The organism is uncultured Butyricimonas sp., from assembly GCF_959596855.1.
GTDB lineage: Bacteria > Bacteroidota > Bacteroidia > Bacteroidales > Marinifilaceae > Butyricimonas > Butyricimonas muris.
Genome location: NZ_CAUFYA010000021.1, coordinates 1 through 57,671, shown reverse-complemented (window position 1 = coordinate 57,671; position 57,671 = coordinate 1). Strand labels below are relative to the sequence as shown.

At 43.3% G+C, this 57,671-nt stretch carries 41 protein-coding genes and 4 tRNA genes (1 of these 45 running past the window's edge); 16 read left to right on the top strand and 29 right to left on the bottom strand.

Annotated elements, in window-relative coordinates; genetic code table 11:
* Positions 1-1,419, bottom strand: the 5' end (the start) of a protein-coding gene (locus Q5866_RS10730; RefSeq protein ID WP_303180181.1) for an AAA family ATPase. The gene continues 2,031 nt to the left of window position 1, outside the view; the window shows 1,419 of its 3,450 coding nt (coding positions 1-1,419); the start codon lies at positions 1,417-1,419; its stop codon lies beyond the left edge, outside the window.
* Between the two features lie 118 nt (positions 1,420-1,537).
* On the opposite strand from Q5866_RS10730, the gene Q5866_RS10725 reads away from it, so the two are divergent.
* Positions 1,538-1,840: a Dabb family protein gene (locus Q5866_RS10725; protein ID WP_292267726.1), complete on the top strand. Its 303-nt coding sequence runs from the start codon at positions 1,538-1,540 to the stop codon at positions 1,838-1,840.
* Here the strand turns inward: Q5866_RS10725 and Q5866_RS10720 are convergent.
* From Q5866_RS10720 to Q5866_RS10695, 6 genes are all read right to left on the bottom strand, one after another.
* Entirely contained in the window at positions 1,837-2,841 is a 1,005-nt protein-coding gene (locus tag Q5866_RS10720; protein ID WP_303180178.1) for a type II toxin-antitoxin system HipA family toxin, read from the bottom strand. The two genes, Q5866_RS10725 and Q5866_RS10720, sit on opposite strands and share 4 nt — an antisense overlap.
* Positions 2,838-3,158: a HipA N-terminal domain-containing protein gene (locus tag Q5866_RS10715; RefSeq protein ID WP_303180177.1), complete on the bottom strand. Its 321-nt coding sequence runs from the start codon at positions 3,156-3,158 to the stop codon at positions 2,838-2,840. The genes Q5866_RS10720 and Q5866_RS10715 overlap by 4 nt, the downstream gene beginning before the upstream one ends.
* Positions 3,155-3,358 carry a helix-turn-helix transcriptional regulator gene (locus Q5866_RS10710; RefSeq protein WP_099294559.1) on the bottom strand — a complete coding sequence of 68 codons (204 nt, stop codon included), beginning with the start codon at positions 3,356-3,358 and terminating at the stop codon, positions 3,155-3,157. Before Q5866_RS10710 ends, Q5866_RS10715 begins: the two co-directional genes overlap by 4 nt.
* Positions 3,359-3,515: 157 nt before the next feature.
* Positions 3,516-3,588 (bottom strand) — tRNA-Gly (locus Q5866_RS10705).
* A 9-nt stretch (positions 3,589-3,597) separates the two neighbouring features.
* Positions 3,598-3,670: transfer RNA gene (locus Q5866_RS10700), tRNA-Gly, on the bottom strand.
* Between the two features lie 132 nt (positions 3,671-3,802).
* Positions 3,803-4,234 carry an Hsp20/alpha crystallin family protein gene (locus tag Q5866_RS10695; RefSeq protein WP_176555073.1) on the bottom strand — a complete coding sequence of 144 codons (432 nt, stop codon included), beginning with the start codon at positions 4,232-4,234 and terminating at the stop codon, positions 3,803-3,805.
* A gap of 211 nt (positions 4,235-4,445) precedes the next feature.
* Between Q5866_RS10695 and Q5866_RS10690 the strand changes: the two genes are divergently transcribed.
* The 4 genes from Q5866_RS10690 to Q5866_RS10675 all read left to right on the top strand — a co-directional run bounded on the left by Q5866_RS10690 (position 4,446) and on the right by Q5866_RS10675 (position 9,876).
* Positions 4,446-4,958: a gamma carbonic anhydrase family protein gene (locus Q5866_RS10690; RefSeq protein WP_099292530.1), complete on the top strand. Its 513-nt coding sequence runs from the start codon at positions 4,446-4,448 to the stop codon at positions 4,956-4,958.
* A 68-nt stretch (positions 4,959-5,026) separates the two neighbouring features.
* A complete protein-coding gene (rpe, locus tag Q5866_RS10685) occupies positions 5,027-5,686 on the top strand; it encodes a ribulose-phosphate 3-epimerase (RefSeq protein WP_099292531.1) in 660 nt (219 codons plus the stop codon).
* Positions 5,687-5,747: 61 nt separating this feature from the next.
* Positions 5,748-6,617 carry a cell division ATP-binding protein FtsE gene (locus tag Q5866_RS10680; protein WP_303180175.1) on the top strand — a complete coding sequence of 290 codons (870 nt, stop codon included), beginning with the start codon at positions 5,748-5,750 and terminating at the stop codon, positions 6,615-6,617.
* A gap of 10 nt (positions 6,618-6,627) precedes the next feature.
* On the top strand, positions 6,628-9,876 hold the full coding sequence (locus Q5866_RS10675) for a S41 family peptidase (RefSeq protein WP_303180173.1): 3,249 nt from the start codon (positions 6,628-6,630) through the stop codon (positions 9,874-9,876).
* Between the two features lie 63 nt (positions 9,877-9,939).
* On the opposite strand, the gene Q5866_RS10670 is transcribed toward Q5866_RS10675, so the two are convergent.
* Positions 9,940-10,395, bottom strand: a complete 456-nt coding sequence (locus Q5866_RS10670; RefSeq protein ID WP_099292534.1) for an SPOR domain-containing protein — start codon at positions 10,393-10,395, stop codon at positions 9,940-9,942.
* Positions 10,396-10,750: 355 nt separating this feature from the next.
* Here Q5866_RS10670 and Q5866_RS10665 point away from each other — a divergent pair, with 355 nt between their 5' ends.
* Positions 10,751-11,299 (top strand): RNA polymerase sigma-70 factor, encoded by a 549-nt coding sequence (locus Q5866_RS10665; protein ID WP_303180170.1) that lies wholly within the window; start codon positions 10,751-10,753, stop codon positions 11,297-11,299.
* 32 nt (positions 11,300-11,331) lie between these two features.
* On the opposite strand, the gene Q5866_RS10660 is transcribed toward Q5866_RS10665, so the two are convergent.
* The 11 genes from Q5866_RS10660 to Q5866_RS10610 all read right to left on the bottom strand — a co-directional run bounded on the left by Q5866_RS10660 (position 11,332) and on the right by Q5866_RS10610 (position 26,085).
* The gene (locus Q5866_RS10660; RefSeq protein ID WP_303180168.1) at positions 11,332-14,151 is read right to left on the bottom strand and encodes a hypothetical protein; all 2,820 of its coding nucleotides are present in this window, start codon (positions 14,149-14,151) and stop codon (positions 11,332-11,334) included.
* 577 nt (positions 14,152-14,728) lie between these two features.
* Complete coding sequence (locus Q5866_RS10655; protein ID WP_303180166.1) at positions 14,729-15,082, bottom strand: hypothetical protein; 354 nt, start codon at positions 15,080-15,082, stop codon at positions 14,729-14,731.
* Between the two features lie 119 nt (positions 15,083-15,201).
* The gene (locus Q5866_RS10650; RefSeq protein WP_227214747.1) at positions 15,202-15,543 is read right to left on the bottom strand and encodes a hypothetical protein; all 342 of its coding nucleotides are present in this window, start codon (positions 15,541-15,543) and stop codon (positions 15,202-15,204) included.
* Between the two features lie 16 nt (positions 15,544-15,559).
* Positions 15,560-16,645 carry a redoxin domain-containing protein gene (locus Q5866_RS10645; protein WP_303180164.1) on the bottom strand — a complete coding sequence of 362 codons (1,086 nt, stop codon included), beginning with the start codon at positions 16,643-16,645 and terminating at the stop codon, positions 15,560-15,562.
* 84 nt (positions 16,646-16,729) lie between these two features.
* On the bottom strand, positions 16,730-18,316 hold the full coding sequence (locus Q5866_RS10640; protein WP_303180162.1) for a PKD-like family lipoprotein: 1,587 nt from the start codon (positions 18,314-18,316) through the stop codon (positions 16,730-16,732).
* Between the two features lie 16 nt (positions 18,317-18,332).
* The gene (locus Q5866_RS10635) at positions 18,333-19,148 is read right to left on the bottom strand and encodes a DUF4843 domain-containing protein (RefSeq protein WP_303180160.1); all 816 of its coding nucleotides are present in this window, start codon (positions 19,146-19,148) and stop codon (positions 18,333-18,335) included.
* Positions 19,149-19,154: 6 nt separating this feature from the next.
* Positions 19,155-20,645, bottom strand: coding sequence for a RagB/SusD family nutrient uptake outer membrane protein (locus Q5866_RS10630; protein ID WP_303180158.1), 1,491 nt, complete (start codon positions 20,643-20,645; stop codon positions 19,155-19,157).
* Between the two features lie 17 nt (positions 20,646-20,662).
* The gene (locus Q5866_RS10625) at positions 20,663-23,989 is read right to left on the bottom strand and encodes a SusC/RagA family TonB-linked outer membrane protein (RefSeq protein WP_303180156.1); all 3,327 of its coding nucleotides are present in this window, start codon (positions 23,987-23,989) and stop codon (positions 20,663-20,665) included.
* Between the two features lie 87 nt (positions 23,990-24,076).
* The gene (locus Q5866_RS10620) at positions 24,077-25,261 is read right to left on the bottom strand and encodes a FecR family protein (RefSeq protein ID WP_303180154.1); all 1,185 of its coding nucleotides are present in this window, start codon (positions 25,259-25,261) and stop codon (positions 24,077-24,079) included.
* A 198-nt stretch (positions 25,262-25,459) separates the two neighbouring features.
* Positions 25,460-25,753: a helix-turn-helix domain-containing protein gene (locus tag Q5866_RS10615; protein WP_186975433.1), complete on the bottom strand. Its 294-nt coding sequence runs from the start codon at positions 25,751-25,753 to the stop codon at positions 25,460-25,462.
* Positions 25,750-26,085, bottom strand: a complete 336-nt coding sequence (locus Q5866_RS10610) for a type II toxin-antitoxin system RelE/ParE family toxin (RefSeq protein ID WP_303180152.1) — start codon at positions 26,083-26,085, stop codon at positions 25,750-25,752. The genes Q5866_RS10615 and Q5866_RS10610 overlap by 4 nt, the downstream gene beginning before the upstream one ends.
* 460 nt (positions 26,086-26,545) lie before the next feature.
* On the opposite strand from Q5866_RS10610, the gene Q5866_RS10605 reads away from it, so the two are divergent.
* The 4 genes from Q5866_RS10605 to Q5866_RS10590 all read left to right on the top strand — a co-directional run bounded on the left by Q5866_RS10605 (position 26,546) and on the right by Q5866_RS10590 (position 32,128).
* The gene (locus tag Q5866_RS10605; protein WP_255469449.1) at positions 26,546-29,095 is read left to right on the top strand and encodes a S9 family peptidase; all 2,550 of its coding nucleotides are present in this window, start codon (positions 26,546-26,548) and stop codon (positions 29,093-29,095) included.
* Between the two features lie 64 nt (positions 29,096-29,159).
* A complete protein-coding gene (locus tag Q5866_RS10600; protein WP_227214755.1) occupies positions 29,160-29,642 on the top strand; it encodes a CYTH domain-containing protein in 483 nt (160 codons plus the stop codon).
* Between the two features lie 214 nt (positions 29,643-29,856).
* Positions 29,857-31,887: a transketolase gene (locus Q5866_RS10595; protein WP_303180150.1), complete on the top strand. Its 2,031-nt coding sequence runs from the start codon at positions 29,857-29,859 to the stop codon at positions 31,885-31,887.
* 168 nt (positions 31,888-32,055) lie between these two features.
* Positions 32,056-32,128 (top strand) — tRNA-Met (locus Q5866_RS10590).
* Positions 32,129-32,736: 608 nt separating this feature from the next.
* Here Q5866_RS10590 and Q5866_RS10585 read toward each other — a convergent pair.
* From Q5866_RS10585 to Q5866_RS10560, 6 genes are all read right to left on the bottom strand, one after another.
* Entirely contained in the window at positions 32,737-33,711 is a 975-nt protein-coding gene (locus Q5866_RS10585) for a hypothetical protein (RefSeq protein ID WP_303180149.1), read from the bottom strand.
* Between the two features lie 210 nt (positions 33,712-33,921).
* Positions 33,922-35,607 carry a PKD-like family lipoprotein gene (locus Q5866_RS10580; protein WP_303180147.1) on the bottom strand — a complete coding sequence of 562 codons (1,686 nt, stop codon included), beginning with the start codon at positions 35,605-35,607 and terminating at the stop codon, positions 33,922-33,924.
* Positions 35,608-35,625: 18 nt separating this feature from the next.
* Positions 35,626-36,378, bottom strand: a complete 753-nt coding sequence (locus Q5866_RS10575) for a DUF4843 domain-containing protein (protein ID WP_303180146.1) — start codon at positions 36,376-36,378, stop codon at positions 35,626-35,628.
* A gap of 19 nt (positions 36,379-36,397) precedes the next feature.
* A complete protein-coding gene (locus Q5866_RS10570) occupies positions 36,398-38,041 on the bottom strand; it encodes a RagB/SusD family nutrient uptake outer membrane protein (RefSeq protein ID WP_303180144.1) in 1,644 nt (547 codons plus the stop codon).
* Between the two features lie 19 nt (positions 38,042-38,060).
* Positions 38,061-41,468 (bottom strand): SusC/RagA family TonB-linked outer membrane protein, encoded by a 3,408-nt coding sequence (locus Q5866_RS10565; RefSeq protein ID WP_303180143.1) that lies wholly within the window; start codon positions 41,466-41,468, stop codon positions 38,061-38,063.
* A gap of 406 nt (positions 41,469-41,874) precedes the next feature.
* Complete coding sequence (locus tag Q5866_RS10560) at positions 41,875-42,405, bottom strand: GNAT family N-acetyltransferase (protein ID WP_292271328.1); 531 nt, start codon at positions 42,403-42,405, stop codon at positions 41,875-41,877.
* Between the two features lie 239 nt (positions 42,406-42,644).
* On the opposite strand from Q5866_RS10560, the gene Q5866_RS10555 reads away from it, so the two are divergent.
* From Q5866_RS10555 to lpxA, 4 genes are read left to right on the top strand one after another with little or no spacing between them, the layout of a single operon-like run.
* Positions 42,645-43,835, top strand: a complete 1,191-nt coding sequence (locus tag Q5866_RS10555) for an efflux RND transporter periplasmic adaptor subunit (RefSeq protein ID WP_303180142.1) — start codon at positions 42,645-42,647, stop codon at positions 43,833-43,835.
* 28 nt (positions 43,836-43,863) lie between these two features.
* Entirely contained in the window at positions 43,864-47,037 is a 3,174-nt protein-coding gene (locus Q5866_RS10550; protein WP_303180141.1) for an efflux RND transporter permease subunit, read from the top strand.
* Positions 47,038-47,043: 6 nt separating this feature from the next.
* Entirely contained in the window at positions 47,044-48,426 is a 1,383-nt protein-coding gene (locus Q5866_RS10545; RefSeq protein WP_303180140.1) for a TolC family protein, read from the top strand.
* Positions 48,427-48,445: 19 nt separating this feature from the next.
* Entirely contained in the window at positions 48,446-49,225 is a 780-nt protein-coding gene (gene lpxA, locus Q5866_RS10540; protein ID WP_303180139.1) for an acyl-ACP--UDP-N-acetylglucosamine O-acyltransferase, read from the top strand.
* Positions 49,226-49,330: 105 nt separating this feature from the next.
* Here the strand turns inward: lpxA and Q5866_RS10535 are convergent.
* Positions 49,331-49,403 (bottom strand) — tRNA-Met (locus Q5866_RS10535).
* A gap of 202 nt (positions 49,404-49,605) precedes the next feature.
* On the opposite strand from Q5866_RS10535, the gene Q5866_RS10530 reads away from it, so the two are divergent.
* On the top strand, positions 49,606-51,012 hold the full coding sequence (locus Q5866_RS10530) for a DUF5723 family protein (protein WP_303180138.1): 1,407 nt from the start codon (positions 49,606-49,608) through the stop codon (positions 51,010-51,012).
* 73 nt (positions 51,013-51,085) lie between these two features.
* Here Q5866_RS10530 and Q5866_RS10525 read toward each other — a convergent pair whose 3' ends face one another.
* The 3 genes from Q5866_RS10525 to Q5866_RS10515 form a co-directional block, all read right to left on the bottom strand.
* A complete protein-coding gene (locus Q5866_RS10525) occupies positions 51,086-54,310 on the bottom strand; it encodes an exodeoxyribonuclease V subunit beta (protein ID WP_303180136.1) in 3,225 nt (1,074 codons plus the stop codon).
* A gap of 160 nt (positions 54,311-54,470) precedes the next feature.
* Positions 54,471-55,628 (bottom strand): iron-containing alcohol dehydrogenase, encoded by a 1,158-nt coding sequence (locus Q5866_RS10520; RefSeq protein ID WP_303180135.1) that lies wholly within the window; start codon positions 55,626-55,628, stop codon positions 54,471-54,473.
* Positions 55,629-55,641: 13 nt separating this feature from the next.
* The gene (locus Q5866_RS10515) at positions 55,642-56,625 is read right to left on the bottom strand and encodes a DUF6340 family protein (RefSeq protein ID WP_227214763.1); all 984 of its coding nucleotides are present in this window, start codon (positions 56,623-56,625) and stop codon (positions 55,642-55,644) included.
* Positions 56,626-56,906: 281 nt separating this feature from the next.
* Here Q5866_RS10515 and Q5866_RS10510 point away from each other — a divergent pair, with 281 nt between their 5' ends.
* Positions 56,907-57,197 (top strand): hypothetical protein, encoded by a 291-nt coding sequence (locus Q5866_RS10510; protein ID WP_366482463.1) that lies wholly within the window; start codon positions 56,907-56,909, stop codon positions 57,195-57,197.
* Positions 57,198-57,671 lie beyond the last annotated feature (474 nt).

Below are 57,671 nucleotides of genomic sequence, written 5' to 3'. Positions count from 1 at the left end.
TCCATCGGAAATAGCCTGCAAAGGCATCCCGTCTCCCGCCATGACCACCACCAGAGGCGGTTGTTCCTGTTCCAGTATTCCCAACAACACGGTAAAAATACGCATCGCCGGATCGTTCGGGTCATTCGTCGGGTACAATTCGTCAGCATCCTCTATGTAAAGGATTCCACCCGTGCTCTTCGCGATGGCTTCCCGAATTAATTGTTCTTCCACCGCCATTCCCGGACGGGAAAAATCTTCCCGTTTATATTGATGTATTTTCCCGTTCGCCAAAACACCCGAATGGTAGAGAATCTCTCCCACGATCCCGGCAACCGTGTGTTTACCGGTTCCCGGGTTACCCATAAAGATCATGTTCATCAGAGGAAGTTTATCACTGAAGCCGTTCTCCTGCCGCATCTTCACGAACTCCGCCAACTCGTAAACACGGGTAATTTCTTCTTTTACCTTACGTAACCCGACCAGTTGGTACAAACGGGACAGTGCCTCCTCCTTATCTTGGGGTGTTGACGACATACCCGCCGCCTCGTGCACCTGACCGTTCACCGCGGCTATTTCGTCGGCGAAATTATAGGGCACATCCTGTTCTCCGATGGCAAACTCCAGTTGAATCACGGGTTGATCGAAGCACGATACTTCTACCCGGTATTCTCCTTCCTCCCAGAAATTCTCCAGCCCGGCTCCCAGATCCAAGGCGAAACAAAGCAAACGCTTTCCCTCCCGGTTCGGGATATAGTAATTTCCTTTAGCTACCCGATTCGCCTTCATCATCCCGCTCGAGTCAAAAATATTTATCATGAATTCATACGTCCATTCGCTGGACAAGAAATTCTCCGCCACGAGATAGAAACGCACGTCTGTCAACCCTTCCCCGGCAAAAGCCCGAAATGAATGAGGTCGTTGTACATCGGGAGCCTCCTCCACGCATTTATCCAAACCGATATCCAATAATTGGAAATAATCACGATACAGATCGTGCGATTCCAACAGATGTATTTCATCGGACAAGCCCGCCTGCCCGTTGATAACCATTTGCACCCGGTAAACACCCTCTTTAAGAGTAAAACCGGTGAAGTCTTCAGCAGAGAAATCGGTCGAAAACCGGAAAACAGGTTCCACCTCCGGAATGGTAACCTTTCCCCCCTTTTGCGCCACGAGCACAGGTTGCTCCCCGTTCATATACACGAGAGCGGCAACAATCTCCGCGTCCCATGCCTTTTCATCAAATTGTTTATTTATTATTTCCGTATCCACGTACAACCTCTCCACCTCGTTCAACCGGAAAACCGTGCGATAACGCTTGTTCCCAGCGAAATCAATGCTCCCGCTACAACTCGTGCGAATACTTTTGAATTTAAAATTTATATCTGTAGCAGCTTGATCTTTCGACACTTTTGTGCTTTTTGCTTTCCCTGCCATAATCGTTTATTTACATTTTTATTACTCTGTCATCCCCTCCGCTTCTCTTCGCTTCCAAAATTAGCTTTATTTTTGACAAAAGACTATTTTTGCATCGTTTTATTTAAAATCAAAAAGTATGCTAAAACATATCGTCATGTGGAAACTCAAGGAGTTTGCCGAAGGAAAAACAAAAGCGGAAAACGCAATCATCATGAAAGAAAGTCTGGAAAGACTCGTAGGCATCGTTCCGGAAATCAAATCGCTGCAAGTCGGTATCAACGAAAAAAATTCCGATATGGCATACGATGCCGTTCTTATCTCGACCTTTGAAGATGCTGATGCACTTGCCCGCTACAAAGTCCACCCGGAACACGTGAAAGTAAGCGATTATTGTAAAAAGATCCGTGAAAGCCGGGTTTTCGTGGATTTTACCGATTAAATTACACTCTGCCTCAAGAACCTGCTCAGACGTTCCTGATAGGAACGTCTATACATCCGCTTGATTTTATCGTCCAAAAACGAACGGCCTATCAACTTATCAATCAGTGGATTGTTATCCGAGAACATCTTGATAATTGCATCCCGTTTTTTAGGTAATACACCTGTCCGGTTGGCAAATGTGATAAAATCTTCTTTGCACGGGAGACCGCTATTGTGGTAAACCTCAGAATGTTCACTTTCCGGCATCAGACCACCTTGCAGTGCAAAATCCTCGTCCCGCACGTGAATGGATGTATTCATCAAGTCATAAGCGGGAGATAATAGGTAGTCACCGTTAGCAGATTGTTGCAATGAAAAGTTTTTCAAATGAGCATCGCCATTGGCAAACAGATAGTTAAATATAAGGATCGTAAATAACTTGCTCATTTCCACCTGCCACGCCGACACGTTGGCTTTCAATAGTGTAGCTACATCCTCGTAGCTTCCCGTGTATTTGTAATCCTTGCCATGAGTGAAAGTTGTTTTTTGTGCCAATGATGAAAAATCTTCCTGCTTGATTTTATTACCATTAATATCAAAGTCAAAACGCTTGGTAATATATGCCGCATCCCCGTTTGCAAAAAAGAGTAGTCCGTTTTCGGCAACATTTATCTTGTAGACTTGCTTGGCTATTTGCATGGTCAAGTGTTCATTGGCAGGAATAAAGTTACGAAAACGCAAATACTTGTAGTTCGGCATAGGCTTAATTATATATCGCCCCTGCTGTCCGGTCGGGGTAAGTATAATTTTCCCATTCTCCACAATAGCCGAAAGTTTCTCTTGCACTCCCGATACGGATATTTGATTAATGCTTTCGGTAACCTCCAAGCAATCCGCATCATAATCGAAATCCAATACAGGTGAAACCTTTTTCCCGTTAAATAGATTTTTTCGACAAACAGGGCTATACGTGTCGAACCCCGGAATCAAATTGCCGGGACAAACTTCAATCTTTATCATATCTTGTTTACCGTTATGGCCCCTATCGTGTCAGTGTGAGCCGTTGCTAATAATAACCCGAAAGCATCGTTCTCGTCAATTTTCAGAGTCTGACATTGGATGGCTTTATTTGTCCCCTCCGAAAGCATATTATAAAAGAACGGAAAAAGTTCTTTCGACAAAAATTCACGTTGGCTTTTCGGAAATGACAGACTGATTGCTGTTTGCTCCTTGTCGAGCAAGAACGCATCATCATAACGAAAAATATATACTCCATGCTCTGTTTCTGTCAACGTTCCGGCCAACACGCCATTAGCGTAAACTTCCGCTTGTCTCATTTAATTACCTCCTTCACTTTCAGTAATAATTCCAACCCCAGTGTATCCGCGATTTTAGTCAGCGTACGAACAGAAGGATTGCCTTTGCCTGTCTCTATACTTTTGATTATCCGCAGGCTTACTCCGGAATAATCTGCCAAATCTTGCTGAGTCAATCCCAACAAAGCCCGACGTTCTTTTATAATTGAATAAAAAATCATAGGTGCATTATTTTGCCTTTTACCAACAAAAATAATATTTTTATTTGACAAAACAAACGAATAGTGCATTATATTTCACCCGAACACGCTCCTGCACCCCGAAACAGAATAAAAAAAAGAGAGATTCAAACTAATTTCGAATCTCTCTTTTCGGGGGAGCGAAAAACGGGGCTCGAACCCGCGACCCCGACCTTGGCAAGGTCGTGCTCTACCAACTGAGCTACTTTCGCGTGAAAGTGAGCGAAAAACGGGACTCGAACCCGCGACCCTAACCTTGGCAAGGTTATGCTCTACCAACTGAGCTATTTTCGCATTCAAACTAATTTCAGAACTCTCGTGAGGTGTTCCTCGATTGCGATGCAAAAGTAATACCTTTTTTCTAAAAGCAAAAAAAATGACCGATTTTTTTTAGAGAAATCGGTCAAAACTCCACGTACTAATTATCTACTTAACCTGAATCGTTCTGCTTATTTTACTCTTCTCCTCGTTCTTCGGCATTGTAATTTCCAGAATACCATCCTTGTACGAAGCTTCAGCCTTCCCCACGTTATACTTGTCTTCGGGCAGCTCTACCGTACGATGAAAAGAAACGGAAGAAAATTCTTTTCTCAGAAATTTTTGATCTTTATCCTTCTCCTCTTTCTCCTCCCTCTTCTCGCACGAAATCGTCAAATAACCGTCCTTGTACTCCAACTTAATGTCATCCTTGTTCATTCCCGGAACTTGAAGATCCAATGTCAAAGTTTTCTCGTTCTCCTTCACGTTAAGAGCCGGTAACCTCCTCTGCTCTGTCGTCTCCCCGTAAGGCCATATAAAATCATCCAGTAAAGATGAATAGAAAGGCCTTAAATCATTGTTTCTTTTTACGATACTCATAAATAATTCTCCTGTTATTTAGTTTAGAAATTATATGCCATTATACGTCTTCCCCGAGCATCCGGTTTCAAAAAGAATACGTAATAATCCGTCCGGTGACTTGTTTTCTGCCGTATATTTCGTAATTTCGACTCGTCAAAAAAATTATGAACCGTAAAATTGAATATTGATATCATTTTCAATCTTCAGTTTTCATTTTTTCAATTAAATTATGGCAATTATTAGAGAACTAAACGGACACACCCCGAAATTCGGGAAAAATTGTTTCTTGGCAGAAAATGCCGCCATTATCGGTGAAGTAGAAATGGGCGACGATTGCAGTGTATGGTACGGTGCTGTTTTAAGAGGCGATGTACACTATATAAAAATAGGAAATAACGTCAATATTCAGGATAACGCGACAATACACGCTACATACCAGAAATCCCCGACCAATATAGGGAATAACGTATCTATCGCCCATAACGCGGTTGTACACGGGTGCACGATCCACGATAACGTACTTATCGGAATGGGCGCCATCGTGCTGGACAACGCTATTATCGAAAGCAACTCAATCGTGGCAGCCGGAAGCGTGGTTACCAAAGGAACTGTAGTTGAATCCGGATGGGTATACGCGGGTGCTCCTGCCAAAAAACTCAAACAAATGGGACCGGAATTATTACATAATGAAGTGGAGCGCATTGTCAACTCCTACGCTATGTATGCCAGCTGGTACAAATAATAATTGAAAATGGAGAATTGAAAATGAAAGATTCTCCATTCTAAATTTTAAATTCTAAATTTCAAAAAATGAGCGTTATTGTTTCTCCCTCGTTATTATCTGCAGATTTTCTGCATCTTTCCAAAGATATTGAAATGGTAAATCAAAGTGAAGCCGATTGGTTTCATCTGGATATCATGGACGGCGTTTTCGTACCGAACATCTCGTACGGTCTTCCGGTAGTGGCTCAAATCAAGAAAGCAGCCCAAAAACCTCTGGATGTACATTTGATGATCGTGCAACCCGAAAGATACGTGGAAGCATTCCAGAAAGCCGGAGCCGATATTTTAACCGTGCATTATGAAGCCTGTACCCACCTCCACCGGACAATTCAACAGATAAAAGCACAGGGAATGAAAGCAGGAGTTTCCCTCAATCCCCACACTCCCGTTATGCTTCTGGAGGATGTCATCCGGGATATCGACGTGGTATTACTCATGAGCGTAAACCCCGGTTTCGGTGGACAGAGTTTTATCGAGGAAACCATCAATAAAGTCATTAAATTAAAGAAATTAATCCGGGAAACAGGTGCGAAAACTTTAATCGAAATTGATGGCGGTGTAAACTTCGAAACCGGACAACGTCTGGTAGATGCAGGCGCGGATGCTTTGGTAGCGGGAAGTTTCGTTTTTAACTCCCCCGATCCGATGGCAAATATCAAAGGACTGAAAGAATTAACGATTTCTTGATTGCAGATTTTAGATTACAAAATGCATCATAAATCGTAAATCATAAATCTAAAATTACAACGTGGAAGCAATCATAAAACTTGAAAACGCGGTCATCCGCCAACAACAAAATACCATATTGAAAGAAGTCTCGTTAGAGATTGCCGAAGGGGAATTCGTGTATCTGGTAGGTAGAGTAGGTAGTGGAAAAACGTCCTTACTAAAAACACTGTATGCCGAACTCCCCTTGAAATACGGTAATGGTGAAATAGCGGGCTACAAATTGAATAAATTAAAAAAGTCACAGGTTGCTTATTTGCGCCGCAAATGCGGTATCGTGTTTCAGGACTTCAAGTTACTGACCGACAGGAATGTTTACGCCAATTTGGAGTTTGTTCTAAAAGCCACGGGATGGAAAGACAGGAAAGCGATTCGCGAAAGAATTAATGAAGTGTTGGAAAAAGTCGGTTTGCCCGACAAACGGGATAAATTCCCTCACCAATTGTCCGGCGGGGAACAACAACGCGTAGTTCTTGCCCGGGCATTACTTAACGCCCCTCCCATCATTCTAGCCGACGAGCCGACAGGTAATATTGATCCGGAAACAGCCTACCAATTGGTAGAACTCTTGAAAGACATCTGTGATAGCGGAAAAACGGTAATCATCGCCACGCATCAATACGATTTAATCCATCACTTCCCCGGACGAGTCTTCCGGTGTGAAAACGGAACATTGCACGAAGATTTTTCTTTTGCCCTTCCCCCTGTCATAATACCGGAAACAGAAACAGAAATCCTTACCGAAATCGAAGAAACGGAAACTGAAATGGAGATAAAAGTAGAAGTAAGTATTGATGCCGAGGTTATAAACGAACCGGAAAAGACCCCCGAAAAGGACAAGAAAAAAGATGATGACAACGATTCGGATATCGTTGGGTTTGAATTAATTTAATCTGTTAAATATGAATTTTATTAAACTTATTCTGATTTGGACAAGTTTGCTGTTATTTTCAAACTTGTCCGCACAGGAACATCCTCTATGGATGCGTTACCCGTCCATAGCACCCGACGGAAAGACAATCGCTTTCTGCTACAAAGGAGATATTTTCCTTGTAGACGCTGCCGGAGGTAAAGCAACACAGTTGACAACCCATCCCGGCTATGACTATCATCCGATATGGTCGCCGGATAGCAAAACTATCGCGTTCACATCCGGACGTGACGGGGGGATGGATCTTTACACGGTACCGGTAAATGGCGGAACTCCTACCCGTCTGACGACGTTTTCCGGCAGTGCTACCCCGGAATGTTTCACGAATGACGGGAAAAATATTCTTTTCCGCGGCTCCCTTTTACCGGATCAAAAATACGGGCAATTCCCATCGGGAGGACAAGTATATTCAGTACCCGTGACCGGAGGTCGTCCGAAACAGGTATTGACTTTTGAAGCCTACGATATCTGTTTCTCGAAAGATGGTAATAAAATGTACTACCATGACTTGAAAGGATACGAGGACGAATGGAGAAAGCACCATACTTCTTCCGTGTGCCGCGACATTTGGGAGTATGATTTGAAAAACGGAGAATTTAAAAACCTGACAAACAAACAGGTAGAAGACCGTAATCCCGTGTTGGCGGCAAACGATAACACGCTGTATTTCCTAAGTGAACGTTACGGTAGTTTCAACGTGTGCAAAATGTCTTTAGACAACCCGCAAACGATTGAACAAGTAACGAAATTCACCAAACACCCGGTTCGTTTCCTTACCCGCTCGAATGAAGATGTATTGTGTTTCTTCTTTGACGGGGAAATCTATACCATGGCTCCCGGCAAACAACCCAAAAAAGTGAACATCAATATCGTGATGGACGACCCCGTCCCGGCTGTCAGTAAAATGAGTTGGTCCAACGGAGCGAGAGAAGTTGCCGTATCCCCGAACGGGAAAGAATTTGCCGTTGTCATCCGCGGTGATATTTTTGTTGCCAACGCTGAATTCGGTACCACCAAACGCATCACGAACACTGCCGCCCAAGAGCGCAACGTGAATTTCTCGCCGGACGGACGTTCCCTCGTGTACGCGTCCGAACGTGACGGACAATGGAATCTCTACATTTCCCGTATCAAAAACGCTGATGACCAATCTTTTGTTTACGCTCGTGAAATTGAAGAAGAACAACTCACGAAAGGCGGACAGGCTTGTTTTCAGCCTCAATTCTCCCCGGACGGGAAAGAAGTTGCCTATCTCGAAAACAGAACCGAAATCAAGGTACTTGATTTAAAAAGTAAAAAATCGAGAACCGTTTTACCGGCTAAATACAATTATTCTTACGCCGACGGGGATCAATCCTTTGAATGGTCACCGGACGGGCGCTGGATTCTGGCACAATTCTTCGAGGAAGGCGGTTGGCAACACCCGGACATCGCCCTCGTGAAAGCGGATGGCAAAGGAGAAATACACAATCTGACGAATAGTGGTTACACCGATGCCAACCCCCGTTGGGTGATGGGTGGCAAAGCTATTATCTGGTACACGGACCGCCAAGGTTTACGCAGCCACGGCAGCTGGGGAGCACAAGGTGATATCTACGGGCTTTTCTTGGATACCGATGCTTATGACCATTTCATCATGAGCAAGGAAGAACGGGCATTGGCTCAAGAACTGAAAGCCCAACAAGCTAAAAAAGAAAAGGCCGATACCTTGAAGAAAAACGATAAACAAGGCAAAGACACGAAGAAAAGCAAAGAATCCCCCGCCCTTCCTGAACTGAATTTCAACTTGCAAAACTTGGAAGACCGGATGATTCGTATGACAATTCACTCCTCCAACTTAGGGGATGCCATATTATCCAATGACGGAAACAAGCTGTACTATCTGGCTGCATTTGAAGGTGGTCACGATTTATGGGTGCACGATTTCGAGAATAACACTACCCGCATCTTATCAAAAACGGGACGCCGCGGAGCGTTAGAACTGTCGAAAGACGGGCGTACCCTTTATTTATTATCCGGCGGACAAATTTTCACGGTAAATCAAAGCAACGGGCAACTAAAACAATTGAATTACAAGGCTGATTTCGAGTGGAAACCGACAGAAGAACGTGCAAGTCTGTATAATCACGTGTGGCAGCAAGTGACAGATAAATTCTATGATAAAGACTTCAAAGGAGTTGATTGGCCATTTTATAAAAAAGCCTACGAACGTTTTCTGCCGCATATCAACAATGATTATGATTTTGCCGAACTTTTGGGTGAGATGCTGGGAGAATTGAACGCCTCGCACACGGGTGCCCGGTATTACGCCCGCTCAAATCGTGCGGCTACGGCTAACTTCGGTGTATTCTTCGACCAGCAGTTCAACGGTGACGGTTTAAAAATCAGCGAAATTATTGAACGGGGACCGCTGGATTTATCCGGGGACAAGATTACGGCAGGCATGATCATCCGGAAGATTGACAATCAGGATATCAAGAAGGGTGAAGATTACTTCGCTTTACTGGAAGGCAAAGCAGGAAAACGCACGATGCTAACTATCTACGACCCGATAAAGAAAAAAGAGTGGGAAGAATACGTGAAACCTATTTCCGCCGGCATGTTGAATCAATTATTGTATCAACGGTGGGTGAAACAACGCCAACACATGGTGGACAGCCTGTCAAACGGGCAAATCGGTTACATTCACGTTGCCTCTATGGATAGTCGCAGTTTCCGGAAAACATATTCTGAATTATTAGGTCGCTACCGGAACCGGAAAGCGGTTATCATCGACACCCGGTATAACGGGGGCGGCTGGTTGCACGAGGATTTGCTGCATCTGTTAAGTGGTAAACAATACGCGGAATTTGTTCCCCGCGGACAATTTATCGGTATCGATCCGTTCGCGCAATGGACAAAACCTTCAGCCGTGCTGATTAGCGAAAGCAATTACAGTAACGCGCATGGATTCCCATGGGCTTACAAAGAACTGGGATTGGGTAAACTGATCGGTATGCCTGTCCCGGGAACAATGACTGCCGTGTGGTGGGAAACCATGATCAATAATGTCACATTCGGTATTCCACAGGTGGGCATGAAAGATAATCAAGGTCGCATTCTCGAAAACATGCAACTGGAACCGGACATTAAAGTGTCTAATGATCCTGCAAGTGCAATGCAAGGACGTGATTTACAAGTTGAAGCTGCCGTGAAAGATTTGTTGAAGCAAATTAAATGACATGCTTATAAATAAAAAGAGTGGCGGGGAATCTTCTCCGCCACTCTTTTTATAGGGGTATTACTACTTTTTAGAAATCAACAACCAAGCATCCGCGAATTCCGGGTACTGCTCACGAATCCGCAACAATTCAGCCCGAGCGGGAGCCTCCTCGTCAAATCCGGCAATACTCACCCGACTCATTCCGGCTTCATTCCGCATAATGATACTGGTATATCCCATTCCGTTCAGTTTATTCCGCAAATTGATAGCGTTATTTTGATCTCCAAAACTTCCCACTATCACGTTATAACGTTTCAAAACATCCCCGTGCGTCATGGTTACCTTCTCCTCTTTCGAAACAACCGGTTTCGTGTTCTCTTTCTTGGTGGTCGTAGTTTGGGTTGTGGCTTGCACATCCTCTTTCACAACAACATTTTCAGTTTCCTCCTCCTCGAAAGGTGGTGCGTACACACGTTTGTTCGTACCGCAACTGACAGTTATAAATGCCAGTAATATTACAGATACAATAATTTTCATTTTTCCCAATTTTAAATGTTATCCAATTTTTTCTGTCTTTGAAAAAACAAAATTAATGATAATAACAACACTCCGATACATTTTTGAAATATTTTTCTGTTATCCGCCCTCAAACCTTCATGAGTATCGCTAATCAAATAAAGTATAATTTCTTTATACCAAAAAGTTTCAAAAAACCAACGATTAATAACACTACAAATATAAAAGATATCTGGAAACTTTTACTTAAAATTATTTTTTATCTAATATTTTTATTCACAAGCAAGAACGCCTAAATATCTTAATGATTTTGTTATCATAAAAGAATCAAGAAGATAGGTGTTATTAATCGTTGGTTTAAAGATACGGCATTTGTATGAGAGAGGAGTTCAATATCAATACTTTAGATCTAAATAATGATAAAGCATTTCATTATTTATACACCAAATATGCCGCAACATTGCGCTATTTTGCTGCAAAATACATCGAAGATGACACTATTGTTGAAGATGTAATTCAAGATGCCTTTCTTAACCTCTGGGAAAAACGCCAAGAATTCAAAACTGAAAATACCATAAAAGCATACCTGTACAAAATCGTGCGTAGTTTCTCGGTTGACACCATACGCCGCAGAAATATAGCCAACAGGTATGCAGAACGTGTCATCCGTGAAGAAGAAGATTACGATTTCTTTCTAGAGAATATTATAGAATCCGAAGTTTTCCAGATGATTCAAACGGTATTCAATCAACTCTCCCCTGCTTGTCGTGAAGTCTATCAATTAAGCCTTCAAGGAAAATCACACGAGGAAATCTCCCATTTACTCAATATCACCACCAACACGATAAAAAAACACAAAAACAACGCCAACCATTACATGCGAGAACAACTGAAGCACATATTATCTATATTATTATACATTTGAATTTCATGAATAAGCCAATCAAAAAGTCTTTATTACTTCTTCACCCACTTCACCGCATCCGCGAAAATCAATTGCCCCAGAAAAGCTCCTCTGTCTTGTAATGCAATTTTTACTTCTCCTTTTTGCAAAAAATATACCCCTATCGCCACCCAATCACTCCGCGGCATAGCAACATGCAGAGAGAAATCCTCTTTCCTTCCCTGATTATCTTCCAAGGTAAACTTCTTTTCTCCATACCGAGTAGAACTCATTAAAATATCCGCTTTATAATCCTGTTGTTCAAGAGTATAATAATACAATACTTCATTCGCTTGATATTGCAATCTGAAATCCAAATCGATTTGATAAACAAACACTTCATATTCTCCCTCCTCTGTTATAGTTGCCGTCCATTCCGCTCTCCCTTTTCCATTTTTTGTTTTCTTTCCCGTAAAACTCCGTATGGGGAATCCGTAAGCATCAATATATACAGAACTAATCCACCCGGGTACGTTATCGGTAAGAAAATCCACGCTTCCTCCTGCTTTTTGTTTATTACGATGTAATAATCTATTTAAAAATGTTTCCCTTGATTCGGATTCCGTGATTTGAAATCCCGCATCCTCGTTGTCCACAATAATCTCGCCTACCGGTTGTTTAAAACACGTGGTATCCAAAGGTTCCCGTCCTGCCTTTATCGACTTTCTCCTCGGTTCTTCCACAAAATTACACACGTAATCTCCCGGAATATTCCCGGCTAGATTCGTTTGCAAAATCATCCCCATGGCTCTTCGAGGCAATAAAAAATTAATTCGGGAACATTCCCCGGCATAAACGACAAAATTCCCCGCCTCAACCAAATCCCTCGTGCCATCCCCCTTATCCGTGTACACGGAAATAATTCCGTCCGCAACCGAAGGATTCCACACACTAAAAGAAGCGATTACGTCAGTCCCTTCTTCACTCATATATTGTCCTGCATCTTGAATATACAATGAAGCGACACCTCGTTCCTCGTACAACTCGCGTATGGCAGCCATAAACTCAAAACCTAATTCTCTCTTAAATTCTTCCGCCAAACATTCCAGGGAAACCCGGGAAAAAGAATTCCTTTGCCAAAAATCACGCATAAATGCCGCCAGCCTGTCCCCCGGTATCTCGGAAGTAATTTGTCTTCTCAAATAAGCACCTTTTAACCGGAAAATAGCATCAAGATAAGGTATCGCTTCCGGAGCTTCCAAAGCCTCCCGCAAGCTTCGGGAAGCCAAACAACGGATAGCTTTATGCTCGTTCGTTTCCCCCACCCGATACAGATTCCACTGCATGTCTACTCGCGTATCCGTTTGTATCTCGTTTACAATACGGTCAACAGCGGGAAAGACACTCGAATGTACATAACCGCTGAAATCCGAGAACATCGGAATGAGCGATGCCGGATTTTCAATCAATATCGAAACAATTTGTTTCCCAGCCACGAAATCCCATAAATCCATTCCTTCCAAAATACTAATCTCCTCACCCATATTAGCAGTACAAAAATTACGTATCATCTCCCCCTCGATATCCGTTCTTGACACTTCGGATGCCGCACCCACCCTCTCATCTGCTATCTCCTTCAATGGAAAATGATAAGATTGGTCACAATTATTTTCCGGCTTAAAGACCAGTTCCGGCTGTACCCGCTCACTTCTTTTTCTATTTTTCCCGCGATACGCACAAAAACCGACAGGAGTTTCCACCAAAGCCAATTTCCGGAAAGGATATTCCTTTCCGGCTAAACTTTCAAAATATTCCTTAGCTTCCCGTATACCTTTCTCAAGTCCTTCCCGAGTAGCTTCAACAGAAGTAAATAAAGTTCCGTCCTCCTTGAAGTAGTACAATTCAAAACAAACGCTGTCTACAATAATTTCCCGTTTATTGTACTCTCCTATACACAATGTAATTCCCGGTAAAGCATGATTATTCTTAAAGCAGGTAGTGTTACCCTTTCGAACCGCTTCTCCTTGAGAAATAACGGTATAAGACGAATCATGCGTAACCGTGAGCACGTAGTCTGTAAAATATTTTCCAACGAATTGTTGAGCAACAGGAGATGATGGAAATTCTTGTGTCGGATACCATAAACACTCCGGAGTCAATAATGTATAGTAGTCTTCCAGTAGAGCCGTGTGTTTCCCGTAACGCAAAATATTAGCACTCCATCGCGTATTGTAATATTCTTTGTCAGGGATATCCAAATAACAAACACTTTCGTCTATTTTGCCTGAATAATGGACTACAAAATCACGTTTCTCTCCCGGCATCAAGGGATATAATACACTCAACACGAAATCTTTTCTGTCAAAATTTACAATCATACCCTCCGTTTCGATTCGACAAACTCTTAACGCTGGATTCAAAAAAAGGAAGAACTCGTTCACTTCTCCCGAATGCGGGTTGCGAATTGTCAACGTGTCATTTACAATCATCTGTTTTTTATGCTGGCGATACACAATATGTTGCCGCAATATTTCCATCCGACTTCTCCCGGCATATTCCGCGTGCAATTTCACGTATTCTTGTCGTTTTTGCCTGTTTTTCTCAAAATAAAGATAATAACATCCTCCCATCCATATTCCCGCAAATACCATCACGTATCCCGCAAACCGTACCCTGTATATACTCTTGGACTCATTGGGAAGGCGTTTCGTCCTAAGCATCGCAAAAAACATAAAAGCAACCCCGAGTAAAGCAAACGCCAACCGTTGTGCAATATATGGGAAAAGTCCCACGTGTTGTTCCGTCACGTCTGAAAAAACATTAGGTATAGAAATAGCTAAATAATCCAAGCTACCATACAAACAACCCGATAAAACAAAAGCATTCAAAAACACATACCCGACTAGTAATGTAAATATTATAAATGAAGTCCTTAGTACACTTGTAATCCATAATGTCACCCCAACTAAAAAAAGTATGGTCGGCATAGTAAGCGTAAACAAATAAAATAAATACGGGAAAAAAGTAAACGGGGCATTCCCCAAAGAAATATGAAATATTAAGGCTATCACACAAACCAATACATCCAAAAGCAAAAAAAGCCCTATAATTGCAAGTAGTTTCCCGATAACGTAATCTGTGTTTTTATAAGGACGAACATAGAGGGATTCGCATGAATCCAAATGACGATTCCTCTGTATAAAATCTCCTGCTATAAAAACGATGAAAATTCCTTGTACAAAATTGAAAAGAAAAGCATTAACAAAGGGTACTGAACAAGATAATGCCTTCAGAAAATGAATGGTAGTATCTCCCTGTATAACCCATTGCAACGCCAAACTTCCGCAGACAGCTAAAAACACGAGAAAAATGAATAACCAATTTCTTCTTAGTATTTTAGCTTCATAACGACTAACTAATATGATTTGATTGATATGCATGATTCTCGTGCTTTTATAGTGAAAAATTTCTTTATTTAGAAAACTTTCTTATAACCAACCATACCCCACTCAACAACACAAGAACACCTCCCCCGATATACCACCACATGCAAGAAGAGTTCCCGCCATCAGACTTTTTCATCACCACGTCAGGGGACGAATTTACAATCCGATTTCTAAATTCAACTTCCGTTGATGCCGTTTCATATCCTTCTTTAGAAAAGACCAAAAAATATCTTCCGTGCTCCTCGACCCAGATTCTCTGAATCGAACCGTGTCCCGTAGTTTCTGCTTCTCCTTCAAATAAAAAATTATGCAAACTATCATAAACGGCGACATGCGGTTGCTCTATACAATTATTTTCTTCATCCATTACTCGGATCATAATTGTATATTTTGCTGTCTTCTGAGCCATCACCAAGGACCAACAGCATACAGATAAAACTAAAAATATCAACTTCATAGTATTATATAATATTCCATTAATTTACTTGCATGCTATAATCACCCTTGCCCCGGCCATTTATAAGGTGAATATATTGTCAAATAGAATACTTTCGTATTATAATCAACTATAAAACTTGTTGTAGGTTTAGGATCCAAAAAATGGGTAGGATTCTGAACAAACACATCACAATGATTAGCCGGAGATACCGTAAAATAAACTTCACCACTTTTATCAGTTGCACCAACATGCCAGCCTCTCCCAGCCTCATATATTCTCACTCTTATACCATTGAGACGAACTCCGTCTGTATCCAAAACCGTGATACAAACATTAGGACTTTTTTCTGTTAATGTACCAGATGTCAGAACTAAAAACATCATTATTATAAAATATCTCATAATACTTCTATTTAAATCAATAAACTTTATTTTCTACCAACATTTCAATCTCCTCCAAACTCGGGTTCTTTTCCAGCACCGCCCCATCCGGTGAAATCAAATACAATGTCGGGATAAATTCCACCTTATAATCGTCGCTCGTGTCGCTACCATTAATCTCTTTGTCAACGAGCAACTGCCGCCACAAGGGTTTATCCTCCTCAATGGCTTTCAGCCACTGGTCTTTCTTTTTATCACAAGAAATCCCGACCACTTCCACACCTAACTCTTGTAATCGAGGGTACTCCTTTTTCAACACTTTGGCTTTTGCCCGGCAGGGGGCACACCAAGAAGCCCAAAAGTCCACCAACAGGTATTTTCCCTTGTAGTCCGATAAAGACACAATATTTCCTTTCACGTCCGGCAATTTAAAATCCGGGGCTTGCCCTGTCAATTGTTTACTTTCCAACTCCTTGTATTTGTTCATGATTTCTTCCTTATCCTCGGATTCAGGCACCGTCCCCATCGCCTCGACAACTCGTTTAAACACTTTAAACTCCTGTTCAATCTTCCACATATTCTCCCGCACCAGCATCACGGCGATATTCGTTCCCTCGAACTCCTTAACAGCGTCTACAAGCAAATCGTTTCCTTTCCGCCACAACAACTCGTTCTCTCTCATCACCAATTGCGTATCCTCTTCATTCTTAGCATCCCGATATTTTTGCTGCAAGAGTTGTATCTCCAGCATATTACTATCCAACTTCAATAAATGTTCAGACAGACGGGACTGTCCCGTTCTTGGATTCTTTGAAAATATATATCCATGTTCTCCCCGCTGTTCCCAATAATATTCCCCGTTTTCGGGATAAAAAGGAATAGCTTGTCCCCGCTCTCCTATTTTCAGATACAATACCTGATCCGTTTCCTCGCCTTCGATTTTGAAGCTCCGATCTTCCGTCACTACACGACGGGCTAACGTGTCCGCTCCACGCCCGTCACGGGTGAGAAGCAACACCTCTTTCCCGATACTTGCTTCGGGCAACTTTCCACTCAATGTATAATTCGGGGAAGTACAAGCTACCCCCAACATGCTTAACAAGCCAAAACATATAATTCTCATGGCACAATTATTAGAAATTAAAGGGGATATCACACGTTCCCATGAATATCCCCCACCAACATAGTTACTTACGAATTTATTTTATCAGAAAGATCCCGGAAAATAGTCTAAACTTTTCATGGACATTTTAGGAGAAACATATTGCATTTTCACCACCTTTCCATCCCCTTCAAAAACATATTTCGGTTTCCCGTAGGCTTTTCCACCCAACACCTCGTAAAGATACACTTTATATTTACCAGCTTTATGAGTAGCTATTACCAAATAATCAAAATTATGCTCTTTATCGTCCGTCCACGTCCAATAACGATTACTTACATAAGTGATTTCTTCCCCTGTCGCGAAATCCTGCGGTTGTAGTTCTTCTTCCGTGTTTAACTCCGTGTCATACATGTATAACTTATTGTTATTAACGAAATAGATAACCTTCGCCGTTAATTCATTGGAAGCATACAACGTGGCAGTATTCAACTTGGAAGTCGAAGCTATTTCCGTTACTTTTCTAATCGGATTATAAGGGGCATCATCCAACACCATATTATATAAATAATGTTTCCCGGTAACATCCGCATCTTCAAAGAGAGCGAACCCGGTATTGACATTCCCTACATAATTCCGGACGAAAGCTTTCAATTTATGCTTGATCCCGTTAGGAACATACTTTTCTTCCTCTTGGCTATCTTTTACATTATTCAATAAAGCACTCAAACCGCCATTAAAATCCAAGTAAAGGAATCTGTCTTTCAACTCGTCAAAATAGAAATAATAGAATCCCATAAACACACCGCCATTCTTATTCGGTTTCGAATCCTCTTCATCATTCACCATAGCCGGGAACCCGAATTTTCCTGCACCTAATAATTGCTCGGTAGCTGCCTGTGCCGAGAAATAGGCGCCTTGATCGGATATATACCCGACACCATACATATTCCGCCATACGTAATAAGGTTTTTCTTCCGGGGCCACTCCACTATGAAACATCGTGTTATGCGTGTAAACCGTACTCATGTCCTCCATATTGATTATCCGTACATCATTATCCGTGCAAATCGTCAAGGCTTTGGTTATAACATATTTTCCGGTTGACTCGTCAATAAAGCAATACACCGGATCAATTCCCAAACTAACCGGACTCGCGGGGAGTGCTTCCCCATCCTTTTTCTGTAAGATATCGGTAATTTTACTATTGTCCCACATGTGCAAATCGATGTCCGTCGAATTACCCATATCTTTAAGCAAATAAAAACCTTCCGAGAACTTGGTAATTACTGACAACGACATCACGTGATAGACATCCATCCCATTTCCCTTATTCGTGATCCGAAGAGTCAAGTCATAATAACCCTGATTCACGTTCACCGGAAAATCCAACACGCGTTCATAACCAATCGTATCCAACTCTATTTTTATAATCTGCGAGGTAGTACCAGAACCTTTCGTCAGATTCAATGTCCACAAATACTCGAACTCATCACCGGCACGGTCAGAAGTAACGGTAGGTTCTATGTGCAACACGTCTTGAAAAGCAATCTTGGAATAGCTTTCTTCCAAACTGGTCGTCGTAACTTTACTAATTTCGACGTAATCGTAATTCCCTTTATCGTCGTAGCATGACGAAGCAAATACGACAAGCACCAAAAGGGTTAATATATAGCTGATTTTCTTTTTCATAACCGTATTCGTTTTATTACATTTCATATCGAGAGAATCTAACTAACGTTCCTTCCGTTTCTCCGGGTTCCGGGGCTTCACGCAACGGTCCCAAGCCATCTTCTGCCCGACGGGCATTCTCTTCCGCCAACTTTCTGGTAAAAAAATAGAACCAATAATCAGTCAACCCCATATCTACACTATTAGGTTCACCAACCAGTGAATAAAAGAAATCGTCGTTCATCTTAATTCCCATGTCGGCAGTGGCATCTATCATGAACTGATGTTTCACTTTCCCGTATTTCCCGGCAAAGTAATAAGATGCATAAAAATTCCAATATCGAGGTTGAGTCAATATATCCGCGATGGTAATCACCTTTTCTTGTAATGTTGAATACCCCGGTTCAAAATTCTCATTGCTGCCAATCTTGATTCTCAAAGTCACCTCTTTATCTTTCAAGGAAGGATCACGTTTTAAAACAACCGGAACACGAGCCTCATTCTTCCCGGCAGGAATCACGTAAAGCCCTTCCACGAGTGAATTATCAAACGCTATGTAATGCACATCCGCTTCGGCTTGATTTTCCCCCGTGCTCACTTGTTCCAAAACGAATTTACGCTCTTGATCCGCAATGTAGCCCATCGTCGTCACTTCCAACCACACGGTATCAAACACTTTTGTTTCCGGGTCGTAAACAAAAGTACGGGGAATCAATGTATCCGATTTCGTGTATGCCTCGTACACGAAATTCAGTCGATTCGTGCTTTCCTTGTACACCTCCACTTCGTCCTCGCAAGCGAACAAGACGAAAACAGGCAATAACAACATGGTATATTTCATCAATTTTTTCATAACTCTCTATTTTTGATTAGCATTATATTCCGTGGTAGGAAGAGGCGCAACATAATCCTGTTCTCCGACTTCCCGATCGGTTTTCCACAACATATTCTTTGTTCCCAGACGTTTGTAAGTATAAAACATTTGTCCTTCGGCGAAAAACTCCCGACGATACTCGCGAACAATCTCTGTCATCACCTGTTCCTCTGTCAACGGGTTAGCCGCTACGCCTCTCGCCCTCATGTACTCGGTGTAAAGAGAATTTACATCGGATAAAGAAGTTGCCGACTCTATGGCTATCAAATACATTTCCGACAAGCGAATCAAAGGAATAACTTGCTTTTGAGAAGCCAGCTCCCCGATATCCGTGTTATCGTCAATCGTCGGTTGATTGTACTTCCGGGGAGTCGGTTTAATATTTCCCTGATTATCAGGATCTGTATTCCATACTTGAGCTCTATTATTAATAGAAGTCGATTGACCGGCAAAAATATCTTGCGTGAACTGCTTGTCCGTCAAATATAACTTCAAAGGATTTGAATCCCTAAATAATTCTGTAACATTCTTTTCCAACTCATAATTACTCAAAGCAAGAATACATTCGGAAGGCAACGCGTAATTTTTCTTATTCATGTCCGCGGTACCCGCTAACGTCAACACCTTATTGCCCTTCTTATCCACTGCATTAATCACCTCCATGGCAGCCGCGTAAGCTTTCGCCTTATCCCCCGTGTACATGTATAATCTCGCCTTCATCGCTTTCATGGCATAATAATTAAAACGGAAACGCCTGTACCCTAAAAAGTCATCATCTAAAGTCACGTCATACTCTTTCGTGTTGGAAAAATTATCCAACTCCTCGTAAGTATATTCAAACAACGGGTCCCTATCCTTGCACAAAGCTTCAGCCGCATCTATATCCTGAACGATAAGATTCACGAAATCCGAGAACGTGTAATAAGGAATCGCATCCGTCGAAACTGTTTTAGCGTAAGGCAAAGAAACCTGTTTCGTCGCGTTTTGAGGAATTTGCCCGAACAAGCGCAAAATCTCCATGTGGCAAAAAGCCCGTATAGCCAACGCTTCCCCTTCCACCAAAGCACGTACATCCTCGTTCACGATAACCTCTTTCTTCTCCGGTATATTCTTCAATATAATATTTGCCTGTACTATAATATTATACAATTCCCCATAAACAGCCGAGAAAAAATCTTTCGGGTAGTCTTCCTCGTAATTGAAATCCTTGAGTTTTCTTTCATTACTGTAATTACTTTCACTCCATGTCCAATGCTGAGCCATAAACTCAATATCAGTAACCGTCAATCGTTTCCCGTACAAGTTCTCAGAATTCATCTTAATGTAACAAGCCGTTAGGGCATTCTTAAAACCGTTAGGGGAATCAAACATCTCTTCCTCATCCCTCTCCGTTTCCGGTTTCACGTCCAGCCAATCATTGCACGAAGACAACGACCAAGCCAGAAAGAGCGTTACGTATATCAATATATTTCTCATGATAATAAAACTTTAAATTAGAACATTAATGAAAGAGTCAGCGCCACCCGTCTCGCGAACGGATAAGAAGTACCCCGTTCCCGCTTGATGGAAGATATATAAAATATATCCGACATATTGGCACCGATATTTATAGTCTCAATACTCCACTTTTTTAGCAAATAATCCGAATGCCAACGATACTGCACGCTCGCGCTCTGGAATTGGAACACTTTATCGTCCATCACGAATCTGGATGACGATCTGGTCTTGGATGAGCCGTATCCTTTAAACTCCTTGATATCACCGGCTTTTTGCCATCTGTTCTTGTAAACCCTCTTGTCCACGTTATTTTTATTTATAGTGGCATCGGTTACTTCCACCTTGCTCAACAAAGTTTCATTATACTGTTGCCCTCCCCATTGAAAAGCAAAAGAAAGGTTTACAGACAAATCTTTCCAAGAAAATAAAGAACTCAGATTCCCGCGATACTTCGGCTCACTAACCCCGAAATAACGTTTATCGGAAGGATTCCATTTCTCCGTGATGTTTCCGTTTTTATCCAGAAATATCTCAGCTCCCGTGCTCGGGTCTATCCCCAAAGAAGGTACAGCCCAAATCGAATTTTTGGAATACCCCTCGTACAACAACTGATTCACATCCACATCCTGTGCCTTGTAAAGTTCCGTTTGCCGTTTTATCGCGGCGGACAGTTTCGTGATTTCATCTTTATTATACGCTAATTTTGTTGTCACAGACCACATAATCTCCTGTTGGGTATTCCTCATCAAATAACCGCTCAACATCACCTCGTAACCGACATTCTTCACCTCGCCCACGTTATCCACGAAAGAACTGAACCCGTTCGCCAGAGGCAAATCCATCTGTGAAAGCAAATTTGACGTCTTCTTGTTATAAATGTCAAACGAAGCGGAAACCCTGTTATCGAAAAGCCCCACTTCAACACCTCCATTGATTTGCTTCGTTACCTGCCATTTCAATTTTTCATTACCAAGTCCCATCAATTCCGCACCATTCCAAATAATATACCTTTTCCCGGTATAATAATTAAACGTGGACAACGCCTGATAAGACGAGAATTGTTGAGATCCGGTTTCCCCGTACGAGCCGCGCACCCTAAGGGTATTCACCACCCGATGATCCCGAAGGAATGATTCGTTATGCACGTTCCACCCGATTCCGGCACTCCAGAAAGGGGCAAACTTATTTTTAGTACCAAACAAAGAAGAACCGTCCACACGATAAGAGAAATCGGCAAAATAACGATTGTCATAAATATAATTCACGTTCCCGGTAAAACCGATACGTCGGGAAAGTTCTTCCGTTCCCTTCGGCACCCCATTCTTTTCATATTGCAACGCGTTAGACAAAAAATCAAGTTTTTCATCCGAGAACCCTTCCACGGTAAACTCGTAGAAATGATTTTTCCGTTGTGAAATGGAATAGTCAAATCCCGCATACACTTGATGCTTTTCCGCAAAAACTTTAGAATAACTAAGCGTCGCGTTTCCATCTATATTCATATCCTCCCCCGTCCCGTAAACATACTTACCTTTCCGGAAATAGCTGTCACTACCGTTATACGTGTCAAATTCAGTATGGTCAGCCGGAAGATAATAGTCCGAAGTATTCGTTTGCTTTTGCAGTCCCAGTTGAGCCCTTAACTTTAACGCGTTGGCAATATTCCATTCGATCGAGAAATTATTCGTGATAGTGGTATACTTCTTCTCGTTAATGGTATTCAAGTTCGCGTCATACAGCGGATTAGGTATATTAAGCCCTTTCTCTTTATACGTTTTAATGTATTGCCCGTTCTCATCTTTCGTCCTGTAATAAGGATTCATGTTCACGTAATCGGAAAACGTTCCGTACTTACTCTCCACCCCTTTATTGATATCAATAATGGTCTGATTCTTGAAAATAACATTTTTCAAGGTATAAGAAAGCGTCACGCTACCGCTGAAAGTATTTCTTTCGGAAGCCTTCATCGCTCCTTGAATCGTGTTATAGGATAAATTAGCCCCCCAGCGGAAAGCATCACCACCTCCTTCAAGCCGTAAATTATATTTTTGACCGATTCCGGTTCTCACGGGTTCGCTCAACCAATAAGTATCCACGCCGCGTAACACATCCGAGTATAGCGTGTTGTACAACTCTTTCAGCTTCCTGTCATTCGTGACATCCTCCTCGTCGTCATATAATCCCACGATTCGTTCCAGCTCCAGTTTATCCCGGGCATTCAGCATATCATAAGAAGACAAATCCGGTATCTCGATATTGATCCCCCCTTGGGCATAAATTCTTAATTTTCCCCCTTGAGGAGCCTTTGTCGTTACCACGATGACACCGTTCGCCCCTCTGGAACCGTAAATCGCCGTGGCTGAGGCATCCTTCAGAATATTAATACTTTCTATTTCCTCGTCGTTGAAGTCCATTAACTTCTGCAACGATATCTCGAAGCCATCCATTATAACTAACGGGGCGTTCAACTGTTTGGATGCTTGTTGGTTCAATTCCTCCACGCTCATCGGTAAAGACGAATTTCCCCGGATATTGATTTCAGGTACCACGTTCGGGTTACTTCCCAGCGCGTTATCCATCACCACGTTAATCGACGGATCTATATTCCTTAACGTAGCGAGAAGATTCTGTCCTTTGTACATCTTCAATTCCTTGGCAGACACGGAAGTCACGGCACCCGTGTAACTTTCCTTCGCTTTCGTGAAGATTCCCGTAACCACCACGTCATCCAAAGTTTCGGAATCCTCTTCCATTTTCACGTCAATCTTCGTCTTGTCGGCGACAGCAATCTCCCGTGTCTTCATACCCACGAACGAGAATGACAACACTTGCTCTCCCTCCGCCGGAACATTCAATTTATAATTTCCGTCCGCGTCTGTTGCCGTTCCCAAAGCCGTTCCCTTAATCATGATCGTCACGCCGGGCAAAACCTCTCCTCTCTCATCCGTAACCTTTCCCGTGACGGTCTTCATTTTTTGATTCTCTTCCTTGGGACTCTCTTTCCTGATAATGATCGTTTTCCCGTTAATCTCGTAAGTCAACCCCGTGCCTCTCAAACAATCGGTCAACACGGCATCAATAGCGGCATCTTTATAAGATACATCACGCCTTTTAAAAGCTTCCAAATTCACGTCCCGGTACACGAAATCATAGTCTGAAAGTTTCCTAATTTCATTAATAATCTCTTTAAGTGTTGCGTTTTTCAGACTGAAAGTCAGACTCTTGTCCTGCGAATACGCGTTCAGACTAATTTGAGTGGTAAACACCAAGAAAAGGAGGAATAAAAACCGCCTCTTCCCTACGACATTAAAAATTTTCTTCATAACTTTGTATTTAGAATTCAACAATTCCTCACGCTCTGTCAGCAGCAGAGTGTGAACGTAAAAAGTAGCGTTAGCAGCGCTGCTTTTTTATTTTACAATAACCGTTTTTCCTTTTATTTCAAACTTTATATCCCCTGTTTTTTCTATCAACTCCAAAACCCGGGTAAACACCTCGTGTTTTTTCATGTTCACCGAGAATTGGTACGAACGTGCTTCCTCCCGACTATAAAAGACATCAAACGCGTACCATCTCCCCAAATCATTCAGAATCTTCTCTAGCGGGCAATTATCATACATCAATCGTCCGTCTTTCCACGCCAGATACAGATCAATATCTACATCCTCCACCGATAGCACGGACTTCGACTTATCAAACCGAGCTTGTTCATTCGGGACTAGATTCACCTTATATCCCCCGGCACTCACGAGTACCTTGCCACTTTCCAGCGTGGTCTGTATCTCTTTTTCATCCTCGTATGCCCTTACCCCGAAAGTCGTTCCCAGCACGAGTATCTCCATTTGTTGAGCCTCCACGACAAATGGCTTCTTCTCATCTCTCTTTACTTGGAAATAAGCCTCTCCCGCCAACAATACCTTACGTTTATCTCCCTTGAAATTTACCGGGTAAGTCAACCGGGAATCCGCATTCAGGTACACGACCGTGCTATCCGACAACGTAAGTACATACTCTCCCCCTCTCGGAATCACCAAAGTATGATAAATCTCCGCGGTATCCCGTTCTGAAACATTCCCGTAAGTCAACGATTCATCGCTCACCGACAAGGATTCATTGGTCTTGACCAATTCATGACGTGAATTTTCGTTTTCCAAATCTACCTTGCTGCCATCCGGCAATATCAGAATAGCCCGGGAACCCGGTTGTGTAAAGTCATTATTCGCCAATGCAATCTCGTTCCCCGAACCGGACTTATCCCCCGCGTAATATAAAGCAAGCCCTCCGACCGACAACAGCAATATAATGGCACATGCCACCCTGTAAAACCACTTCACCCGTTTTACAGGTTCCATCCCACGCCGTTTCTTCATTTCTTCTTGTAAAATCTGCCAATCACGTGCGTTCTCTTCTTCCATCTTCACGAAACGGGATAAACTCTTCTCGATATGTTCCCCGGACAACATACGTTGAAAAAGAGCCTCGTGCCGGAAGGATTCCGCCCTCCATTCGGTCAATTCTTTTTCCTGTATCTCATCCGCTAATCCTTGGATGTGCAGGAATATTAATCGTGCAATATGTTCTTCTCTCTTCAGCATATTATTTTCGCTTTTATAACTAAAGCGATTTCATACGCGTTTGGTGTAATAAAAAAAGTGACTTTTTTTTCAACTTTTTTACGACTAACACGTTTTCAATAATTTACACTCCCGCTTAAAGAATTTGAATACATAAAAAACCTTCGGTTGTTCCGAAGGTTTTAATCTATGTCAAAAAAAAATTTAGCACCTCACAAATCATGAAACGAATTGAATATCAAAGTTGATTTTACCTCCCAACGCTTCCACGATTTGCACGATAGTTGAAATTGTCAAATTTCTTCCTCTCTCAATTTTAGATATTTGAGTCTTATCTTTCCCGACTAATTCAGCTAACTCGCTTTGAGTCATATTCCTTTTTAGTCGCATTTCTTTTATTTTAGCGGCAAGTATATCAGTCCTTAACTCCGCCTCGAACTTCTCCCGCCGCGGAGAACCTTTTGCTCCTATATACTTGTCTAACAATTCGGAGTGTGATACTAATTTTGTCATTTCATTATTGTTTCAAAATATTCTTTTCTCAATCTCTCTGCTTTCTCGATTTCTACCCGTGGCGTTTTCTGTACTTTCTTTATCAACCCATGCGAACAAATCACGACAGCATCCCTAGTTTTATCCCAAAAAGCGAACAATCGATAACTCATACTATTATAAAGAGTCCGAAATTCCCATATCTCACCATCCAACTTTTTGAACAACTCTTGATTTTGAATTTCTTGTGCTTTAGATAAATTATACAAAACCTTATTTCTTGCTTTAGGCTCCAAACTATCAATAAATTCAAGAGCCTCCGGCATATATAATATCTCTTTTATTATCTTCATATTGGAACAAAGTTACAAAATAAGTTGCAATTTAATGCAACACACGCGCAATATTTTTTCAAATAGGATTAAAACATCTTTTATCAATACCTCAAATCATCCCCATAATATAAGTTTTCCTACCTTCACGGGTGGGTTTTGCCAGACTTTTGGGCGACTATTAGGCGACTTCGCCTACTTATAGCCCACACTTAGCCCACTCATCGCCCACGTTTTAACGAAGTATAAGTAAATTTAACCTCCACAATCCCCTTTTCTCCTGTACCTTTAAACAATCAATCGACAGTGAACACGGGAGCATAGGGATGTGTCCGTTGATAATCAAGGGATATTATCGCCCATGTATCCTATTTTGATGATTCACGCGATGAAAATCATAAATCTGGAATCATAAATCTAATATTTAAAATCTATTCCATACTTTTGCACGAACGAGTTCAAAATAACCAAATACGATAAAATGAGAAAATTAATCTTTTTGTTCATGATAGTCTGCTCGTTCCGTTTGCAGGCGCAGACTATCGGGGAATGGCTGGCTCTCCCGCCCGTTCCCGTGGAGATGCCTGCATTCGGGAGCGTGAAGAACGTGGAAGGCAAGACATTCACGTCGTCACAATTATTGACATCATCCGTGTTTAATATCGAGAATTTCACGCCGGAAGCCGACTTGCGGGAATTGCAATTCCACTCGTTGGTATGGCAAGAAGCCGCGGTGAACGAAGGCGTGGTAACTTCCGGGTACACGGGCAATACCCCGGCAATCGTCGTGAGTGCCGTTTATGCCGCCAACACACAATGGATGAGCGGGAAACTGGAATTCAATTTCCACGGGGATGCCGAAGTGTATGTCGACGGGGTGAAGAAAATCACTTACACGGGACACAACGGCACGGAAGCCGCGAAACGGGATTGTTCCCTTGAATGGGTTCCGGGCAAGCACGTCATCATCGTGAAAAGCCTCGCTACCGGCAATAACGATAAACTCTTCTCTGCCAGCTACACCGCCGACGCCGCTTTCTCGGAAGCCCCGGTTCATTTTACCCTTTCCCCGAAAAGAGGTAAAAATATCTTGGACGTGCTGAACGGGAAACGGGTAGAGAGAATTCAAATTTCTCCCAGCGGGAAATATCTCCTGATGTCGGAAAACGATATCATCAACGGTAAAAACAGTCGCATGACGAACGTGTACCGCCTTGCCGACAAGGAAGTCGTGTATTCGTTCTACGGGAATGACGCGTCCTCGCTGACTTGGATTCCCGGACAGGACAAACTCTCGTTCCTGTTGAAAGAAGGAAACGGTAATTCCCTCTATACCTACGATATCGAATCCCGTGAACAAAAACGCCTGTTCAAGGCGGACCGGAATATCAGTTCCTACAATTGGTCGCCCGACCGTAGCTATCTGGTATATTACAAAACCGAAAACTACACGGAAAAAGAGTGGGAATTGCGTAAATTAGACGGTATCGAGGATAGACAGGCATACTACCGTAACCGTTATTTCCTGTGCAAATATGACCTCGGCACGGGTATACACACCCGCGTGACTTGGGGTAACCAAACGACCTCTATGATGGATATCAGCCATGACGGGAATTATATCCTGATTGGCACGAGCAGACCGGACTACAACGAGTATCCCTACCGGAAACAATCCGTGTACATGCTGAATGCCCGCACTTTCGAGGTGGACACGCTTTGGGAAAACCGTTTGCAAGATATACAATGTTCATTCTCGCCGGACGATTCCCGATTGTTAATCAGTGGTTCTGCCGACGCTTTCGGCAAACTCGGCGTGAATATCGCCAAAGGACAAATGGTCAACGGGTACGATACCCAATTGTTCATTTACGACTTGAAGACCAAAGAGGTAACCCCTATCACGAGAGATTTCAACCCGAACGTGACAAATTACGTTTGGCACAAGGACGGTAATATTTACATCGTTGCCGAGGACACGGACTACATCCACCTGTTCCGCCACGGGCAAGACGGCAAGATAACGAAAATAAATTGCCCGGGTGACCTCGTGCAAAGAATCAGTCTGGCAGAAGACGGCAATACCGGGGTATATACCGCTTCCGACGCGAGTTACCCGACACGGGTTTACACGCTGAACCTGACAGACCTGAAAGCACGGGAATGGGCTAACCCGCAAGGCGAGCAATACAAGAATATTGAATTCGGGCAAGTGAAAGACTGGGATTACGTCTACAAGAAAGGTACCACTATTGACGGCCGTTACTACCTGCCTGCCGATTTTGACCCGAACAAGAAATACCCGATGATTGTATATTATTACGGTGGTACATCCCCCGTGGAAAGAACTTTCGGCGGAAGATGGCCTTTCAACCTGTACGCGGCGAATGGCTATGTTGTTTACGTGATGCAACCCTCTGGTAGTACCGGATTCGGGCAAGAATTTTCCGCGCGCCACCAGAACAACTGGGGTAAAACCACGGCTGACGAAATCATCGCCTGCACCAAAGCTTTCATGAAAGCACATCCTTTCGTGGACTCCAAGCGGGTGGGATGCATGGGTGCTTCCTACGGTGGTTTCACGACCATGTATTTGCAGACCCGCACGGATATCTTCGCCTGTGCCATCTCTCACGCCGGCATTTCATCCGTGTCAAGTTACTGGGGGGAAGGATACTGGGGATACAGTTACAGCACAAATGCATCGGGACATTCCTTCCCGTGGAACCGCAAGGATATCTACGTGGACCAAAGCCCCCTGTTCAACGCAGACAAAGTAAATACCCCTATCCTGTTATTACACGGTACTGCCGACGTGAATGTACCCACGGGCGAAAGTATCCAGTTCTACACGGCATTGAAACTCTTGGGCAAAGATGCCGAGTTGGTGCTAATCAAAAACGCCGACCATGCCGTGGTAGACTACAACCAACGCATCATCTGGGGTAACACTATCATGGCGTATTTCGCCAAATACCTGAAAGGCGAACCCGCGTGGTGGGAAAACATGTACAAGGACAAGAATTTATAAATTCCGTGATTCGGTGATTGTCGATTTGGCAATCACCGAATCTTTCTATTAAATAATGAATAAAATGGGATTAGAAATAGAACGCAAGTTTCTGGTAAAAGGAGATTACAAAACCGACGCGTCAAAATCTACCCGAATCACGCAAGGGTATCTCTCCTCGGTTCCGGAGCGTACCGTACGTGTCAGGCTCAAGGGGGATAAAGGATACCTTACCGTCAAAGGCGCTGGAAATGAATCCGGAGCCAGCCGATACGAGTGGGAAAAGGAAATCCCCGCGGAAGAAGCAAAAGAATTATTGCAACTTTGTGAACCGGGAATCATCGACAAAACCCGCTATCTCGTTCCCCACGGGAATCATCTTTTCGAAGTCGATGAATTTCACGGGGCAAATGCCGGATTGGTACTCGCGGAAATTGAACTGGCAAACGAAAGCGAGCATTTCGAACGCCCCGCGTGGTTAGGTGAAGAAGTTACCGGCGATGAAAGATATTACAATGCCCTGTTGAGTAAAAATCCTTACACGAAGTGGAATACGTTAGGTTCATAAAGTTTATAAGGTTCATAAGGTTCATAAAGTTATAAGAATTACAGGTGATTTTATCGGCAAAAAAAGCTGCCGTAGACAAAGCGCCCCGCGGGGGTCTATAAACCTTTTAAACCTTACAAACCTTATGAACTTTATGAACTATAAGACTTTGAATTCCCAAGTGAAAAACATACCTTTGCCGAAAATTAAAAATTATCATCAAAAAAATACAGGCATGGAGAAAATCCTTAATCGAGCAGCGGACAATATCCGCGTTCTTTCAGCTTCTATGGTTGAAAAAGCTAAATCGGGTCACCCGGGCGGAGCCATGGGTGGTGCTGATTACATTAACGTGTTGTATTCTCAATTCTTAAACTTCGACCCGGATGATATGACATGGGCAAACCGTGACAGGTTCTTCCTTGACCCGGGACATATGTCGCCGATGTTGTATTCCATGTTAAGCCTGATTGGCACGTACAGCATGGAAGATTTGAAAAACTTCCGTCAATGGGGCAGCGTGACTCCCGGTCACCCGGAAGTGGACCACAAACGAGGCGTGGAGAATACTTCCGGACCTCTCGGTCAAGGTCATGCCATGGCTGTAGGTGCCGCTATTGCAGAGCGTTTTCTGGTTGCCCGTTTCGGGGAATGGATGGCTCACAAGACTTACGCGTTTATCTCCGACGGGGGTATCCAAGAAGAGATATCTCAAGGTGCCGGACGTATTGCCGGAACGCTGGGATTGTCCAACTTAATCATGTTCTACGACGCCAACGAGGTACAATTATCCACCCGCGTGAACGAAGTGACTTGCGAGGATACTGCCGCCAAATACAAGGCTTGGGGCTGGAACGTGCTCACGATTAACGGGAACAACGCCGGGGAAATTATAGCCGCACTGAAAGCCGCTAATGAAGAAAAAGAGCGTCCCACGCTGATTATCGGTAAAACCTTGATGGGTAAAGGCGCCATGGGACCCAACGGGGAAGATTTCTCCGATAAAGTATCCACTCACGGGCAACCTTTAACGGGTGCAGGAGCTTCTATCGAAAAGACAATCGAGAACTTGGGCGGTGATCCTCAAAATCCATTCGTGATATTCCCGGAAGTAGCAGAGTTCTACGCTAAAGTACTTGACGAGAAACGGGCTTACGCGAAAGCAAAGAAAGCAGAACAAGCAGCATGGGAAAAAGCAAACCCGGAACTGGCAACTAAATTGCATAAATTCTTATCCGGTGCGGCTCCCGAGATTGATTACAAGGCTATTCAACACAAACCCAATATCGCCACTCGTGCCGCATCAGCAGATGTACTGGTAGCATTGGCTCAACAGGTGGAAAACATGATTGTATCATCCGCAGACTTGAGCAACTCGGACAAAACGGACGGGTTTATCAAGGGTGGTGCACGTGACCTCGTGAAAGGCGATTTCAGCGGAGCCTTCTTACAAGCGGGTGTTGCCGAGTTGACGATGGCTGTTATTTGCAACGGTATCGCTCTCCACGGCGGGATACACGTGGCTTGCGGAACTTTCTTCGTGTTCTCCGATTACATGAAACCGGCTGTACGTCTTGCCGCATTAATGGAATTACCGGTAAAATACGTATGGTCGCACGATGCCTTCCGCGTGGGAGAAGACGGACCGACACATCAACCGATAGAGCATGAAGCACAATTGCGCTTGATGGAGAAAATGGATAACCATTCCGGTAAAATGAGTTTACTGGCATTACGTCCGGCTGACGCTGCCGAAACCTCTGTTGCATGGAAAATGGCCATGGAAAACACCTCCACTCCTACCGCGTTGATTCTTTCCCGTCAGAATATTACCGATCTCCCGGGGAAAGACCGTTACGATGAGGCTTTACAAGCCGAGAAAGGTGCTTACGTGGTATGTGCGACTGCCGAGAACCCCGACGTGGTACTAATCGCTTCCGGTTCTGAAGTTTCTACTTTGGTTGAGGGTGCAAAACTACTCCAAGAGCGCAAGGGTATCACTTCACGTGTCGTATCCGTGATTTCAGAAGGATTGTTCCGTCATCAGGATAAATCGTACCAAGAACAAGTAATCCCCACTAACAAACCTAAATTCGGCTTGACAGCAGGATTATCCGTTACACTGGAAGGATTGCTCGGTTGCAACGGTCGTATCCACGGTGTAAATCACTTCGGGTATTCCGCACCCGCGAAAGTACTCGACGAGAAATTCGGGTTCACGGGTGAACACGTGTTCAACGAGATTTGCGAAATGTTGGGCAAATAACCCACAACCCACTCTATATCAAAAGGAATAGTTCAAACTATTCCTTTTTTTATACCTCATTCCTTCCTTTTAATTTTATTTATTCTAAAAAAAAGCAGAAACACTTGCATGTCTAATAAAAACATACTATCTTTGCACACGCAAAACGGTAATAGTTTTGACTAACATTGCGGGATGGAGCAGTTGGTAGCTCGTTGGGCTCATAACCCAAAGGTCGTCTGTTCGAGTCAGGCTCCCGCTACAAAATAAAGGATCGATTTCTCGATCCTTTTTCTTTTATTCCTAATTCATTTTCCTTACTTTTACAAGATAACCTATAATGTATACTTATGAGAGTTTTGTCCGCTTTTATAGTAGCTATTGTTATCTGTAATGGATGCCGGGATATTCCATCTCAAAAACAGATTTATCAAATCAATACTTCCCATGTATCAATCAAGATAGACACATTAGAATTAGATATAAAAGGTCGCATAGATTCTATTGTTAAATATGCTGGAAATTATTATTTTCTATCTGCAAAATACAATTACAGAGCAAATGATGACCCCTACATTGTTATAACAGATTCAAATTTTAATATTATTCATCAATCAATAGCTCCCGAACATTTCACTCATAACGTCAAGTTACACGTACAAAATGACAGCATTATAGCCATAATAACAAATAAATATCAACTATATCGTTTTTTTACGGTAAATTCGTTTGAATTATTCGGTTCTGATTATGAACACAATAACACCAATATATGGTTTTATAGAAGTCATTCCTAATGAAATCTACATACACTTTATAAAAACAAATTAATCCTCTTTTTGAAATAAAAATACATTAATCCTCATCAACTTAATTTATTATTCGCTTGATACTTTTATCTGATAAATTAAAAATATAGGCTCTCGCATCCTGAACAAACAAAATAGATTTCTCATCCCGCAACCAAATTTTCGGGGATCCCAAAACGTCATATTCTTTTGTTTCCTTGGATTTATGATCGACTAAATAAGACTTCTTCAATAAAGTATATAAATACTTATCTTTAGATGGAGCCCATACACATCCCGATATGTAATCTGCATCTTTTACAATAGTTTCACTAACTTGAGTAACTATATTATAAAGCACCAGCTCTATCTTAACGACATCATCATCCACGAAAGTTCCATGCGTATATATGAACTCTTCCGAGGACGGAGCCCAAGCAAGCACATTCGTATTTTTCGCAGGCAGTTTTGATTTGATAATTTTATTGTCTTTCAAGGATACTAAAACCGTTTTCCCCAATGGCATCTCCTTATACGTCAAATATTCTCCATTGGGAGATATAGAACTTAGAATACAATTAATATTACCTTTCGAAACTTTCATTTCTTTCTCGGCATTCATTTTTTTTCTAAACACAGCCGGTTGACTACCTCTACGTGATGAAATATAATACACCTCGTCATTCACCCCCGAATACTTCAACCAATACTCATGAGAAGCCGATGAACCGTTTGTCTTTAATGTATTTGTTAAAATATCCAATATATACTGCTGTACCAAGCCGTTATGTTTTGATAAAAATAAAATCCGATGATCATCTAGCCAATTCAACGATTTTTTATATTGTGCATCAAAATCCAAATTCGCCGAATGTGTTAATTGAATTAAAGTATCCCGCTGTAAACTATAAAGAAAAATATCTTGTTGCATTCCCATATAACATATAAAAGCTATCATTTTACCATCGGGAGATACTTTACAATCCCCAACTTTTGTTATTTGGGCACTTACATGGATACACGCTAAAAGAAAAACGAAGACAAGTATTCTTTTCATAATCCGACTATTAATTCATTACTATTTCATTTTTAGCTAATTATTAATGCTATAAATACTCCTTTAAACACCGTTTTACATCATATCTGCTAATATATAATATTTTCTAATACGAATCAATTTTATAGCTTAATTCCTCAATTAAAAAGAGGAGACTTTCAAAAAGCCTCCTCCACCAAGATAATTAACAAACGCATCTATGGCATGACACTAAAACCAATCATGATTGCTCGTGTGCCAACCGATCTGCTTCATGGATACTATTTTTCCATTGAGTTTCTTCTCGCAAACTAATTTTGGGTCATTAATATTTCTGATATCATAGCCGTATATGCTCCCGTCTTCACATCCTATCCATAATTGATCCAAGTTATAATAAGCGTATGCCAACGAGGTAATCTTGGAACTGAACGTGGCGTTAAACTCCACGAATCGTACCGTTTTATCGTAATAATCTTTTCCACGTTGTATATAATATAACTTATTACCAATGGTGTAAAAATCACGATACTTGGCTTCATCGGCATACTTTTCCGACTTGTATCTATTATTACAACTGACAAGAATCACGGAAGATTCATCCAATTTTACCGGCAAATAGAACCAACGCTCGAAACCGAAAGAGGTAACCATCTGATTTTGATTACTGAATGAAAAATCTCCGACTAATGTCTTAGTACCATCCATAGTCGGATCGTTGTAATACACGGAGAAAAGAAGGGTTGTTCCACCGTATCCCCAACTGATATGATTTTTGGCTGTTACTTTTAGTACTTCTGTTCCTTCTGGGAAACCGTCAACGGGAACACCATAATTGGATGTCAGAGGTGTCATCTTAGTCCGATAAACAGAAGTATAATCTCCTTGCCCTCCCCCGTGATTCACGTCTTCACGCCAAGTAGTGGCCATTATAATCCTCCGGTTCTTCTCGTCATAACAAGGAATTAATCCTCCGTACATGGAATGTCCGAACTTTGTTATCTTGTATCCTTTACTATCAATATAGTAAGGTTCGGTCAGATATTGTCCTCCCAAATAATTGACTGATTTAATCCTCGTGAAAACCCGTCCGTCTTTTGTCGCGACAAAAGTGCAAGCACCTTCATCACTACTTTGCGGCGCTTTTTCTCTTAAATCAGCTACATTAAAGTTGGTAGGAGTCCCGTCAAGAAATTGATCTTTCACCTCGCTTACCTTCTCCATATTTTGCAGATTAACCTCGTAGGCAACCTGATCGGTGAGAATGACGCAAGCCCCGCTAGGACTCACGTCACGAGATGTTTCCATTGCCAGAGCAATCGGTTTCCCCGGTATCTTTTGCCCGTTAATGTCCTCGAAAGCGTTATCTTTCAACTCGTATGACGATGTTGTCTGCCCCAGTTCCGTAACGGTTCGCCGGCGGATAGCGGAAAGCTTGGAATTCCCGTTATCCTCGGACAGAATATACCAATCATACACGGCAAAAGTGGGATAAATCCATACATACAACCTAGCCGGAAAAGTAATTCCCGTTTCTTTCTCGATAATATTGAACGTACCCCATTCTCCTTGACTATTGCTATAATATTTTAAGTTAATCTTCTCGACCAATTCGTCCGTGGGAATTTCGAAATCAAGTTGATCCCCTATCACGACATCCCCGATCTTCCACTCGTAACGGACTTCATTCGCCCGAGTAGCGGAATCTCCTTCCCATTTAAACATATTGCTCCCCTTGAATACCATCACCTCTCCTTTACCCGCATAACCATAGATATTCTTCGGACTAACATCGTTAAATTCCTCGAACCATGTCGGCGGGTTAATCTCCTTGTAAGAATAATTTCCCTCGTCCTCGAAGCATCCCGCAAGTAAACCGAGTACGAGCAACACGATATATTGTTTTACCTGTCTCATAATCCTTTCATTTATTCATTATACATTTACAGACATCCATTCATAATTATCCGTGTCATAAACCGGATTTTCCGCCAACCATGCCTTAAAAGCACGAACCAATTTCAATGCTTGATCCGGATGATTCTCTATCATTGCCCCGTCCAGTTCATAAGCTCCCGGAACATTTTCAAGGAACGTCTTGTATTTCAAGGAAGAATAAGATCCCAAAAGATAAGCTTCCACTTCCCGAGTCCACCACAACGGGCGCACGGCATCTTTCGTCAAATGAATCACCGCCCGAGAACGTTCGAATTGTCCCACGTGTACCTCACCCGTGGGAACGATTTCCAACACCAAGCGAACCCCGTCTTTCAAATCATCCAATCGCCGGCTTTTATTCATGCGAATCTGAATGGTATCTTGAATCCTTTCTGCGTTCTCCGGGAGCGGGCGGGCATGAAACGTGTACTCGTCTTCCAACGTGTATTCATCCGGATTGGCGGTGGTCATTTCATCCACAACCTTCAACCCGAAATGTAAATCTTCCGCTATAGGACGTCCGGCTAACACCACGATCACTTCTGCCATCACATAGTCGTCCGTCGGTTTGGCAAAAAAGAAAGTCACGTCCGTGGAGTCCGCTTTTGCCGTTCCCGGTGCTCTTTCATCCATAAAATATTTCAGGAAATAAACTTCATGGCGCTCCCCGAACGGTTCTATATCTTGTTCATTACACGCCGGGAACAAAAAAGCTCCAACGACAGCCAATAACAATACATATTTTTTCATATCTCTTGTATTTAATAGGTTACATACTTTGGTTATCCGGAACAGGCAGCATATACTCGGATTTATTCAATTCCCGGATTTCATCCTCCTTGAAATAAACCTTTGCCCCCAACCGTTTGTACAAGTAGAATAGTTGTCCCTCGGATATCCATTCCCGCTGGGCATCCCGAATCAAATCTTTCTGGAATGTCTCGTAATCCTGTGCCACGGGCAAATCCTCCATTGTCTTCCATTCTCCCCATTCTTGTCCTTCTACCGGAAACTCCGCCCACGTTGCCCGATTCTGACGAATCTGGTTCAATATCTGGTAAGCCTGTTCAAACTGCTGCTTGCGGGCATAATATTCCGCCATGATATAACGCATTTCCGTGGCTCGGATAACCGGAAGTATTTGGACATTCGCCTTACGAATCGTCAGATTATCACTACAATACCATTTAGCGGATATTTTATAATTTCCCCATATACTATTATCCTCCGGTTTGAACAGCAAGTATTTGGAACGAATGTCCATTTCCGATTCATCGCTTGCCCCATCCGTCTTCTGGAAAATCTTCTGGTTATCCAAATCAAGCATCAACCAACTCCCTTTATTCATCCCGTCAGCCCTTTTTTGAAAGAAACGACCTAAACTATAATCGTTGTACGCTTCTTCGTTATAAACGGCAAAAATTAAATTGGATACGGCTTTCAGATTCTTTTTTTGTTCATAATCATCCACTTGAAAATCCCCGAACTCATCCTTCGAGAACATATCGTAAGAAACGCCTGCCATTCCCGTTGCCTTAAAATTCAAAACGGAATCAGCCAAACGGAATGCCTCTTCCTGCATACCCGCGTATTGATACACTCTTGCCAATAACGCCGATGTGGCGTAATAACTCAAACGATACCCCCGCCCCATGTAGAAACCGTCTACCGTGTTTTCATTCTGGTGTCCTTCCATGTTGGATTCCAGAGTACCGTAGAATCGGGCATTCCCCGAGGCACTCAAACTCATTCCCAAAGCCGTCGTGTCAAACTGAATCGTCAGAGAGCGTGCGGTCTTCAGATCCCGAATTACTTTTTCAAGGAAAGACTTCACCCCTATTCCATTGGGCTGAATATTAGGATAATCCTCCACGTAAGGCACTCTTTGTTCCCCCTCGTCATGAACGGGAGCCGGGGCAAAAAGACGCAATAAATCAAAATGCATCAAAGCACGACAGGCATAAGCCTCTCCCAGAATCATCCTGCGTTCGGGTTCCCCGCCGGCAAACAAATCCGGTGAAGCACCATCCAAATTCTGGATCAAATTATTAGCGTTGGCAACCACGTTAAAACCGTCTTTCCAGATATTATCGATCGTGGGTCTTAACGAAGAATTGTAGTAATCAAATTCTCGCGCTATTTTGTACATATCCGGTCCCTGTTCATTGTAATTCCAGTTCCATGTATATTGACGCGACATACAATCCACGATACCGAATTGCAATTCGACACCATACAAATTCTTGGATGCCATAGCTTGGTAAATGCCCGCCAGCACGGAGCGATAACCGTCGCCCGTGGTGAACAGTTCATCACTCGTCGCCTGTCCTTCCGGTTGCAAGTCCAACCAATCCTTGCATGAGCCCAACGACAGCAAGGAAAACAGTAAAATCATTTGTAAATATATTTTCATATCCGAAACATTTAAAAGTTTAGAACCCGAGAGTCAACGTGAAACTGTAATTCTTGGCATAAGGATAACTCGTTCCCCGTTCCTGCTTGATAGAAGCCCAACGGGCAACATCGTTCATGTTAAACCGCACCCCCAAAGAGGTCAGACGGAATTTGCGGATCAATTCTTGGTTAAAGTCATACCCGCAAGAGATACCACTGAATGACAAATAGTTGTTATCCTGCACGAAACGAGAAGTCGGTTGCGTCTTTTGATTATTTTTCAAATCAAAGAAAGGAGCTATATCACCCGGTTTTATCCAGCGTTGTGTCAGTACCCGGCGATCCACATTACTGCCGTCGATATCCGCTTCTTCAACTTTATCTTTTATCGTTTCGTTGTAATCCTGCGCCCCCCATTGGTACAAGAATGTAGTATTCACGTAAAAACCTTTCCACGCAATATTGATACCGAAAGAGCCCTGTGCGTCCGGACTCTTGTCGCCCACTACCACCTCATCCGCCGCATCCCAGACGTAAGTGCTCTGACCGTTTCTTTTCCTGAACAATTCCTTTCCGCAAGAAGGATCGATCCCGTAAGACGGCACGGCATAAATCGCGGTCGTCGATGCTCCCACGTAATATTGCGTCAGCGGAATATAAAGCAATTCCTTATCTTCTTCAGGCACTCCATTTAGCTCTTTACTTGCCGTGTTGTGAAAATCCTGAATATTCTGGTTATATCTTTCAGCCTCTTGCCCGAGCTTGGTTATCTTGTTTTTATTGGAAGCCAGCGTGGCATTCACCGCAACCGTCCAATCCTTATTTTGCACAACAGTGGCATTGAACTTGATTTCAAATCCTTTGTTAAGAATGGAACCCGCGTTCGTGTAAAAACTTGGAAAGCCCGAAGAAGTACGGATAGATAATTGTTCCAACTGATTTTTAGTTTCTTTCCGGTAATAGTTTGCCTCTACCGTGTAACGGTCATTGAAGAACCCCAGACTGATACCCGCATCTATCGTGTAAGTCTTTTCCCATGTAAGCCTTGAATTACCCAAGGCAATCAACGTGTTGGACGGCGTGTTGTAATACCAGTTGTCGGAAGTCTTATAAGTGGAAATCGCCGCATAAGCCGGGAAATTAACGTTACCGGTAACCCCGTATGTTCCTCTCACCCTCAACAAGCTAATTAACCAATGATCCTTCAACCAACTATAATTATGGACGTTAATTCCTGCCCCCACTGACCAGAAAGGAGCAAAACGTTTGTCCTTCCCAAATTTGGAAGAACCGTCCAAACGGAAAGAACCGTCGAATAAATAAACATTATTATACGAATAATTGACCGATCCCAATATACCGAACAAACGGCTTTTATCGGAAGAAACATTTGCTTTACTCGTCTGCTCGGCAGCGTATGAAGGAGAATGTAAATTGCTCAATTGGAATCCCCGATAACTTATCGAGGTCGTTTTACTGTGCATCTCCTGAACGTTCACCCCCGCCGTAGCATTGATAAAATGCTTACCGACCGACTTGTTATAATACAGCATGGCATTCATATTCCATGTAAAACTCTTGTCTGAAGAGGTGGATAACGTTCCTCTTTCCCTTGTGGGTGTCGTACTGTAAGAAGGATCTTTAGGATCACTGAAACTCTCGGTTTCCGAATCCGTTCTTGTCACGGAAAGTTGTCCCTTGAAAGAGAAACCCTCTAAAAAGTAAAGATTGATACTGAAATTATTCGTCAAATCATTTAGCTTGCCCTTTCCCGTGTAACAACCCAGTTTCTTTGCTTTATAAAGCGGATTAGTACTTCCATCCTTCAACTTTTCCAACAACTCGCCGTCATTGGAATAAGGCGCCCAATACGGCTGCAATTTAGCATAGGTGTTAAATGAACCGTAAGGGGAATCCTGCGAGTTCGTCACGTTAAAAGAAACGGAGTTCATGACTTGCAACCATGTTTTATTCCGGTAATCCAAATTTAACCCTACTCCCATGTTGTCCCGGTAAGAATCTATCATAGCCCCGTTGTGCGTACCGTAATTCAAATCCAGACTATACCGGATACTCTCCACCCCACCGGAAATATTCATACTATGCGAATGATTGAACACGTTGTGCAAGGGTTGTGCCAACCAATCGGTCTTTACTCCCCGGCGTACTTCATTCACCAAATCGTTATACGCGATATCTTTCAGCAATTGTAATCCCGGATCACCGTCTGCCGCAATGTATTTACCGGACAACTTTTCAACCCTCACCTTTTCCTCCGCATTACACAAATTATAATCTGATAAATCGGGAAATTCCGCCCCGGCATTGAAATTATACATTATCCGTAATTCCCCGGGTTTGGGGGCTACCGTCGTTACCACAACCACACCGTTTGCCGCACGGGAACCGTACATGGCGGTGGCTGCCGCATCTTTCAATATGGTCATGCTCTCGATGCGATTAATGTCCATATCGTAAATCTTTTGCACGGAAACCTCGAAACCATCCAGAATAAAAATCGGGAGATTCGGATTATCCTTTAAACTGGTTCTTTGTGACCGACGTGCTTTTTCCGTTTCCAATCCCCGGTTCATACCGATACTTCCTTCTCCGCGAATCGTAAATTCCGGTAAAGAGTTCGGATCCGAGCCGAAGAGCTTATTCTCTTTAATCCGGAAAGAGGGATCGAATACCTGAAGTGCAGCTATCACGTTCTTATTATTTGTTTTCAACAACTGATCCCGATTCACCGTTGTCGCGTTTCCCGTAAAACTCTCCTTCCTTACCTTCATGTACCCGGTAACCACTACATCATCCAGTTTCTTGGCATCCTCTTTCAACACCACGTTAATGGTATCTTTCCCCCCGTATTTTATTTCCTGTGTCTTCATTCCCATGAAAGAAAAAACCAGCGTGATATTTTTCATCTCCGGCAAAACCATCTGGTACTTTCCTTTCACGTCGGTAGCCGTACCATGATTCGTACCTTTGATAACCACCGTAACTCCCGGTAACGGTTCATTCTTTTCGTCCGTTACCTTTCCCGTGATCCGAACCTCCTTTATTTTCTTTTCCTCGTCCGGAATAGGTTTCAACACGATCACGGCATCCTGAATCACGTAGGTCAACCCTGTTCCCTTCAGACATGTTGCCAGAACTCTGTCAATATCCGACGCTTGGATATTAACATCAATCTTTCCAATTTTATCCACATCTTCCTCGCTGTACATGAAAATAAACATCGTCTGCCGCTCTATTGCCCACAGCACATCTTTAAGATAAACATTTTTCATGGTCAGTTTTATCTGTTGCTCTGATTGAGTATGAATGTTTCCCCGCACATTCAATACACCCAACAGAACAAATAACAAGGTACATCTAAAAATGTAACCCGCCTCTCTTGATCCCCCGGAATTTCCCGAGAATGACTTCAAGTTTTCTTTCATAAATTTGTTCTTTTAGTTATACAATCCATTTATTATTTTTCATGTCTTTTTATATCAAAAAAGGATCGTTTAATAAAAAAACAAAAACTCATAAAAAACAAGATTACAATGAAAAGACATACCATATAATTATCTGATAATAAGGATCGGTCGGAAAAATGATTTTTGCTTGAAAAATTGATTTTAAAGGCTGAAGAAACGATCGTTTATTAATAACTTTATTCGAGCCGACTCATATATATAACACGAAAAGTCGTTTCCATGGGGAACGACTAACCTTATTTTTTTTTGAATATTTTTAATAGCACTTAATTATCAAATAATTAAGCAACACTTTTACTCGTTTTTTTATTGAAAGATACAAGAGTATCCGGGTGCGAAAATGAAAAACGAGTGAACAATCATATCATCTATAATTGTCCCTATAAATCACCTGTTTTATCCGTTCGATAAATTCCCGCAAACGCTCTGTCCGGTGATTCCCCATAATCCATAAATTACTGGCATCACGCTCATCCCGGTATGACGGCTGTATATAAGATTTATCCAGTATCTCGTAACCATTTCGCTCGTAATATTTCACCCGACGGGTGGTCATTTCATCCGTGGTGGGTTCCACTTCAAGCAAACGTAAACCGCTCAAATGTTCCGCAATATAATCCAGCACCTGCTGTCCGACTTTCAGGTTACGCATTTGGCTAAACACGGCAAGATGCTCCATGTAATAAAAATCATGCAAGTCCCAATAAATAAACAATCCTGCCAGCGTATCGTCACACTCTATCGCGTTGAAATGCATCTCCGGTTTTTCAAGAATCAAGCGTTGCAATTGCTTGATATCCCTTCTTTCATTTTCCGGGAAAGCCTCCTCGTAAAGCGGTATCAATCTTTGTAACCGGATATCCCCGGGTTCTGTTATTCTTATCAAGTTCATCATCACGTTTCCATATAAAATATTTACAAATATAATAATTCTCTATCAAGTTTAAATTTCCCGAACCCGATTTTATGTTATCACGTATCATCAATGTGTAAAAATATTTAACTGCCCTCTTCTGCAGGCCTTTTTCGCAAAAAGAGCAAAAAATAATTTTTTATCACATCAATTTGGTACGGCGTTTGCCTATTTAGCGCAAAATATATGCAAGATTGAACACAATTAAATAAAGACAGTATATGAAAATGCAAAAGTCAATGATTACTTTATCTCAACGATTCTTTGGAATCGCATTGGGGATAACCCTTTTTGCTTGTGGAGGTCAACAGCAAGGTCAACAAGCCGGAGCACCGGAATACGCCGTAATGACCATTGAAACAAGCGTGTCTAAGTTGAACAACGCTTATCCGGCAACAATCAAAGGACGTCAAGACGTGGAAATTCGTCCGAACGTGAGTGGATTCATCACGAAATTATGCGTGGATGAAGGAGCGGTAGTGAAAAAAGGGCAAACCCTGTTTGTCATTGACCCCGTTCAATACGAAGAAGCTGTCAATGTAGCTCGTGCGGCAGTGAACGTAGCCAAGGCAAACGTGGCAACCGCGGAATTAACAGCGAAAAACAAAGAGAAACTGGCAGAGAAAAATATTATCAGTTTGTACGAACTGCAAATGGCGAACAACACGCTCGCCTCACAAAAAGCTGCCCTAGCCCAAACGGAGGCTCAATTAATCAACGCGGAGAAAAACCTCTCTTACACGAACGTGACGAGTCCTTCTAACGGGGTTGTCGGGAAAATACCTTTCCGCGTGGGAAGTCTTGTAAGCCCGAGTTCTGTTACAGCCTTGACCACGGTTTCCGACAACTCGGAAATGTATGTCTACTTCTCCATGAATGAAAAAGATATCCTCAAATTGACGCGTGAAAGCAACGGGGCTACTCAAGGTGCCTTGAATCAAATGCCGGCAGTGGAACTTCAATTGGTCGACGGTTCCATTTACAATGAAAAAGGTAAAATCGAAACTTTAAGCGGAGTTATCGACCAGACAACCGGAGCAGCCAGCGTGCGAGCTACTTTCCCGAACCCGAACGGCATATTGCGTAGCGGAGGGTCTGGAGTAATTTTGTTACCCGAAGAAGATGACAAGGCCATTATTATTCCCCAAAAAGCAACCATGGAAATACAAGACAAGAAATTCGTGTTCGTGGTAAACGACAGTTCTATCGTGAAAATGACAGAGATAAAAATCCTTCCCGTGAACGACGGAAAAACTTACGTGGTAACCTCGGGGCTTAACACGGGAGACCGTATCGTGGTAGAAGGAGTCGGAACGACCGTGAGAGACGGAATGACCGTAAAACCCATTACCGTGGCAGAGGCCACCGCTAAACGTCAGCAGGTTATCGCCCAACAAAGCTCCAAGCACTAGAACCACGCACTAAAATGAATGAGAAATTATGAAATTAGATAGATTTATAAAACGTCCCGTACTCTCTACGGTTATATCCATTATCATCGTGATCTTGGGTATACTGGGGTTGGTATCCATTCCCGTAACCCAATACCCGGATATCGCTCCCCCCACGATACACGTGAGCACTACTTACACGGGCGCAAATGCCCAAACGGTACTGAACAGTGTCATAGCCCCGTTGGAAGAACAAATCAACGGTGTAGAAAACATGATGTACATGACATCCACCGCCACCAACACCGGAGAAGCTACTATTGACGTGTATTTCAAACAAGGTACGGACTCCGATATGGCGGCAGTGAACGTGCAGAACCGCGTAGCGAAAGCACAGGGATTCCTGCCTGCCGAAGTTACTCAAGTCGGAGTTATCACGAGCAAGCGGCAAACGAGTATGTTGCTGGGATTTACTGTCTTTAGCTCGGATGATAAATTCGATGAAACCTTTCTACAAAACTACGTGAAGATTAATCTAATCCCCCAGATTCAACGTGTACCCGGTGTGGGTGACGCCATGGTGCTGGGAGCCGATTACTCCATGCGTATCTGGTTGAAGCCGGACGTGATGGCTCAATACAAACTGATGCCTTCGGATGTAACCGCCGTTCTGGCAGAACAGAACATCGAAGCAGCCCCGGGGCAGTTCGGGGAAAATGGAGATCAATCTTTCCAGTATATCATGAAATACAAAGGTCGTCTACAAACGACCGAAGAATTTGAAGATATCGTAATTCGTGCCACGTCCGACGGAGAAATCCTTCGACTGAAAGATATAGCCCGCATCGAACTGGGAGGTTTGAGTTATGGTTTTGCCACCCGTTCAAACGGGCACCCGGGAGTAACGGGTATGATTTTCCAAACTGCAGGTTCAAACGCCACGGAAATTATCAATAATATCGAGGCCTTACTGAAAGATGCCTCCAAGGATTTTCCCCCGGGTGTGGAATACAGTATTCTGTTGAACGCAAATGATTTCCTGTTTGCCTCCATCCACGAAGTGCTGAAAACCTTGATCGAAGCATTCATCTTGGTATTCCTCGTTGTATTCATCTTCTTGCAGGACTTCCGTTCCACGTTAATCCCTGCCATAGCGATACCCGTGGCGTTAATCGGTACGTTCTTCGTGTTACAATTAATCGGGTTCAGTATGAACTTGCTGACTCTTTGCGCGCTCGTGTTGGCCATCGCCATAGTCGTCGATGATGCTATCGTCGTCGTTGAAGCGGTACATGCCAAACTCGACCAAGGGTATAAATCACCTCTTAAAGCTTCTATCGATGCCATGAGTGAAATCTCCGGTGCTATCGTATCCATTACCCTCGTGATGATGGCCGTGTTTATCCCGGTGAGTTTCATGACAGGTACTTCCGGAACTTTTTATCGTCAGTTCGGTCTGACCATGGCTGTTGCTATCGGTTTGTCGGCAATCAACGCACTGACATTGAGTCCTGCCTTGTGTGCCATATTTCTGAAACCGCATGATAAAAATAAACAAGGGCATAAAAAAGGATTGATCAATCGTTTCCATGCGGCATTCAATACCGCTTACGACGTAACTCTCGAGAAATACAAAAAAGGTGTCAATTTCTTTATCAACCACAAGGTCATCAGCTTTATAAGTGTTGCCGTAAGTATTGTTATATTGATTCTCTTGATGAGGTCTACACCATCAGGTTTAGTACCTAACGAAGATACCGGAACCTTCTTTGCTATTGTAGACCTCCCTCCTGCCACTTCTTTGGAAAGAACACGGGCAGCACTGGCTCAAGTGGACAGTTTGATTGCAAGCAACCCGGCTGTAGCCGGACGTACGGAAGTTGCCGGTTATAGCTTCATTGCCGGGCAAGGTAGTTCCTACGGAACATTTATATGCCGGTTGAAACCTTGGGACGAGCGCGGTAAAGGCGAAGATATTAATAGTATTATCGGACAACTCTACATGCAAACGCAAGGTTTGATAAAGGATGCACGGGTACTTCTATTCGCACCTCCCATGATTCCGGGTTACAGTATCACGAACGGTTTCGAGTTCAACCTGCAGGATAAAACCGGAGGTAGTCTGGACGACTTTTATAGTGTGGCACAAAACTTCCTCGAAAAATTGAATGAACGTCCGGAAATAGCCACCGCACGTACCTCTTTCAACCCGAACTATCCCCAGTATATGGTAGACATCGACGTGGCCAAATGTAAAGAAGCGGGACTAACCCCGAATATGTTACTAACCACGTTACAAGGATACTACGGTGGTATGTACGCCTCCAACTTCAACCGTTTCGGTAAACTATACCGGGTAATGATACAGGCTGATGCCAATTTTAGGGTCAATCCCGAAACACTTAACCAAATCATGGTCAGAAACGGAAACGAAATGGCTCCTATCACACAGTTTATTACCTTACGGAAAATATACGGCCCGGACAACATCAAGCGTTTCAACATGTTTACCGCCATGAGCGTGAACGGCTCTCCTGCCGACGGATACAGTTCCGGACAAGCCATTCAAGCTATACAGGAAGTAGCCGCAGAAACCTTGCCCACGGGATATGGTTTCGAGTATTCCGGTATGACACGTGAAGAACAAAGTTCCAGTGAAGGTACGACAGCCATGATCTTCCTGCTCTGTCTGGTATTCGTTTACCTGTTATTAAGTGCACAATATGAAAGTTACATATTACCTTGGGTGGTTATCCTGTCCATACCGTTCGGGTTGATGGGTAGCTTTATATTCGCTAAATTCATGGGTGTCGAAAACAATATCTATTTGCAGATATCATTGATCATGTTGATCGGGTTGTTGGCAAAGAACGCCATTTTGATTACCGAGTTCGCCTTGGAACGCCGGCAATCCGGCATGAGTATCGTCTCCGCTGCCGTGTTGGGTGCTTCTGCCCGTCTTCGACCGATTTTGATGACCTCATTGGCTTTGGTTATCGGATTGTTGCCGTTGATGTTTGCCAGTGGCGTGGGAGCCAACGGTAACAGTACCTTAGGTACGGGAGCCATCGGTGGTATGTTTATCGGTATGATTTGTCAGATATTCGTGGTACCGGCATTATTCGTGGCATTCCAATACTTGCAGGAAAAGATCAAACCGATCGAATGGCATGACACGGATAACTCCGAACTGGAATCTGAAATTGAACAATACACAAAATAAAGAATAATGAAAAGAGTTACAATATACGCCCTCAGTCTAGGGGCCTTGCTAAGTAGCTGTAACATCTACAAGCAATACAATCGCCCTGAAGTAGATGTTCAAGGCTTGTATCGTGATCCCGTTTCCGTGACGGACACCTTGACTACAGACACGACAAACATGGGTAATCTACCGTGGGAAGAAGTGTTCACGGCTCCTCAATTACAACAATTGATCCGGTTAGGTCTGGAACAAAACAGCGATCTCCAGACAGCCGTGCTGAAAGTGAAAGAAGCAGAGGCAGGCTTAATGTCCTCCCGTCTGGCATACTTACCTTCCTTGGGATTATCTCCCCAAGGAACTGTGAGCAGTTTTGATAAAGCGAAAGCCTCACAAACCTATACCCTACCGGTAGTTTCCAGTTGGGAAATAGACCTGTTCGGAAGATTATTAAATGCCAAACGAGGTGCTAAAGTCATGTTACTACAAAGTGAAGCGTATAAACAAGCGGTTCAGACACAAGTTATTTCCGCTATCGCTAATGCTTATTACACGTTGTTGATGCTAGACAAACAACTGGCTATCACAGAAGAAACCGCGTTACTCTGGCAAAAAAGCGTGGAAACCATGAAAGCCATGAAAGAAGCCGGCATGGTAAACGAAGCCGCAATAGCACAAAGCGAAGCAAACAGTTACATGATTGCCGCTTCTATCCCCGATTTAAAGCAAAGCATCCGGGAAACGGAAAACTCGTTGTCCCTCCTGTTGAAACAAGCCCCTCAAAGAATAGAAAGAGGCAAGTTGGAAGACCAGAATCTGCCTACCTTGCTGAACGCGGGCGTTCCGGTTCAATTATTATCAAACCGCCCGGACGTGAAAGCGGCGGAAATGGCTCTCGCTTCCACTTTCTATAACACGAATCAAGCTCGGGCGTCTTTCTACCCGCAATTAACGATCAACGGAACTCTGGGGTGGACAAACAATTCCGGAATGGGCATCGTTAATCCCGGTAAGATGATCGCCACGGCAGTGGGGTCCCTCGCGCAACCGATTTTTAATAAAGGAGCCCTCACCGCACGGTTGAGGATTGCCAAAGCACAGCAGGAAGAGGCCATGATCAATTTCGAACAAAGTCTGTTGAACGCCGGAAGCGAAGTTAGTAACGCCCTCACTCAATACCAGACGGCACAGGACAAAATCATCCAACGGGAAAAACAAATATTTTCTTTGGAAAAATCTGTCGATTACACGCAAGAATTACTAACTTTAGGGACGTCCACTTACTTGGAAGTATTAACAGCTCAACAATCCCTGCTAAGCGCTCAACTATCGGGAATATCCGATGAATTCCAGCGCATGCAGGCTGTCGTGAATTTGTACCACGCGTTAGGTGGCGGACGAACAGAATAAACCTCAAAAACATACAGATATGATTAGTCCATTAGCTTATGTTGATCCAAACGCGAAAATAGGAAAGAACGTGACCGTTCATCCTTTCGCCTACATTGATAATAATGTAGAGATCGGTGACAATTGCACGATTATGCCTTATGCCAGCGTGCTAAGCGGCACCCGCATGGGTGAAAACAACACGATTTATCATGGAGCCATTATCGGTGCCACTCCACAGGATTTCAAATTCAAGGGTGATGACACGATCCTGCGAATCGGTAACAACAATACCATCCGTGAAAAAGTTATCATTAACCGGGGAACGAACACCACGGATTGCACCATCATTGGAGATGGCAATTTCCTTCTGGAAGGTGTCCATCTGGCACATGACACTCATCTGGGAAATACCTGTGTTATCGGCAACGGGGCAAAAACCGCCGGGAACTGTGTCATTGAAGATTGTGTCATTCTCGGTAGCGGCGTGATCGTGAAACACGGATGCCGTGTCGGGACATGGGCTTTCATCAAAGACGGTTGTCGGGCAAATAAAGATGTGCCCCCTTATATCGTGGCGGCACATAACCCGATCAGCTATTACGGGATAAATGCGACCATCCTGCGTAAAGAAGATGCGTTGAACGAAAATATCATCGACGACATCGCGAAAGCGTATCGCCAGATATACCAATGTAGTACCAGCCTTGAAAACGCATTGATAAGAATCAAGGAAACCATATCCATTGGTCCGGAAATTCGGAAAATCATTGATTTTCTGGAAAGTTCCACGAAGGGAATCATTGGAGTCACGATGTAACTACATAGAAGCAATATACAGTTCCGAGAATCTCCTCCTCTACAGGGGGAGATTTTTTATTGAATACAATAAAAAAGAGATTGAAAATTCAATCTCTTTTCCTTGTAGCGGGAGCCTGACTCGAACAGACGACCTTTGGGTTATGAGCCCAACGAGCTACCAACTGCTCCATCCCGCAATGTTCATCAAAACATTTCCTGTTTTGCGAGTGCAAAGATAGTGTTTCTTATATTCACTTCCAAATAATGAAACAACAAATATCCCCCTTTTCCTCTAAAACGTCACAAAAAAGTAATAAAATTCCTTTGCTATTCTAAAATAAAATCTCAATTTTGCATAAGGAAATTATCAATATTGCATATTTAAAAGGACACTTATTTATGAAAAAAAGTTTCAAATTGCTGAAAGCAGCTTGTGTGGTGGGCTTGCTGACAGTTTTAGGGGTCACGAACGGGTACGCTCAAGGGCTTCGTACTTCCTATTTTATGGACAACGTTCCGGCGAGATTAAAAATGAATCCGGCTTTACAACCCGCCAGAGGATATTTCAATATTCCGGCCATTGGAGCGTTAGGGTTATCCATTTCTTCCAACAAACTATCTATCGATGACTTCGTGGATATCATCGAAAACAAAAACGGCTTCCTCGAAAGTGACAAGTTCATGAATCGTTTGGATAGCAAAAACACGATGAACATTGATTTCACGACCGATATCCTTTCTTTCGGTTTTTATAGTGGTAAAGGATTTTGGACTGTCAATCTGGGAGCGAGAGCGATTGTTAGTGCTTCTATCCCGAAAACGATGTTTGAATTTGCCCGTAATGCCGATAAGTTCGATGTTGGTGACAAGTATGATATCAAGAACATGGAACTGCATGCCGATGTCTTCTCTGAAATTGGTCTGGGATACTCTCGCCCGATAACAGAGAAATTAAGTGTCGGAGGACGCTTTAAAGTATTAGTAGGTGTAGGTAATCTCGATGCCAAAATTGACGAAATATACGTTAACGCGGATACTGATTATCAGAATTGGAAAGTTAGAACCAAAGGTAAATTGGAAACTTCCATGAAAGGACTGAAGTTTGAATATGATTCGGAACATGGTTATATCAATGATATTGATATCGATTCTCCGGGAATATCCGGTTTCGGATTCGGCATTGATTTAGGAGCAAGCTACAAGATATTAAATAATCTGACCGTTTCAGCTGCCATTCTTGACTTGGGTTTTATCAACTGGTCTAAATCGAATACCACGATAGCTAAAACCGAAGGTGAACACACCTATAACGATTTCATGAACGATATTGATCCCGATAACTATAATCCGGAGGATTTCGAAAACATGAATCCCGATGAGATTCAAAATTACGTAACAAGTAACACGGACATCTTCGACCTCGATTTGATCCAATTCCAAGAAGGTGAAGCCAAAAGCCGTAAAACGACACTTCGTTCTACCTTAAACATCGGTGCAGAGATCACGTTACTGAACAACAAACTCGGTTTCGGTGTCCTCTCCTCCACTCAATTCACCCTCCCGAGTTCTTATTCTGAATTAACAGTTTCAGCGAACTATCGTCCGAGAAACTGGTTCGGAGCCACGTTGAGTTATTCATTCCTGCATAGTGAATTCAAAACCGTGGGTATCGGTCTGAAATTAGGTCCCATCTTCATCGGTTCCGACTATTTAATGACGAAGGCCCCGGGCGATGCAAACCGTGCAAACGCTTATATCGGATGCAGCATCCCTCTCGGTAAAAAAAGACTTGATTATAGAAGATAAAAGAAAAAAGGCTAAAAAACACGAGTGGTCGGAATTTCTTCCGACCACTTTTTATTCTAAGTTTTAAAGAAATTCAATCAAAAAGCTGCAACTGAACAGGTGTACTCTCGGTATACACGGGCACGATTTTGTCCAACGTGACATACCAGATATATCCCGACACGTCGGTATATCCCATTTGGCGTAATGTCTTACAGTAAAAACCAACTTGACGGAGATAGAATTTCTCCTCTTTCCGCCCGAACTTGTAATCCACGACAACGGCTTTCCTGCCGTCTGTCATTACCCGGTCTGGACGAGCTTTTCCAGTCCCTTTAAAAAGAATATCCCGTTCGTTGATAATCTTGTACTTACCGTCAAACCATTCCGAAGGGACGTTGTTTTTCAAGAAACCGACTACCTGCTCCCGGTACACCGCCCGTTCATCGTTATTTATCAATCCTGCACGGTACATATCACCGACAGCCCGATCAATATCATTCACGGTTTCGATACGCCGGAAAATCTCGTGCAACATCTTCCCCTCGTCTATTGCTGAAGTTTCTATATTTTCCGGATCGGTATAGTCCTCGTACTTGTAGCGCACGCTTACCCGACCATTCAAATTATATATCGGGTATTCCGACAAACTCAATGTATTATCGTCATTCACTTTCCCCGAAACAGGAATCACTTCTTGCCGCCCGATGCGCAAACACAAATTCTCACCGTCCCATTCCGGCAGGGCAAGTTGTTCCAACACTTGATAAAGAAATGCCCCGATATCCGAAGGTTTACCCTCTTTACTGATCTTTGGCGCGTAAGGCAACACGTACAATTCCCTCTCCGCCCGTGTCAGAGCCACGTAAAGCAAATTCAAGTTATCGACGTATGCTTTCATGTGCTCTTCCATGTAATCCTCCCTAAAATGACTGTCCGCCAACTTGGGAGAGTAATTTAACGGGGCATATTCCAAATCCCGGAATCCCTCCTCCCGGTTGCGACACCATATCCGTCGCCCGTGGCGGGTATCATCGAGATCCCACGCGCAGAAGGGAATAATAACCGACTTAAATTCCAACCCCTTGGATTTATGTATCGTGAGTATTCGCACGGCATCCGTTTCCTCGGAAGTGGATAACACCTTTTTATCTTTCTCTTTCTCCCACCATTCAAGGAACACCGGCAAACTATTCGTGTTATTCCGTTCATATTCAAACAGGATATCTTGAAAAGCGATCAGATAAGGCAGCTCTTCCGTACGGTTCTTCAACCCGAAAGCCTCGATAATCTCTTCCGTGATCTCGAACAGGGAACCCGAAACCAATCGTTCCGGTTCACGCAGAAACGGTATATCAAGCGTGTCGAGAAAACTCTCCGCCTGTCCGCCCGCCTTGAAAAGTTCGTCGTCTTCCGCCGTGTTCTCCCCTTTCACGAATGTACGGTAATTGTAAAGCAACACGGTACGGTTTACAGCATCATACGGCTCCACCATATAACGCAGCACGTTGATAATCAACTCCACGTAAGGCGACGATGACACGTACAACGAATCGTTGGAAATAAAAGTCACGGGAAAAGGTATTCCCTCCCGTTTATTATATTCTATCAGGTAATCGGCGGCAAAAGCCCCCTCCTTGCCGTTACGGACCAAGATAACACAATCTTTCAGATGACCGCCGCGACGCACGGTATCATTGACAATAGCCACGACCTCTTCCATAATAGCGGTATCACTTCCCTCCTCTTGCTTCTCTTCGCCGAAACGAATTTCCACGTACCCGTTACCGGGACGGCTAACCAACTGTTCCGGTTTATTATATGCCTCCGCGATCGAGCGGGAATAAACATTATCCTCCCCGCATTCCGCGTCATACAATTCCTTCAATTGTCCCGCCGCCTGCACGAAAAAACGATTGTTAAACTCCACGATCTCCCGGCTACTTCGCCAATTATGCCCCAACACGATATTATCAGTCCCGAAAGCCGTAAAATCACGTTCCACGCCCTCCGCCAACAAGCGCCAATCCCCGTTGCGCCAACGGTAGATACTCTGTTTCACGTCGCCTACAAGCATCGCCCGTCCGCCCTCGGCAAGCGTGTTCACGATCAGCGGACGGAAATTCGCCCACTGCATAGTGGAAGTATCTTGAAACTCGTCAATCATCACGTGCTTGTAGAAGTTTCCCGTCTTCTCGAACAGGAAAGAAGTATCGTTACCCGCGATCAGAGTATTGAGCAAACGGGTTGTGTCGCTCAACAACATAAGTCCTTTCTCGTCACAATAATCCCGGACTTCCCCGTACAAATCATTCAATATTCCCAATTGATAAAGGTTACCCGACAACAAACGAGCCGACACGTAATCCCGGAGATGCTCGTCATAAAACTCCACGCTCTCCCGCAACCACGTGTTCAACGTCGTGTAAGCATCCTCCACGCGGGCACGACCGGCGGCATCCATGCTTTTGGTCACCCACTCGTCGGGATTATCAACTGCCTTACGGATAGTAGCCGTGATGCCATCCAGATTTTTATCCTTCAATTTATAAAAGTGAGTGACCGCCGAACGTTTGCCTCCCTTGAAATCCTCGACACGCAGTCCCTGCTCTTCCATAAACCTACACCCCGTTCGCCCGTATTCTTGCAATCGTTTCTCGAACCCGGTAATAATACCTTGCAGGAAACGCTTGTATATTTTCAAGAAATCCCGGTCACTAAAACGCTCTTGTACATCCTTATCGAAAAGCATATAACTCTCGCCGAAAAGTTCTTTTCCCAACTCGGCAATTTTTGACTTCACGCTCCACGAACGGGCATCCTCCACGCTATCATTCATCAACTCGGTAATCCACGCCCCCAACTCCCTGTCCTTGTTCATACGCTGCATCACTTGATCGACAGCACGCTGCAAAACGTAATCACTGTCCAACTCCACGTTATAACCGGGGAATATACCGAGTTCCCGGGTAAAAGCCTTAATCACACGCTGGAAAAAACGATCGATCGTCGTTACCGCTAGCCGCCCGTAATCATGCAGGATCAGCGTGCGCAACACTTCCGCGCGGGCTTTCACCTGTTCATCCGACAACCGCAACGATCGCTTCAAATCCTCCCGGTAATCGCTCTTCTGCCCTTCCGCCAACTTATTCAACTCTCTCACGATACGGGATTTCATCTCTTCCGTTGCCTTATTCGTGAACGTAACCGCCAGAACGTTCTTGTACTCCAACGGGGAGTTAAAAACGATCTTGAAGTATTCCATCGTCAAAGCAAAAGTCTTTCCCGCACCCGCGGAAGCCCGATAAACTTGCAACATACAATTGAAAATTGAAAATTGAAAATTGAAAATGAAAGGTATTCCTATATTTTCAACTTCAATTTATGATACAAAATTGAAAATGGAAAACTGTAAAAATAATAGTCCTCACGTCCGGGAATATATCATTTTCAATTTTCCATTTTCAACTTTCAATTAATTAGAGTCTTGACGTCAATATCGCCCTCACGTTATCCACGTTCACGTCGTCAATGCCGCCCAAGGCAAACATCCCCCGGTCACGGAAACGTTTCTCGATACGGTCGATAGTGTCGATTCCCACGCCGTAATCGGATAAACGGGTTTTCACTCCCAATTCATTGAAAAATTGTTCCGTTCGAGCGATAGCTTGATCACAGGCATCGGGTTGAGTTGGGTCAATATTCCACACCCGTGAGGCATATTGCAACAGTTTTTCCCGACGTTTCATCTTCGTGGCGCTCATTACTCCCGGCAAAACGATTGCCAGTGTAATCCCGTGATCCAACCCGTTGAATGCGGTCAGTTCATGACCTATATGGTGAGTGGACCAATCCTCGGTTACACCGCAAGCTATCAACCCGTTTAGCCCCATAGTGGCAGCCCACATGAAATTTGCCCGATCGTCATAGTTCGGCGTTTCATCCTGAATCAAACGAGGTCCGATCTCGATCAAAGTCTTCAGAATAGATTCGGAGAAACGGTCTTGTATTTCGGCACGTTCCATGAAAGTATAGTACTGTTCCATCACGTGCACGAAAGTATCCACGATACCATTAGCCACTTGACGCGTCGGCAGTGAATACGTCACCGTCGGATCAAGCACGGAGAACTTCGGGAACACGTGTTGTGAACGAAACGCCAGCTTCTCTTTCGTGGATTCGCGGGTAATTACGCCCCCGCAATTCATTTCCGACCCCGTGGCGGGTAACGTCAACACGGTCCCGATAGGAAGTGCCGCGTTGATCTTTGCTCCCTTGGCAACAATATCCCACGGTTCGTTGCCCTCGAAGCATATTGCGGCAGCAATGAATTTCGTCCCGTCGATCACGGAACCACCACCCACCGGAAGCAGAAAGCCCACGTTCTCACGTTTTGCCAACTCCACGGCACGCATCAGCGTCTCGTAATGCGGGTTCGGTTCTATCCCGGGGAATTCCACGATATCAAATCCTTGCAGGGCATCCATAACCTGAGCGTATACCCCGTTTTTCTTGATACTCCCACCGCCGTAAGTCATCATGATCTTCATTCCACGGGGAATCCATTTCCCGATTTCAGCAATCTTTCCTTTCCCGAAAAGTATTTTTACCGGATTGTAATAATTGAAATTTTCCATGCTTTAAATTCGTTTATATCTGTTCCATTATTTTAGTTTCATCTTTTATCCGCTTGTCGAGAGTTGCGATATAATCCATGATATACACGGACAATTTATTATCAACGTTAGCTTTCTGCAGCGTCTTTGCTGCAGCTTCCAACAAGGCCTTTGCCCCGGAAAAATTCCCGTCTTTCTCGTAAAGCCAAGCAAGATTGACCGCGGCTTGTGCCGCCACGTTCGGTTTCAACGCCAACGCCGCCTCCCATATCCGGCGTGCCTCCGGTATGTTCTCTTCTTGGAATAACTGATACCCCAAACTTAACAAACGATTGCCCGTGTATATCCGGCGTTTCTCCGGTGTCCACATCGGAGTCAGTCGCTCGGCATAACTCCATCCCTTGTCATAGAAGAAGTTACAAATCGTGGCGTAATCATCCTCACCCTCGTACACGCTATGCTTCACTTCCATTTTCTTGCTATTCATCGAATCCACCACTTGTCCGTTAGCATCATACAAACGAACGAGTATATTATCATCCAATAGCAAACGACCTGAAAAATCAAGATTAAATTTACAATATTCCACGGCAAGCACGTGCGTCAACCGGGAATTTTTCCCCAACGCCCGAATTTCTTCCGGGGTTACAGGCTCCGGTTCGAAACCATCAGGCACGTATAACGGCGTCAACCCTAACCCTCTTACCAGCAACACGGGACGCAACCCGTTACGCAAGCCGTCACGAAGCCCGTCATAGAAGCAATTCACCAGATTATCCCGCCTCAACCGCAAGGAAGTATATAATTGCTGTGCCGAGAGAGAATCCGACACGTGAACGATCTTCCGGTCTATAAACATTACCTGTGCATCACCACTCCCCAGATTAATTCCCCCCGGTTTCAACACATCAATATCCAATACTTTGTAGCTGCCACACGACACGAGACAACCCAATAACAGACACGCCCCTATTGTTCGCCAAGCGGTCCTTAAACTATATCTTACACTATTTCCCATGAAGTTATTCCTTTAATTCAATATTCAAACTTGCAAAAACCAGACCATAATTCGTCATTGACATCCGAAGATGGTAGTATTACGATGTTTTAAAATTAGACATATTCCGGAAAATAACCAAGACTAGCGTGACAAAGTTTTATTTTTCACGGTATTTAACGAAAACACGGGTAAGCGTATAAACAATTCTCGATTTAATTCACTATGTTTGTTGTTATTAAACAATAAATTAAATACAGACCAACCATGAGATACCTGAACCCCAAGGCAGACCTGACATTGTGGAGAACTCTGATAAGGTTATTGATGGCTTACAATTGATTTTCGTGGAATTGCCAAAATTCACACCGCACATAGGGTACGAGAAATTCTGGGATATTATCAGCGTCGAAAAAACACTCTATTACAGTGCAGAACAACGAGGATTAGCGAAAGGAATTGAAAAAGGATTAGCAGAGGGAGAAAAGAAAAAACAACGAGAAATCGCCGAGAATATGAAATCTTTTGGCATAGCACCGGATATTATTGTTCAAACGACCGGACTCTCTCTCGAAGAAATAAATCTATTATAATCCCTTCCATATTAAGGTTGGACAGATTACATACCCGAAGTCGGTATTTGCTGTTATCCTCCAAAGTCAGTCTTTTCGCGCAAATATACGTGAAAGAGCATGGAGGTTCCATGATTGATGCTATACGAAAATTCTATCATTCCAAAACCTACAAGAAACTGGAAAATGAAAGTACTAAGTTGTGACATTACAGTCCCGTGGCTTTGTACGAGGAATTCATGGAGGAAATTTCTTGAAATAATCATAACAAACTATGCTTTGAAAAGAGTATTCTCCGTGTTTCATGGCACTTACCTATTGACCAAGTATTGACTAAGTCCTGACCAAGTCCTGTCTATACAGGAGTTAGTCAGGACTTAGTCAGAACCTAGTCAGGAGTTGGTCGCCATAATATACGGAGAGAATAGTATAAATATTTTTGTATTACCCTGAAAAAAGTTTACTGTAAACCATAGTAAACCAATGTCAGAATTA

Coding starts and splice junctions, on each gene's coding strand:
- Q5866_RS10725 (WP_292267726.1), top strand. CDS start 1,538: ATGCTAAAACATATCGTCATGTGGAAACTCAAGGAGTTTGCCGAAGGA.
- Q5866_RS10720 (WP_303180178.1), bottom strand. CDS start 2,841: ATGATAAAGATTGAAGTTTGTCCCGGCAATTTGATTCCGGGGTTCGAC.
- Q5866_RS10715 (WP_303180177.1), bottom strand. CDS start 3,158: ATGAGACAAGCGGAAGTTTACGCTAATGGCGTGTTGGCCGGAACGTTG.
- Q5866_RS10710 (WP_099294559.1), bottom strand. CDS start 3,358: ATGATTTTTTATTCAATTATAAAAGAACGTCGGGCTTTGTTGGGATTG.
- Q5866_RS10695 (WP_176555073.1), bottom strand. CDS start 4,234: ATGAGTATCGTAAAAAGAAACAATGATTTAAGGCCTTTCTATTCATCT.
- Q5866_RS10690 (WP_099292530.1), top strand. CDS start 4,446: ATGGCAATTATTAGAGAACTAAACGGACACACCCCGAAATTCGGGAAA.
- rpe (WP_099292531.1), top strand. CDS start 5,027: ATGAGCGTTATTGTTTCTCCCTCGTTATTATCTGCAGATTTTCTGCAT.
- Q5866_RS10675 (WP_303180173.1), top strand. CDS start 6,628: ATGAATTTTATTAAACTTATTCTGATTTGGACAAGTTTGCTGTTATTT.
- Q5866_RS10670 (WP_099292534.1), bottom strand. CDS start 10,395: ATGAAAATTATTGTATCTGTAATATTACTGGCATTTATAACTGTCAGT.
- Q5866_RS10665 (WP_303180170.1), top strand. CDS start 10,751: ATGAGAGAGGAGTTCAATATCAATACTTTAGATCTAAATAATGATAAA.
- Q5866_RS10655 (WP_303180166.1), bottom strand. CDS start 15,082: ATGATCCGAGTAATGGATGAAGAAAATAATTGTATAGAGCAACCGCAT.
- Q5866_RS10650 (WP_227214747.1), bottom strand. CDS start 15,543: ATGAGATATTTTATAATAATGATGTTTTTAGTTCTGACATCTGGTACA.
- Q5866_RS10645 (WP_303180164.1), bottom strand. CDS start 16,645: ATGAGAATTATATGTTTTGGCTTGTTAAGCATGTTGGGGGTAGCTTGT.
- Q5866_RS10640 (WP_303180162.1), bottom strand. CDS start 18,316: ATGAAAAAGAAAATCAGCTATATATTAACCCTTTTGGTGCTTGTCGTA.
- Q5866_RS10635 (WP_303180160.1), bottom strand. CDS start 19,148: ATGAAAAAATTGATGAAATATACCATGTTGTTATTGCCTGTTTTCGTC.
- Q5866_RS10630 (WP_303180158.1), bottom strand. CDS start 20,645: ATGAGAAATATATTGATATACGTAACGCTCTTTCTGGCTTGGTCGTTG.
- Q5866_RS10625 (WP_303180156.1), bottom strand. CDS start 23,989: ATGAAGAAAATTTTTAATGTCGTAGGGAAGAGGCGGTTTTTATTCCTC.
- Q5866_RS10620 (WP_303180154.1), bottom strand. CDS start 25,261: ATGCTGAAGAGAGAAGAACATATTGCACGATTAATATTCCTGCACATC.
- Q5866_RS10615 (WP_186975433.1), bottom strand. CDS start 25,753: ATGACAAAATTAGTATCACACTCCGAATTGTTAGACAAGTATATAGGA.
- Q5866_RS10610 (WP_303180152.1), bottom strand. CDS start 26,085: ATGAAGATAATAAAAGAGATATTATATATGCCGGAGGCTCTTGAATTT.
- Q5866_RS10605 (WP_255469449.1), top strand. CDS start 26,546: ATGAGAAAATTAATCTTTTTGTTCATGATAGTCTGCTCGTTCCGTTTG.
- Q5866_RS10600 (WP_227214755.1), top strand. CDS start 29,160: ATGGGATTAGAAATAGAACGCAAGTTTCTGGTAAAAGGAGATTACAAA.
- Q5866_RS10595 (WP_303180150.1), top strand. CDS start 29,857: ATGGAGAAAATCCTTAATCGAGCAGCGGACAATATCCGCGTTCTTTCA.
- Q5866_RS10585 (WP_303180149.1), bottom strand. CDS start 33,711: ATGAAAAGAATACTTGTCTTCGTTTTTCTTTTAGCGTGTATCCATGTA.
- Q5866_RS10580 (WP_303180147.1), bottom strand. CDS start 35,607: ATGAGACAGGTAAAACAATATATCGTGTTGCTCGTACTCGGTTTACTT.
- Q5866_RS10575 (WP_303180146.1), bottom strand. CDS start 36,378: ATGAAAAAATATGTATTGTTATTGGCTGTCGTTGGAGCTTTTTTGTTC.
- Q5866_RS10570 (WP_303180144.1), bottom strand. CDS start 38,041: ATGAAAATATATTTACAAATGATTTTACTGTTTTCCTTGCTGTCGTTG.
- Q5866_RS10565 (WP_303180143.1), bottom strand. CDS start 41,468: ATGAAAGAAAACTTGAAGTCATTCTCGGGAAATTCCGGGGGATCAAGA.
- Q5866_RS10560 (WP_292271328.1), bottom strand. CDS start 42,405: ATGATGAACTTGATAAGAATAACAGAACCCGGGGATATCCGGTTACAA.
- Q5866_RS10555 (WP_303180142.1), top strand. CDS start 42,645: ATGAAAATGCAAAAGTCAATGATTACTTTATCTCAACGATTCTTTGGA.
- Q5866_RS10550 (WP_303180141.1), top strand. CDS start 43,864: ATGAAATTAGATAGATTTATAAAACGTCCCGTACTCTCTACGGTTATA.
- Q5866_RS10545 (WP_303180140.1), top strand. CDS start 47,044: ATGAAAAGAGTTACAATATACGCCCTCAGTCTAGGGGCCTTGCTAAGT.
- lpxA (WP_303180139.1), top strand. CDS start 48,446: ATGATTAGTCCATTAGCTTATGTTGATCCAAACGCGAAAATAGGAAAG.
- Q5866_RS10530 (WP_303180138.1), top strand. CDS start 49,606: ATGAAAAAAAGTTTCAAATTGCTGAAAGCAGCTTGTGTGGTGGGCTTG.
- Q5866_RS10525 (WP_303180136.1), bottom strand. CDS start 54,310: ATGTTGCAAGTTTATCGGGCTTCCGCGGGTGCGGGAAAGACTTTTGCT.
- Q5866_RS10520 (WP_303180135.1), bottom strand. CDS start 55,628: ATGGAAAATTTCAATTATTACAATCCGGTAAAAATACTTTTCGGGAAA.
- Q5866_RS10515 (WP_227214763.1), bottom strand. CDS start 56,625: ATGGGAAATAGTGTAAGATATAGTTTAAGGACCGCTTGGCGAACAATA.